Below are 49,145 nucleotides of genomic sequence, written 5' to 3'. Positions count from 1 at the left end.
TACGTTTAGCGGATTACTGATACAGAAACTGGAAACAGAGAACAGAAACATACTAGTAATGAACTTGAGATTTTACTTTTCATCATGTCATAACCTTATTCAGGTGGTTATAGCACGAGGGTTCCACCTCTTCCCATTCCGAACAGAGAAGTTAAGCCTCGTCACGCCGATGGTACTGCGTAACAGTGGGAGAGTAGGTAGCCGCCGTTTTTAGAGAAGCCCCTTGATTCAGCAACGAATCAAGGGGCTTTCTGTTTTGGGTACTTTGCAAAATTTCTGTTTTTTGATTTATCAATGGTACTTTGGTATTTATACCGCCCTTTTTAGCAGATACAAACCTCATAATAGTTTGTTCAATAGAGATGCTTTTTTTAACAAATTAAAATGATGTTCCCTAGAACAAAACACTTTAGAACTTGTTCTTATAGTAGAGACAAATTTTTATGCTTAAATGATGTGAACAATGATACTCGTGTACATTTTATTGCTACATTTGTCGCCGAATCTGTAACGAACGATTTAAACAACTAAAAATACAATGAAACTTTCGCCGAAATTCATATTAGCTTTTGTTCTGCTGATGCTATCTTTTAGCATGGGTGGAAATGCTATGAATTTTTCGGCTTATGCTTCAAACTGTGAAGCTTCTTGTCAACTGTCAGAATCGTCTTCTGATGTTAATCGTAATTCTTCTGTAGATAATCAGTCAGTTAGTTATGATAACTCGCAGTCATTAACTATTTCTGATGTAGAATTAGGATTTAAATTAGTAACTGAATCAAATTCTAATAATTATCGCCTGCGTAGAATCATTGAAATCAATGACTCCTTGAAAGACGTTATGCATAAGTTTCTCGTGTTAAGAGAGAATTCTTTAGTATTAGATCAAAGTAAATCTTTTTATTCGGATAAGGATCCACATTACTCCATTATGTGTAGCGATTACTATGTGTTCGCTCTAAGACATATCCTTATTTAGTTTATTTCCCCCTATTATCCGTTTTTTTTCGTACTCTGTATGAACTGTGTGACTTTTTCCTTTTAAAAGTTGCAGGGTCTGTAGCGCAGTGTGCCTAATCGAAATTTTTACTTCCTAAATAACTAAAATTAATTTCTTAACAAAAAACTTATTATGGAAACTACTAAAAAAACTCAAGTTGTAGGTATAAAAAATGCCGGTATCGTAATCATCTGCTGTTTAGTAATAGCTGTATGTATCTTCCAATTCCTGTTAGGTAACCCGTCCAACTTTATGAACAATGACCCGAACAATCACCCGTTGAACATGTTGGGTACTATTTACAAAGGTGGTATCATCGTGCCTATTATCCAGACATTGTTGTTAACCGTACTTGCTTTGAGCATCGAACGTTATTTCGCTCTTCGTTCTGCTTTCGGTAAAGGTTCATTGTCTAAATTTGTAGCTAACATCAAAGACGCTTTAGCTGCCGGTGACATGAAGAAAGCACAGGAAATCTGTGACAAACAACGTGGATCTGTTGCTAACGTAGTAACTTCTACTTTGCGTAAGTATGAAGAAATGGAAAAGAACACATCTCTTCCTAAAGAACAGAAGCTGTTGGCTATCCAGAAAGAACTTGAAGAAGCTACTGCTTTGGAAATGCCGATGATGCAACAAAATCTTCCGATCATCGCTACCATCACCACTCTGGGTACATTGATGGGATTGCTCGGTACTGTAATCGGTATGATCCGTTCATTTGCTGCTTTGTCTGCTGGTGGTGGTGCTGACTCTATGGCTTTGTCACAAGGTATCTCTGAAGCTTTGATTAACACTGCTTTCGGTATCTTGACTGGTGCATTGGCTGTTATCTCTTACAACTATTACACTAACAAAATTGATAAATTGACTTACGGACTCGACGAAGTCGGATTCTCTATCGTGCAAACTTTTGCAGCTACTCACTAATTCTGCGAACCCTTATAAAATCTATTATTAATCATGGGTAGAGCGCAAATTAAAAAGAAAAGTACGTTCATAGATATGACCGCTATGAGTGACGTTACTGTATTGCTTCTGACTTTCTTTATGTTGACATCAACATTTGTGAAGAAGGAACCAGTGCAAGTTACCACTCCGGCTTCTGTATCGGAAATCAAGATTCCGGAGACTAATGTACTCCAGATTCTGGTTGATCCGGAAGGAAAAATATTTATGAGCCTCGACAAGCAGCAGGATATGCAGGCTGTCTTGGAGAGCATGGGTGAAGAGTATGGCATTAAGTTTACTCCGGAACAAGAGAAGAGATTTATGTTGTCTTCTACTTTTGGAGTGCCTATCAGAAGTATGCAGAAATATCTTGATCTCCCCGAAGATCAACGGGATAAGATCCTTAAGAATGAAGGTATTCCATGCGATAGTGTTGATAATCAGTTTAAATCGTGGGTACGTAATGCACGTACTGCTAACGCTGATCTACGTATTGCCATCAAGGCAGACGCTACGACTCCATACTCAGTGATAAAGAACGTTATGAACTCACTTCAGGATTTGCGGGAAAATCGGTACAATCTGATTACTTCTCTCAAAGCAGAATCTGAAAATTAAAAAGGAGGAAATACAATGAGTGCTGAAGTACAAGAGAGCGGCGGAAAAAGAGGAAAGAGCAAGCAAAAAAAGATAACTGTCCGGGTGGACTTTACACCGATGGTGGACATGAACATGTTGCTGATTACTTTCTTTATGCTTTGTACCACACTGAGCAAACCTCAGACGATGGAAATAAGCATGCCGAGTAATGACAAAGATATTACTGAAAACCAGAAGAGTATGGTGAAGGCTTCACAGGCAATTACACTATTGCTGGGGCCTGATAATAAACTCTATTATTATGAGGGAGAACCTAATTATAAGGACTATACCTCGTTGAAAGAAACTAGCTACGGTGCAAATGGACTGCGTGCCGTACTTCTTCAGAAAAATGCTGTTGCTGTCAATAAAGTAAGAGAATTGAAACAACAGAAATTGGATCTTAAGATAACGGATGACGAATTTAAGAAGCAGGTTTCCGAGATAAAGAGCGGAAAGGATACCCCGACCGTAATTATTAAAGCTACGGATGACGCTTCTTATATGAATCTGATTGACGCGCTGGACGAAATGCAGATATGTAATATTGGTAAATATGTGATAACAGACATTGCGGAAGCTGATGAATTCTTAATCAAGAATTTCGATGCGAAAGGTGGATTGTCACAGAACTTAGCCGATAATTGATGTAACACCCAAAAAAGAAAAGTAAAATGGCAAAATTAGATTTAGCTTCTTCGGAATGGTGTCAACTGATTTTTGAAGGCAAGAACCAGGCATACGGAGCATATAGAATGCGTGCCAATTCAACAAAACGACACAATGTCGCCATGTTGATTGTGGTAATCATAGCGGCAGTCGGATTTAGCATCCCTACACTGCTTAAGTTGGCAACTCCGGAGCAGAAAGAAGTGATGACAGAGGTGACTACCTTGTCGAAATTGGCAGAACCGGAAATCAAACAGGAAGAGATGAAACGGGTTGAGCCGGTGGCGCCTCCTCCCCCTGCACTGAAGAGTTCTATCAAGTTTACTGCTCCTGTCATCAAGAAAGATGAAGAGGTGCATGAAGATGATGAGATCAAGAGCCAGGAGGATTTGAATGCTACTAAAGTATCCATCTCTATTGCCGACGTAAAAGGTAACGACGAGGCGAATGGTAAAGATATTGCTGATCTTAAGCAGGTAGTGACACAGGCTGCACCGGAACCGGAAAAGGTTTTCGATATGGTAGAACAGATGCCGACTTTCCCTGGTGGTCAACAGGAATTGATGGCTTACTTGGGTAAGAACATCAAATATCCGACTATTGCACAGGAGAATGGAACACAAGGTCGCGTTATTATACAGTTCGTTGTTGAACGTGATGGTTCTATCACTGATGTGCGTGTGGCTCGTGGCGTAGACCCTTATCTGGATAAGGAAGCTGTGCGTGTGGTAAAAAGTATGCCGAAATGGCTCCCTGGTAAACAGAATGGAAAAGCGGTACGTGTGAAATTCACCGTTCCGGTAATGTTTAGATTACAATAAAAGATGATGAAGAGACAATTTAGGCTGATAGGACTCGTAGCGTTGGTGGTGTTGAGTGCTTGTAACTCAAAATCGAAAGGGCCGACGGATACTTATTCTTCCGGTGTGGTATCTATTGCAGCGGATGAGAGTTTCGAACCTATCATACAAGAAGAGATAGAGGTGTTTGAAAACCTTTACCCTTTGGCCGGGATTGTTCCTCGCTACACAACTGAAGTGGAAGCGATTAATTTACTTCTGAAAGACAGTGTCCGGTTGGCTATTACAACCCGGACACTGACTAAGGAAGAAATGAATTCATTCCACAGCCGTAAATTTTTCCCTCGCGAGATAAAATTGGCTACGGATGGTCTGGCATTGATCGTGAATCGTGCTAATCCGGATTCTTTGTTGAGTGTACGTGATTTCCGTCGCATCCTCACCGGTGAGGTGAAAAACTGGAAAGAGGTAAATCCGGATTCCCGGTTGAAAGGAATTCAGGTGGTGTTTGATAATAAGAACTCCAGTACCGTACGTTTTGCAATAGACTCAATCTGTGGTGGAAAACCGTTGGCAGAAGGTAATGTCAGTGCCTTGAAAACCAACCAGCAAGTGATAGATTATGTAGCGAAGAATCCTGATGCCATGGGAGTTATTGGAGTAAACTGGCTGGGGAACCGCAGTGATACGACCAATCTTTCTTTTCGTGAAGAGATCAGAGTGATGGCAGTCAGTGCTGAAGATGTGGCAACTCCTGCGAACAGCTATAAGCCTTATCAGGCCTATCTGTTCTATGGTAATTATCCGCTGGCACGATCCATCTATGCATTACTGAACGATCCTCGCAGTGGGCTGCCCTGGGGATTTGCTTCTTTTATGATATCCGACAAGGGGCAGCGGATTATATTAAAATCCGGACTTGTTCCGGCTACACAGCCGGTGCGTATTGTCCACGTGAAAGACGAATAATAACTAAAATTAGAGACTATCATGAAACGAGTACAAATGTTTTTAGCTGGAGCGTTTATAGCAGTAGGGTCGCTCTGTGCGCAATCAACCGATGCCGAATGGCAGGCGGAAGTTGCCAAATTGAAAGGAACTATTCAGACGAATCCTGCACAGGCTGCTGAAGAAGCCGAGCATCTGATTAAAGGAAAGAATAAAAAGAATGTGGAACTTTTGGTAGCTATCGGAAATGCGTATCTGGATGCTGACAAACTTCCCGAAGCGCAAGAATATGCAACTCTTGCCAGAAAAGCGAATGGTAAATCAGCTCTTGCTTCTGTATTGGAAGGAAATATTGCCATGAAGCAGAAAAATGCGGGTCTCGCTTCTCAGAAATATGAAGAAGCGATTTATTTCGATCCGAAATGTACGGAAGCTTATCTGAAATATGCAGATGTTTATAAATCAGCCAATGCAAGTCTTGCTATTGAAAAGCTGAACCAATTGAAAGCCCTGGAACCGTCCAACACAGCCGTAGACAAAAAACTAGCCGAGATTTATTATTTAAAAAATGATTTTAGTAAAGCGGCAGAAGCTTATGCGAATTTTGCAATGGGGCCTACTGCTACGGAAGAAGATTTGGTGAAGTATGCGTTTGCTTTATTTTTGAACCATGATTTTGAGAAATCGCTCGAAGTGGCTAATATGGGATTGCAAAAGAATGCCCATCATGCTGCGTTCAACCGTTTGGCAATGTATAACTATACTGACTTGAAGCGTTTTGATGAAGCGATAAAGGCAGCGGACATCTTCTTCAATGAATGTGAAAAAGCCGATTATTCTTATTTGGATTATATGTATTATGGACACTTGCTGGAAAGTCTGAAAAAATATGATGATGCAGTAATACAATATGAGAAAGCGGTAAAGATGGATCCGACAAAGACGGATTTATATAAAAATATCTCTTCTGCTTACGAACAGAAGAATGATTATAAAAAAGCAATCAGTGCTTACCAGAAATATTATTCATCCCTTGATAAAGAAAAACAGACTCCGGACTTACAGTTTCAGGTTGGTAGACTTTATTACGGTGCTGGTACGCAACCTGATTCATTGACAATCACTGTTGAAGAACGCAAGCAGGCGTTGATGTCCGCCGATTCTGTTTTCCATGCAATTGCAGAAGCAGCACCGGATAGCTACTTGGGTAACTTCTGGAGAGCTCGTGCCAATTCAGCACTGGACCCTGAAACCACTCAAGGACTTGCGAAACCTTTCTATGAGGAAGTGGCTGCTTTATTGGAAAGCAAAAATGATCCTCATTACAATTCAGCTTTGGTTGAATGTTACAGTTATCTTGGATATTACTATTTGTTAGCGATCGAGAATCCGGCATTGAAGGCCGAAGCAAAGGCTAATAAAGATAAATCCATAGAATACTGGAATAAAATTCTGGCTATAGACCCCGCTAATGCTACTGCTAAAAGGGCATTGGACGGCATCAAATAGTGAATAATTTTAGTTGTTTGTCGTGACAGGAGGAGTGGAGAGTGATCTTAGCTCCTCCTTTTTTGCACTTTTTTCTCCTTTTCTATTGGAATATTCAAAAGATTGCCTACATTTGTGGTGTACCATTACACTAATACACTAAGAAACATTGTTCATTAAACAGAAATGCTATGATTACAGTAGAAAATCTTTCATTTACTTATCGTAAATCGAAGCGTGCGGTATTACATGATTTTTCGCTTTCGTTCGAGTCCGGCAGGGTATATGGACTGTTGGGAAAGAATGGCGCGGGAAAGTCTACTCTTCTCTATCTGATGTCCGGGTTATTGACTCCTAAAAACGGCAAAGTGGTGTTTCACGATACAGATGTGCGCCGACGGTTACCGGTTACTTTGCAGGATATGTTTTTAGTTCCCGAAGAGTTTGAATTACCTTCAGTCTCTCTGGTTAGCTATGTGGAGTTGAACAGTCCTTTTTATCCCCGTTTCAGCAAGGAGGAGATGATTAAATATCTCCATTATTTTGAAATGGATATAGATATTGATCTCGGATCACTTTCTATGGGACAGAAAAAGAAAGTATTCATGAGCTTTGCGCTTGCTACAAACACTTCTCTTTTGTTGATGGACGAGCCGACCAACGGACTGGATATTCCCGGTAAAAGTCAGTTCCGTAAGTTTATAGCATCGGGCATGTCGGATGATAAGACGATTGTAATTTCTACGCATCAGGTTCGTGACATTGATAAGGTGCTCGACCATGTATTGATTATGGATGACAGCCGTGTGTTGCTGGATGAATCTACAAGTAATATTTGCGACAAACTCTTCTTTGTGGAGAGTGACAATCGGGAACTGGCGAAAAATGCTCTTTTCGCAATCCCTACTATCCAGGGGAATTACCTGATACTTCCTAACGAAGAACAGGAAGAATCGGAATTAAATCTGGAACTTCTTTTTAATGCTACGTTGGCTGCTCCTGAAGAGATAGCCCGATTGTTTCACACTCAAAAATAAAAGACGATGATGAAAGATACTTTTTTCAGTTTGCCTCGTTTTATGAATCTTTGCCGTAAGGAGATGGTAGAGAGTTGGAGATCGAATGTGCTTCGTATGGTGTTGATGTATGGAGTGATGGCGGTGGTATTGGTTTGGAACGGATATTTTGAGTATAGAGGTACTTATAGTCATGAAAGAGATCCGATGTGGATATTTCTTCTGATTGCTTTTATTTGGGGACTGTGGGGCTTCGGCTGTTTGAGTGCTTCGTTTACAATGGAAAAGATGAAATCGAAAACAAGTCGTACTTCCATGTTGATGGTTCCGGCAACTCCTTTCGAGAAATTCTTCTCTCGATGGTTTGTGTTCACAGTAGTGTATTTGGTTGTTTTCCTGATTTCTTATAAGTTGGCGGATTATACACGGTTGATTATCTATTCTTTGGCCTATCCGGAAAAAGACTTCATTGCCCCTGTTGCCCTGTCGCATTTGGCTGGAGATAAAAAATATTATACTTTGTGCAACACTGGGTTGCAATTTGGAGCACTGATGTCAGGCTATTTCTTTGTTCAATCTTTATTTGTACTGGGTAGTTCTATTTGGCCAAAGAACTCTTTCCTGAAAACATTTGCAGCAGGAACAGTGATAGTTATGGTGTATTTTTTAGTCGGCATTTTGATGAGTAAGATTCTGTTGGAAAACGGTCAATATTATCCGGGAGGCATATTCGAGTCCAAAGATACTATTTGGTGGATCATAATTGTTGCCGGCATCTTTTTTGCGTTGGTGAATTGGACGCTGGCTTATTTCCGCTTTAAAGAGTCCGAAATTATTAATCGAATGTAATACCTTAACCTATGAATTTTAAAGAAAGTAAAGCTATTTATTTACAGATTGCAGATAGAATCTGTGATGAGATATTGCTGGGGCAATATCCGGAAGAGGAGCGAATCCCTTCTGTCAGAGAGTATGCTGCTATTGTGGAGGTGAATGCTAATACGGTGATGCGTTCCTTTGATTATCTTCAGATGCAGAATATTATTTATAATAAACGTGGCATTGGGTATTTTGTAACTACGGGAGCGAAAGAGCTGATTCATTCTCTCCGTAAGGATACCTTTCTAAAGGAAGAACTGGACTATTTCTTTCGTCAGTTGTATACGCTTGATATACCGATAAAAGAGATAGAGACAATGTATCATGAGTTTATAAAAAAGCAGAAATAGAATAAAGACGAATATTATGAAACGTACTACTTATATATTTATAGGCCTCCTCGTTTCGGGATTGATTGTAGTTGTGGCAACTATTATTTTCGTATCTACGTCGGGGAAGCCGTATTGGGAAAATGGAGCCTTTTTGGGTGATGAACAAGTGACAATGGACTTGAATGGCGTGCATGTTGTGAAAGTATTTGTCAGCTAGGATGGAGTGTTTAAAGAGAGGCGTGTGTTTGTGAGCGGAGAAATGCAAATAGAATCTCCTTCCGCTTTGTCAGGTAAAGAACAAATTTCGTATCCTAAGGGGAAATATTTGAATGTAATCCAAAAGGATGACACTTTGTTCATGAAGCTGGATTTTAGTGCGAATAATATTCCTGATAAATTTCAACACCAAGATTATATTTACTCAACTGGTTTTGACGTAAAATTGGCTGTGGACTCGCTGGCTAGCGCAATTACTGATACGGAAGGTTTGAAATTAAACTTGAAGGGTATTGAAACGGATTCATTGGTTGTCCGTGGGCGCTATAGTGTATCACTTGATTCTTGCCAACTTCGTTCGCTTGATATTCAGGGGAATGTGAGGGAATTTCATGCAAAAGACAGTAAAATAGAAAACTTCTATCTGAATTTAGATGGTGTGTGGAGATGGACATTTGCGAATACGGAAGTGGGAACGGAATATTTGACTGGTAGCAGTCATCATTCTAACGATTTGCAAAAAGGAGAATGCAAACGGGTTGTCTGGACTCCTCTGACAGAAGATGCATGCTTGCAGATGAATATAGAAGAAAAGGCGGAGATTACAATAACACCGGAATGAATGAAGCGAAATAGGTATGAAGATATAAAATATTGCACGAATTACTAGACAGTATCTAAATTGGAAAAGGAGCAATAATGGCTTTTAAAGTGTCTCCTAAAAGTAAGATGAAAAACTTTTAGGGACATCTTTATTCCGTTGTTGCTCCTTTTAATATTGAGGGTTATATCGTCAAATTACAATGTTTTTGTCAGAGTGAAGCAATCGATATCCGGTGCCCAGTTGTAACTATTACCCATGCGAATGGTGTTATATCCTGCTTTTAGTTCAACGGGAACTGTGATTTCGTTATGGTTATTATCCTCTCCCAAAGAATCTATTTTGGTAATAATGCCGTTGACATCCAGTTCTATTTGGCGTCCTTTACCGTATGAGTAATGGATAGTCATGTTGTAGCGTCCGCCATCTTCGCTATACACTTCCTTCCATTCGGCATAATTCTCCGGTTGTCCACCCAGGAAACCTACTTTCATTTTGCCGGAAGCTTCTTTGTCATTGGCATAAAGAATACCTTTAGGATTTTTACCTAGGTCGTTGAAAAGAGGCAAGTAAGCCCATTCTGCTTCGTACAGAGTCGGTTCCAGACGGGTTTCGCCTTCCATACGGAGGAACATGGCACTGTGTGCCGGAAGCGTTTGTTCGAATGTGCCGGAGAAGCTGCCTAAATCGTTATGTTTTACGAGATCACGTACTTTTACATTTCCTCCAAATTCCAATGAAGAGAACGGGACGGAGAAACGGCATACGGTATCGGAAGGATTGTAGAGAGCCACAGCACGTACGTTTCCACGTTTCTGCTCAATATCTTTCACAAGTACATAACCTTCATTTTCATGTTGCGCTACGTATGCCTGCAAACCTAGCGGGTCTTGGTTGAGGGCAATCAATTCTTTGTTTTTCAGCAGCTCGAGAGAAGACTCCGGTATGTTTTCCAGGTTACATCCGATAAGCAAAGGAGAGCTCATGATACACCATAAACCGAAATGAGCTTCTTCTTCTGTCGGGGTAAGACCTTGTCCGCCCACTTTGCTGTCGTTACGGAATCCGATAACCATCATGTCCATGTCATTGTAATGTCCGTTGCCGGCATAGGCAGACAGGTAAAGATTCTTGCCGACTACATATCTTAATGAGCCCCAGTGTGCGTTAATATCACCGCTGATACGCCAGGAGGTTGCTGCGTCTTTGGCCCAAGTACCCGGGAAGGCCCATCGGCAGATATTGATGGAAGCATCTTTGTTCACTTTGTCTATACTGTTCCGGATTGAAGTGTAGCGTTCCTTTTCATTAAGTCCCAGCGCATCTCCTCCGCAATAGTCAATTTTGATAAAGTCGAAACCCCAGTCTCCAAAGTATAATTGGGCGTCTTGTGGTTCATGCCCGTAGATACCTGCTCCTATACCTGCAGTGTCATTGTCCCACATGGAACCGCATGTACTATTACCCGCATCGGTATAAAGGCCGGCTTTCATTCCCAGGCTGTGAATATGATCCGCCACCGGTTTCATGCCGTTCGGGAAGCGTTTTTCATTTGCAAGCATTATTCCGTTGTCGTCACGTTTTCCGAAATAGCCATCATCAACATTGACATAATGATATCCGACATCTTTCAGGCCTTTTTCCACCATTAGGTCAGCCTGGTGTTTGATAATGTCTTCACTGATGTCTACACGAAACGCATTCCATGAACTCCATCCCATGATAGGAGGATTGACTGCCTTTTCATTTTCCGAAAGAGTGGTTTGAGTCTTTGTACAACTGATGCACATAAAAGAAGCTACTGCTACTGTAAAGAGATAAATCCTGTTTTTCATGATATAATAGGTTGGTATTTTCTTGCATAGCCGTCCCGATTTCGTCCCGGCGACTAAATAAAATTAAAGGGTAACTTACTGTAATCCAGAAAGCTACCCTTTATTTTGTCGGAATGAGGCGACTCGAACGCCCGACCCCTACGTCCCGAACGTAGTGCGCTACCAACTGCGCTACATTCCGATTGCTTAAGAAGTGGTGCCACCAGGAATCGAACCGGGGACACAAGGATTTTCAGTCCTTTGCTCTACCAACTGAGCTATGGCACCTTTCTCGTTTGCGGGTGCAAAGATAAGTATATTTTTTAATACCGCAATAACTTCGCGGGAAAATTTCGCCAAATTCTGACCGATGAAAATATTAATGTATTTGTGTTAGAATAAATATGTAGATAACTCACTATTTATGCAGCATATTTTATAAATTTACGCACTGAAACTATCAAAACATTATAAACACTCTAATCCTATGTCATCACTGGCAATTATTATTATAGTAGTTCTATCAGCTACCCTCATTTATGTGTGGGCAAAGTGCCAGTCACTTCAAAAAGAGGTACATTCGAAAGAAAATAAAGAGAATGAACTTAAGAAGTTGGCTTTGGTTTTGCAGAACATCAATGCCTACTTCTTATTGATTGACAAGGATTTTGTAGTCTGTGACACCAATTATTATTCTTTGAACCGTCTGCCTGTTCAGGTAGGTGGAGTTACAAAAAGAGTGGGGGATTTGTTGCATTGTAGAAACGCGATTGCAGCTGGTGAATGTGGTCAGCACGAACAGTGTAGACTATGTTGTATTCGTGCGTCTATCGGTAGGGCTTTTTATAAGAAAGCAAGTTTTAAGAATCTGGAAGCCTCGATGAAGTTGTTGAGTGAGGATGAAATGACAGTGACTCCTTGCGATGTATCAGTATCGGGTACTTATTTGAATATTCATGGCAAAGATTATATGGTGTTGACTGTTTATGATGTGACAGAACTGAAAAATGCGCAAAGGTTACTGGCCATTGAAAAAGAACATTCCATCTCTGCCGAGAAATTGAAATCTGCCTTCATTGCTAATATGAGTCACGAAGTTCGTACGCCGCTCAATGCTATTGTCGGGTTTTCCGGTTTGATGGTATCGGCTTCCGGCGAAGAGGAAAGAAAAATGTATGCTGATATTATCGCAGAGAATAATGAACGATTGTTGCGCCTGGTGAATGATATTTTCGATCTTTCTCAAATAGAATCCGGGACGGTAGATTTTGTATATAAGGAGTTTGATGCCAATGATTTGTTGAGAGAATTGGATGGAATATTTAAGGCGAAATTGAATAACTCGCCGGTGGAATTGATTTGTGAGGCGCATGTACAACCTATTATGATGTATTCGGAACGAGAACGCATCATTCAGGTATTGTCTAACCTCTTACATAATGCGATGAAATTTACTGCGTCGGGTGAAATCCGTTTCGGGTGCCGTTTGGAAGGAATGGAAGAAGTTTACTTTTTTGTGTCCGACACAGGCATTGGTATACCGGAAGAAGACCAGAAAAAGATATTCTCACGTTTCATAAAACTCGACCGTGAAATGCAGGGAACGGGACTTGGGCTGACTCTTTCGCAAACGATTATCCAAAATCTGGGTGGAAACCTCGAACTCGATTCGAAGGTCAACCGGGGATCTACTTTCAGCTTTGTGTTGCCGAGGGTGATTAAGCCGGAATTGATTAAGCCACAGCCATAAAGTAAATCGCCCTTACTACAGTTGTAAAGTGTATCTCAAAAGTGTTAAATCTGACTTTTGGAGATGCTTCACTTGACTGTAGTGAGGGTGATTTTATAAATTCAAGGCTTTTCGAATTGTCTTGAACTTCTTGATGAACAGGATGAATGTTTAGTCTTTACGACTTAGGTGCATCCTTATCTTTGTCTCCGGTTCCCGGAGATGCTTTGCTGGCAGAGGAACTTCCGAAGGAAGCTGAACCGGAGGATGCTGTGCCTGAAGTTGCTGCATTAGAAGCGGTTGCCCCGGGGGTAGCTGTGCTTGTCCCAGTTGTTCCTCCTGTGTGTGCAGAAGTTGCATTAGCAGGACGCGGAGCATTAACGCTACTTGCACTAACATTTGCAGTGGCAGGTTGAGCCTGAACTTCCCAATGGAACGGTTCGAAATTGGAATTAGGATCTACCCAAGACGGTTTCTTGGAAGCGTAGATAATAAACGGAGCAACGACAACGATAATTGCACCGATAATTAGTACGGAGAACCAAACGGTGTTGCTACCGGTAGAAATCTGGCTGGGCGGGATGAAGCTAAGAATGAAGGCAAGTAATGATCCGCAAAAGCCAAGACCGCCAACAAACCACATCAGGCCGTTGCCGGATTTACCGATACGGAACGGACGGTTGAGTTTCTTCATCTTATAACGCAATGCGATAGCTCCGGAGAACATCAACAGGTACATAATCAGATAAAGAATAACTGTCAGCTGTGACAGAATTTGATAGAAACTCTGTACGGAAGGCATAACAACAAACAACAAACTTAATACGGTTACAGCGATACCCTGTACGAACAAGATATTCTTCTGTACACCCAGCTTGTTTGTTTTCTGGAAGAACGGAGGCATATAACCGGCTTTACCTACGGCAAATATACCTTTGGACGGACCGGCAACCCATGTCAATACACCAGCCAATACACCGAAAGCAAGAGCGACCGCAATGATTGGTGACAACCAGGAAGCATGAATATATTTGAAATAGTTGTCGAAACCGACGAGCAGGCTTTGAGTCAGGTTGATGTCTTTAGCAGGGATAATCACACCTAATGCGAAAGTACCCAAAACGAAGATCAACACTGTGATAAGTGCACCGATAAATACGGCTTTCGGATAGTTTTTAGAAGGGTTATCTACGTCTTTTACGTGGATACCGCCCATTTCCATACCGGCATAAAACAAGAAGATACTGGCAGCAAGAACGACATTATCGAAGTTGGTAAAGTCGGGGAAGAAGCTGCTGTTGAAATCCATATTGGAATGTCCGCCCGTTGCCAGGTAAATGATTCCTAAGATAATCAACAATCCGGCTGGGATAATGGTACCGACCATACCACCGATTTTGGCTACTTTACCTACCCAGCTCATACCTTTCAGGGAGATGAAAGTGGCCAGCCAATAGATGATAAGTACGACGACGAGCGTATAATACTTATTGTTTGCCAGTGACATGTCATGTACGTCATTCATTCCGATGAAAGCGATAGATACGGCACCAAACGTCAATACTGTCGGATACCAGATCGTACTTTCGATCCATTGCACCCAGATGGCGAGGAATCCCAGTTTCTTGCCGTAGGCCTCGCCTACCCACCGGAATACACCACCCTGCTTATCCTGAAACATTGCTGCCAACTCGGCTGCAACGAGCGATGTAGGGATTAGAAAGACAATAGCTGCAAAAAGATAATAGAAGGCCGAACTCATTCCGTATACGGCCTCGGCTGGTAGTCCACGCAAGGATACTACTGCCGTAACATTCATGATAGCAAGGGTAAACACACCCAGCTTCACTGCATTTTTAATATTTGCCATAAGTTAAGGTTTTAAGTGAAAAATATTTTAAAGTCAGTGTTATAACAACATTTTGCGCGAGATGTTTCCGCAATCTCTTTCAAAGTTCGTTAATTAACATCGCCGGAACGGGATATTGCAACCCCCGATTTACCTGTTTCGGAACAATTACTTTTCTCGATTGTTTCTAAACAATCTAAATTATATGTGAACCATTTTATTATAAACTAAGTAGTTATGAAATCAGCGTTTTCAGATTTTATTTCCGGGAAAAAGGGGATTTATGGTATTCTTCACATTATTATATTAATAATGTCTCTTTTTCTGGTTATCAGTATCTCGGTGGATACTTTTAAGGGAATTCCGTTCTATACACAGTCTTCTTACATGAAGGTACAGCTATGTATCTGCCTTTGGTTTCTTTTCGATTTTGTGTTGGAGTTCTTTTTGGCAAAACATAAAGGACGCTATCTGCGGACACACTTTATCTTTTTATTGGTGGCTATCCCTTATCAGAATATCATCGCATATTATGGATGGACGTTTTCGGATGAGATTACCTACCTGCTTCGTTTCATTCCTTTATTAAGAGGAGGATATGCGCTTGCTATTGTGGTCGGCTGGCTGACTTACAACCGGGCTTCGAGCCTGTTTGTCTCTTATCTGACGATGTTGCTGGCAACAGTTTATTTCTCCAGTCTGGCATTTTTTGTGCTCGAGCATCGGGTAAATCCATTGGTGAATGATTATGGAGATGCCTTGTGGTGGGCTTTTATGGATGTTACTACCGTGGGGTCGAATATTATAGCGCAGACCGTGACCGGGCGCGTGCTTTCCGTTTTGCTGGCCGCCTTGGGTATGATGATGTTTCCTATCTTTACGGTTTATATTACAAATCTGATTCAACAATCCAACAAGCGTAGAAAGCAATATTACGAAGAGGAGGAACAACAGAAAAAGGCTTCCGCCCAAAAGGAATCGGCAGAAAAAGCTGTCGTACAGAAGGTTAATACATAATATGCTTGTGTGGCGGATAAAAACAGATAGAATGAGAGTAATTGTAATGTGTTGAAAATCAGCTTAGAAATACTTTTCTTAATAGTATTATTACTTTTCTTTATAAGCATGGAAGGAAAAGGGGAGGAAAAGTGGAATAACTTTCTATCTTTGTAGAAAAGAGACAGAGGCAAACAGTTGTTAGTTGTTGTCTATAAATGAATAAGTTCCACCTTATCCGGGTGAATAATAGTGACACTGATATGCTCATTTTAATTACTGGAGTTGCATAGGGGTAAATTTAATTTGTTGTATTTGATAATTAATACCGTTTGTATTGAAAATACTGGTGGGAGATCAAGCGGGAAATCAATGGGATAAGGAGGAATAGAAAAAGGTTACTATCGGGAGATAGTAACCTTTACCTACTTATAAAAGAGATCGAGAGAGAGTTTTAGTCAACAACGGTGATATGGTTGTTGCTAAACACATTTAATTCCAGCTTGTTCATGATGCATTGAATAGCTAACTGCGCTTTCACGGAGTTGCCCGATCCATCCAAAGGAGGAGCAAAGGCAGCAATACCGAACTGTCCGGGCAGTACACCCATCACACCACCGCCTACACCTGTTTTGGCAGGAATACCGGAAGTGTACATCCAGTCGCCGGTATGTTCATAGAAACCTACTGCGGCAATCATGGCAGTGATTTTAGGAGCCAGCGTGGCATCAAAAACTTCTTTCTTAGTCACCGGATTTACACCACCGTTGGCGATTGTGCCGGCTGCAATGGAAAGCTGCAATGCAGTCACTCCTAATGAGCACTGACGGGTGTAGAGGTCTAATGACATATCCGGATCATCATAAATCCGATTATAATTTTTCAGCAACCATGCGATAGAACGGTTGTTGAAGTTGGTATCCGATTCGGACTTGTACAATTCATCAATCAACTGTGGGGCGCTGCCGCATAAATCGGTCACGTTTCCTACGATGGCATCCCATTTCTTGGCAGAGTCGCCAATGGGCTGCACCATGCTGCAGGCGGAGATGGCTCCGGCGTTTACCAGCGGAGTAGACGGATGGTCGTTCTCCAGCAAGATGGCGATAATTGAATTGAAAGGTAAGCCTGTTGCATCGGCTCCAATCTTGTCCAGGATTTCTTTGGCACCATATTGGCGCAGTGCCAGAATAGCCGTATGTACTTTGGATACGGATTCTATACCGAAGCGGTAGTCAGTATCTCCCACATGGATGGTCTGCCCGTTGAGCAGGCAGACACTGATTCCAAAGAGATCTTTGTTGACATTTGCCAGGTAGGGGATATAGTCGGCGTTCTTGCCGCCGGTGTTAGTCTTTACCTGATCGTATGCCTCCTGTACCACTTCTTTCAATTGAGCGAGTGTTACTTTTTTATCCATAGATCTTTCTTATTTTTTTACGGTTTTACGACGACCACCATGGTTGAACATCTTAGCTTCTACTGGAAGATTCTTTTCTTGAGCCATACGGGTAGGGGTAGGATATTCCAGTTTTTCCAGTTCGGCGATAGCGTTGTTGATGTCGCCCAGTAGCATATCTGCCATATCGCGGCTGAATCCCTGGCGGACAACGACACGCATCACTACATAATCTTCCAGTTTGGAAGGCAAGGTGTAAGCAGGAACCATCCAACCGTGTTGAGACAGTTTGTCTTGCAAATCGTACAAAGTCCATTTGGCGTTCTTTGCATATTCCGGTTTCAGATACCAGATGAATAATGGGTTCACAACATCTTCAGAGTAGTTGACAAACGGAACCATCTTGGCTATTTCGCTGTGGATATATTTAGCAATTTGCAGGGAGTTGTACTGTACTTCTTTGTATCCTTGGAATCCTAAACGGATGAATTGATAATATTGTCCCAGGATTTGTGCAGCCGGACGGGAGAAGTTCAAACCTACCTGTGTAATGTTGGCACCCAGATAATTCACGCTGAATGACATTTCTTCGGGCAGATATTCTTTGCCTTTCCAGCAAACCCATCCGAGTCCCGGATATACCAAACCAAACTTATGGCCGGATACGCTGATAGAAAGTACCCATTTCAAACGGAAGTCCCATTTCTTTTCCGGATACAGGAACGGAAGGATGAAACCACCACTGGCGGCATCTACGTGGATAGGAATGTCATAACCGGTCTTGGCATTGTAAGCATCCAGTGCTTTGTCCAATGCTTCGACGTCATCATTCAGTCCAGTCCATGTAACACCTTGGATAGGCACGATACAGATGGTGTTTTCATCACACATTTTCAAAGCTTCTTCGGGGTCAAGAGTGGTTTTTTCGAGTGTCAAAGGCACTTCACGCATTTCAATCTGCCACAACTGTGCAAACTTTTCCCAAACAACCTGGAAACCTGTAGAAATAACAAAGTTTGGTTTATCAAACGGTTTGCCCTGTGCTTGTCTTTTCTTGCGCCAACGCAACCAGGCAGCTACACCACCCAACATACATGCTTCTGAAGAACCGATAGCCAAAGCACCGGTTTTCCAGGTATCTTTTTCAGGAGAGTTCCACAAGTTGGCAACGATGTTGATACATTTACCGTTCATCACTGCGATACGCGGATATTCTGTTTCATCAATGTAGTTGATGTTAATGGCCTCATTCATCAGCTTAGTGGCATATTCATCCATATAAGTGGTAACGAAAGTAGCCAGATTCAAACGTGGTTGGGTTTGAGCAAATGTTTCATCTTTCACCATTTGATAGGCGACTTCAGGAGTAGTAGGTCCATCAGGTATTTTCTCTACCGGAGAGGGTTGTAACATTCTGTCTGAACCAAATACATCGGTTTTTGCATCACCTTTTCTGAAATTTAAATCTTCCATACTAATTTGTTTTTTTAAAGGTTTAGGGCGATGGGGATTTTCCCCGTCGAATTTCCCACAACAACAGCAGATAGTTTTGAAAGTTTCCGGGTTTTACATTATTTGGCGTTTATTAAGGAGGAGGACGTCCTTATTGAAACGGCCCTATTCACCACAGAGGACGCAGAGGACACAAAGGTGAATCTTGTTCATTTCGGTGCAGAAATGAGCTAAATGATAATTTTGCGGAGTGCCCTGAAAGGGCTTAATTATATAGCGTAGGGCAACGCCCTACGTAAAAACGACAATCTGAATTTGCGCCCTGAAAGGGCATAATTGTATACAGTTCCGCCCTTTCAGGGCTTGTGGCTGGTGTGTTTTTTTCGTAGGGCGTTGCCCTACGCTATGTAATTAAGCCCTTTCAGGGCACCCCAATAAATATATAATTGTAAGGCTTTCAGCCTAACTGCTAAATTCCCATTTAATTAAGAACTGCATAGAAACGAGTTAAACGTTGCGCTAATGAATGGGTCAAGGGTGAGGGGTGGTGAGGGTAGATTTATAACTTTCGTATTTTTTTTATAGATAAAAAAAGGAGATAGTATAGAAAATAATAAAATAAAAAGTTATAAATCTACCCTCACCACCCCTCACCCTTGACCCATATCTTATAATAAAAAGATAACGGGGAATCTTAAAAACTCAATCATCTTTTTCAGATTTACCACAACGTTTTCAGAATACTCCATTATTTTATTCAAAACGGTACCGGCATGAACAAGATTCCCCTCTGTGTCCTCTGCGTCCTCTGTGGTGAATAAATGAACTTTATAAAGCGACTATTGTTTTCTTCAAACCTAAACTTTTAACGAATAAGCATTATGAAGATACAGACGGGACGAGGAACAATTCCTCTTATCACTTTAATTGCCATTTGGTCTATTTCGGCATTGACTTCATTGCCGGGACTCGCTGTTTCACCCATATTGGGTGACCTTACAAAGATATTTCCGAAAGCTACGGATCTGGACATACAGATGTTGACATCACTGCCATCATTGCTCATCATACCTTTTATATTGCTGGGTGGTAAACTGACGGAGAAAGTCGATTATGTCCGTGTATTGAAAGTCGGACTCTGGCTTTTTGCTGCAAGCGGTGTTCTGTATTTGATATCCAATCGAATGTGGCAGTTGATTGTGGTTAGTGCTCTGCTCGGCATCGGGTCCGGACTTATTATCCCTTTGTCTACCGGATTGGTTTCCAGATATTTTGTGGGAACTTATCGGGTGAAACAGTTCGGGTTGAGTTCGGCCATTACTAATTTCACGTTAGTGATAGCAACTGCCGTGACAGGCTATCTGGCAGAAGTCAGTTGGCACCTGCCTTTTCTTGTTTATCTTCTTCCGTTGGTTTCCATTCTGCTGGTGGGACATTTGAAAGAAGACCGGTCCGGAGAAGCCGCTTTAACGGCATCTTCTTCGTCTGATACTGCTACTACTACGGCGGCAAATGTAGCAACTGCGAATGCGGCGACGGTGACTGTGCCGGAGACGAGTTCAGCGGACGACAGCAAAGCTGCCCGACAGTCTGCCATAGACATTGGAGGCAGTAAATATGGTATTCACATCAAGCATCTGATAGAACTGATGCTTTTCTATGGGGTGATTACATATATCGTAATAGTAGTGATCTTCAATCTGCCTTTCTTAATGGAAAAGCATCATTTCTCCAGTGGTAATTCCGGACTGATGATTTCGCTTTTCTTCCTGGCTATCACGGCTCCGGGCTTCTGTCTGGATAAAATTGTAGGCTTGCTTAAAGAACGTACGAAGGCATATAGCCTGTTGTCGATGGCATTGGGACTATTATTAATCTGGATAGCTCCGATAGAGTGGTTGATTATTCCCGGGTGTATTCTGGTCGGTTTAGGGTATGGCATTATCCAGCCCATGCTTTATGACAAGACCACGCAGACCGCATTACCGCAAAAGACCACATTAGCTTTGGCATTTGTGATGATGATGAACTACCTGGCTATTTTGCTCTATCCCTTTATCGTCGATTTTTTCCAGTGGGTATTCCATACCCAATCGCAAGAGTTTCCGTTTATCTTTAATCTGCTGATTACTGTTGTCACTCTTTTCTGGGCATATAGGCGCCGTCATACCTTTTTGTTTAACGACCAATTGAAATAAAAAATGAAGAATAAGAAACTGGAAGCCAATCTTAGCATGGCCGTCTCGAAAGTTTTTAGCGGGTTAAATATGAATGCCCTGAAGTATCTTCTGCCTTTGTGGATGAGTCCGCTGACAGGAGCAACCCTTCGCTGCACGTTTGCAGCAGCAGCCTTTTGGGTAATCGGGTGGTTTATGCCTCCGGAAAAATCATCCGCCAAAGATAAATGGCTCCTTTTCCTGTTGGGGGCCTTGGGACTTTATGGCTTTATGTTTCTTTACCTGGCCGGATTGAGTAAAACGACTCCTGTTTCCAGTTCTATTTTTACCAGTCTCCAGCCTATTTGGGTTTTTCTCATGATGATATTCTTTTATAAGGAGAAGGCGACCACAAAAAAAATAATAGGAATTTCTATCGGTCTGATAGGAGCATTGGTTTGTATTTTAACCCAGCAAAGTGATGATTTGGCGTCCGATGCTTTCACGGGAAATATGCTTTGTCTTCTTAGCTCTGTGGTATATGCTGTCTATCTGATTCTTAGTCAGCGTATCTTGACTGCTATCGGAGCAATAACCATGTTGCGCTATACTTTTTCCGGTGCTGCTGTATCTGCTATAATAGTAACGTTCATTACGGGATTTGATGCCCCGGTATTCTCCATGCCGTTCCATTGGACACCTTTCCTTATCCTGATGTTCGTATTGATTTTCCCGACCACTATCAGTTATATGTTGTTGCCTGTCGGTTTGAAATATCTGAAGACAACGGTGGTTGCCATTTATGGTTATCTGATTCTGATTGTGGCAACTATTGCCTCCCTTGCTTTGGGACAAGACCGTTTTAGCTGGACGCAGACGTTTGCCATTATTTTTATCTGTATCGGAGTTTATTTGGTAGAAGTTGCCGAAAGCAAGGAACGATAAAAGTTTCTCCGTGTGGAACAGGTTGTTCCTCGGTGAGGAACACTTCGTTTCACACCGAGGAACACTTTGTTTCAAGGCATGGAACAAAAAAAGAGCGTCCTTCACAGAACGCTCTTGCTTATTTCATCATCATGTTTTATAGAGAGGAGTTGATCGCTTGTGCTATGGACTTGAATTCTTCATCCGACAATTTCAGTTTCGGATTCGAGAACAACATATCCGATTCCTTTTGAATAGGAATTAAATGAATATGTGCATGAGGAACTTCCAGTCCGATAACCGCTTCGCCCACCTTTTTACAGGGGAAAGCTTTTTCAATGGCACGGACCACTTTCTTTGCAAATACATGCATAGCAGCCAGGTCCTCATCGCTCAAATCGAAAATATAGTCTACTTCCTGTTTGGGCACCACCAATGTATGTCCCTTTACCAACGGATTGATATCGAGAAACGCAAAAAACTTTTCGTTTTCCGCCACCTTGTAGCAGGGGATTTCGCCTGCGATGATTCTACTGAATATTGTTGCCATAACTTTTATTGATAAATGAAGGCAAGCCCCACAAGGAGACCTGCCTTTACGTTAAATTGATATGTTTACTACTTCCAATGCAATTTTGCCTTGTGGAACAGTGATTTCGGCTACATCACCCACCTTCTTGCCAAGCAGACCTTGTGCAATCGGGGTGTTAACGGAAATCTTTCCTTCCTTCAGGTTAGCTTCACTTTCGGAAACGATGGTATAAGTCATCTTCATACCGTTCTTTACATTCTTCAGTTCCACTTTATTTAAAATCTGTACAGAATCTGTTTTCAGCTTAGATTCATCAATGATTTTTGCGTCTGCAATGGTAGCTTTCAATTTGTTGATGCGCATTTCAAGCATACCCTGCGCCTCTTTGGCGGCATCGTATTCTGCATTTTCCGACAAGTCTCCTTTATCTCTGGCTTCGGCTATTGCCGCAGAGATCTTCGGGCGTTCCACTGTTTCCAGTTCCTTCAGTTCCGCCATCAGTTTCTTGTAACCTTCTTCTGACATATAAGCCATGATGTTTTCCTCCTTTAATTGTTTTAAATGGTCATATAAACAAAAAAGAATTCCAACATGAGCCATGTTGGAACCCTCTTATCATTATTTCTTTGCAAAGATAGACTTTTAAGTGATACGTGTCAAGTGAAAAAAGATGCTATGTAACATATTTAAATGAAATATGCTAAATTATAACAACTTAGAGCAATGACTTGACAGCTGCTTCCAAATCCTTGATATCTTCGCCGCGAAGCTTTAATTCGTTGTTACGGTTAATCAAAAAGATAGATGGAACTTGACGAACATTATATACAGCTACGTTGGTAGAATATACTCCGTTTCCATCGCGTACACAAACCCAGGGAAGGTTGTCTGCCGCAGTTTTCCAGTAGTGTTCGTCCGCATCGAGAGATACTTGGTATATTTCCAGTCCTTGTTTTGCGTATTCATTATATAGTTCGCGAAGCATCAGGTTGTGAGGAGAACCGGCAGGCGACTGGAATACAGAGAAATCGAGCAATACGACTTTTCCTTTCAGGTCGGTCAGTTTGCGCACATTTCCTTTCACGTCACGCAGGGCGATGTCGATAATGCCGGTTTCCACAATTTTCTCTTGAGGAATCTCCAATGCTTTCGCCTGTGGCTGGCGCGTGTTCTTCATCCCCTTAATTACAATATTATAAAGGTTCTTGGAACGTACGGCATGAGGGAACGCATTGTTGAGGCTCGTAGCGACAGCAGCGAAACATTTCACATCATCTTTATTGTTCAACGGATCGAATATCAGATAATTATTGAGTTTCTGGAACAGGGCAAAGTAAGCGGCTGCCGTGTTGGGAGCAGCGAAAATATAGTTCACTTTGACATCTTCCTTGTAATTGTTGAGCAACGTTGCCAGACTGTCTTCAAATACATCATGCCCCATTCTGTTACTGCGTAAAGCTGCCAGCAAGTCGTCCACCTCTTTTTGCAGGCGGATCTGCTTCAGCGTCAGCTCTTTTATCTTGTTGCTGTTTTCCGAACCTTCCACCGTGTAAGTAGTGGAGAAATCCACATACGGCGCTTTGATCTGAATTGTTTCGATAGAATCTACAGAAAAATTGATGATTTTGTCGTCAATCCGCAAGCGATAAAATTCGGGTGATTCGGGACGAGGCTGCTTGAAACTGAATGTACCTTCCCCCTTCAGCTTCACTGAATCGAGTGGAACAATACCTTCCAGACCGGAAGCTTCGAGATAAAGCATTTTACCGTCGGCTCCTGATACATCCCCGTTCACCTGGAATTTAGGACCGGAACTACAAGCAGTAATAGTAAGTGCGGCGAGCGCTGCAAAAGTAACCTTTTTCATATAGTGTGTGTTATTAACGAGATGCAAATATACTTCTTTTCGAGATTAGTCAAAGCATTTTGCCGGGTTCTTCATCCTAATTTTGAAAAAAAATCAGTTCACCACTAACTTTTTACCTCATTTCCACCTGATTACCACGATAAATGTATATCTTTGCAGGAATTTTGAAAGAAAAAGTATAGATAAAACAATTTTTATGATTAACCCAATTGTTAAGACAATCGAGTTACCTGATGGAAGAACCATCACACTCGAGACGGGAAAGTTGGCAAAACAGGCAGACGGTTCTGTAATGCTTCGCATGGGCAACACCATGTTGTTAGCTACTGTTTGTGCCGCTAAAGATGCAGTTCCCGGAACAGATTTTATGCCTTTACAGGTAGAGTACAAAGAAAAATTTGCGGCATTCGGCCGTTTCCCTGGTGGTTTCACCAAGCGAGAAGGTAGAGCTTCTGATTATGAGATTCTTACTTGCCGTCTTGTAGACCGTGCTCTCCGTCCTTTATTCCCCGATAATTATCACGCAGAGGTATATGTGAACATCATCCTCTTTTCTGCTGATGGTGTGGATATGCCGGATGCATTGGCAGGACTTGCCGCTTCTGCAGCACTTGCCGTTTCAGATATTCCTTTCAACGGACCGATCTCTGAAGTGCGTGTAGCACGTATCGACGGTCAGTTCGTTATCAATCCTACTTTTGAACAACTGGAAAAAGCTGACATGGACTTGATGGTAGCCGCTACTTATGAGAACATCATGATGGTAGAAGGTGAAATGCATGAAGTATCTGAAGCTGAATTGCTGGAAGCAATGAAAGTGGCTCACGAAGCTATCAAGATTCATTGCAAAGCGCAGATGGAGTTGACTGAAGAGGTTGGAAAAACTGTAAAACGTGAATACAACCACGAAGTAAACGACGAAGACTTGCGCAAGGCTGTTCGCGAAGCATGTTACGACAAGGCTTACGCAGTTGCTGCTTCCGGAAACAATAACAAACACGAACGTTTTGCTGCTTTCGAAGTGATCCGCGAAGAATTCAAAGCTCAATTCTCTGAAGAAGAATTGGACGAAAAGGCTGCATTGATCGATCGTTACTACCACGATGTAGAAAAAGAGGCCATGCGCCGTTCTATCCTTGACGAAGGTAAGCGTCTGGATGGTCGTAAGACTACCGAAATCCGCCCGATCTGGTGTGAAGTAGGTCCTCTGCCTGGCCCTCACGGATCTGCTATCTTTACTCGTGGTGAAACACAGTCATTGACTTCTGTTACTCTGGGTACAAAACTGGATGAGAAGATTATCGACGATGTTTTGGAACACGGAAAAGAACGTTTCTTGTTACATTATAACTTCCCTCCTTTCTCTACAGGCGAAGCAAAAGCACAACGTGGTGTAGGCCGTCGTGAAATCGGTCACGGTCACTTGGCTTGGCGTGCTTTGAAAGGACAGATTCCTGCTGACTATCCGTATGTAGTACGTGTGGTTTCAGATATCCTCGAATCTAACGGTTCTTCTTCTATGGCTACCGTATGTGCCGGCACATTGGCATTGATGGACGCAGGTGTGAAGATCAAGAAACCGGTATCGGGTATCGCTATGGGATTGATTAAGAACCCGGGCGAAGAAAAATATGCTGTATTGTCTGATATCCTGGGTGACGAAGACCACTTGGGAGATATGGACTTCAAGGTGACCGGAACAAAAGACGGTATCACTGCTACACAGATGGATATCAAGGTAGACGGTCTGTCTTATGACATTCTGGAACGTGCTTTGAACCAGGCTAAAGAAGGACGTATGCATATCCTTAATAAGATTACTGAAACAATTGCTGAACCACGTGCCGACCTGAAAGAACATGCTCCACGTATCGAAACGATGACAATTCCTAAAGAATTCATCGGTGCTGTGATCGGCCCTGGTGGAAAGATCATCCAAGGTATGCAGGAAGAAACTGGTGCTGTGATTACTATCGAAGAAATTGATGGTATGGGACGCATCGAAGTTTCCGGAACAAACAAAAAATGTATTGATGATGCAATGCGCATGATTAAAGCAATCGTTGCTGTTCCTGAAGTAGGCGAAGTTTATAAAGGTAAAGTTCGTTCTATTATGCCTTATGGTGCATTTATCGAATTCTTGCCGGGCAAGGATGGTTTGCTGCACATCTCCGAAATTGACTGGAAACGTCTGGAAACAGTAGAAGAAGCCGGAATCAAAGAAGGTGATGAAATCGAGGTAAAACTGATTGATATCGATCCGAAAACTGGCAAATTCAAACTTTCAAGAAAGGTTTTGTTGCCAAGACCGGAAAAGAAGTAAGAAAGCGATAGCTTCTATATATAATGAAGGCTGTTTCAAATTTAATTTTGAAACAGCCTTCTTTTTTATTAGTATCCTCCGGAGTTGAACTGTTTTATATATAGAGTTAGTATATATTAGATTTATTCAGTTTATTAAAACCTTTAAAAAGATGAAAGACACCTTATTATATCCTCCCCAAAAAAAGAATCGGAAAGTACCCCCATACTTCCCGATTCGAAACAGTCAAAAATCGACCTTAATCAATTTATTAACTTAACACGTCGCAAAGATATGAGAAAAATTTCTTTGAAAGAGCTTTTTTATTTAAAAAGTTTATGATACAGGCAAATATACCAGTTAATAAGGTCGTTTTTCTTGCTTTAAAACCAAAGCTTCACTCCTTTTAAAGGAACGACCCCTTCCTTTAAAAGGAAGAGGCCGTTGGTTCTAAAGAAATCTGGTGGGGTGTTTATATAGAAATTTGGATTAATGATTTTTCAATTATATAAATCCGTTTACAAGTTTGTTTTATACTCCTCTTTTATTCGTATTATGTGTGCTAAGTTCTTTTCCAGTAATTCATTTAGCTCATTATCCGAAAAACATTCTCCTAAATAGATCGTGCTTTCTGTTTCAAAATCAAATGATTCGTCGTCTTCATTCACAACAATCTCAATTTTTCCTTGTGCATCTGTAGAGATCACTGCATTGTATTTAGTCATCAATTCTTTGAGCCCTTTTATGAACCTGTATTCTTTGCTTGTCAATATTCTTTTCATCTTCACTTGCTCTTTTGTTTTGTTGCCCTTTCGTGCGGTAAAGTTCGTGATAATTTAACACATTATGCGCTGTTTGAAGTATTCATTTTATTCTATTTGTCAGGTTGTAATATTCATTTTATCCATATTATCACATCTATTCGTTTTTTTCGTATATTTGCTTCGAGCGAAACTTTTCATTTGTATATTTGTTGGATTTTAAAAAGAAAGAAAATAAAAATGGAAACAGAAGAATTGACAATTGGGAGAGTCCATCACGGACGCAATATACGTCGTACCCGTATTGAAAAGAATATGAACCAGGAGGGTTTGAGTGAATTAGTACATCTCTCACAACCTGCTGTTTCTAAATATGAGAAGATGAAGGTGATTGATGATGAGATGTTGCAACGCTTTGCACGTGCATTGAATGTCCCTTTCGATTATCTCAAGACTTTGGAGGAGGATGCACAGACGGTGGTGTTTGAAAATAATACGGTGAATAATTCAGAACAAAGTGCAGGTGGGGCAAACATCAGCATGGGTATAGTTAAGTCTGATACCGAAGATAGTATTAATGATAGTCGAGTTAACAACTTCAATCCTATCGACAAAATCACTGAACTCTACGAGCGTCTTTTAAAAGAAAAGGATGAAAAGTATGCAGCATTAGAACGCCGTTTGCAGAATATTGAAAAAAGTCTGCAGAAATAAGAGACAGATAAATTGAAAGGAATCGCAATATGATGAAACAAATACCTTACGGAATAACTGATTTTAGCCGAATTCAGAAAGAGAATTATTATTATGTAGATAAGACAATGTTCATTGAAAAAATAGAGATGCAACCGCCTTATCTGTTTCTGATACGTCCTCGTAGATTTGGGAAGAGTCTGACTTTGGCTATGTTAGAGGCCTATTATGACGTAAATCATGCTGAACAGTTTGACGAGTTGTTTGGTCAGCTATACATAGGTCAGCATCCGACGAAGCTTCACAATCAGTTTCTCATCATGCGATTTAATTTTTCGGAAGTGAGTTCCAATGTCAACGAAGTAGAACTATCGTTTAAGCTACATTGTTGTAGCAAACTTAAAGATTTTGTCTTTAAGTATGAAGATTTGTTAGGAAAAGAAATTTGGGATGTTCTTGATGAGAAAATACAAGAAGAACCCGGTGCTTTTCTGTCTGCGGTTAATTCCTATGCTACCCGTAAGAAAAATATTCGTATTTATTTACTTATTGATGAATACGATAATTTCACCAATACCATTCTTTCAACTTACGGTACGGAGTTTTACAGGAAAGCAACGCATGGCGAAGGTTTTATTCGTGGCTTCTTTAACGTGATAAAATCTGCCACTACCGGAACCGGAGCTGCTCTTGAACGGTTGTTTATTACCGGAGTGAGTCCGGTGACGATGGATGATGTAACTAGTGGCTTTAACATCGGAACCAATATCACAAATGATTCATGGTTTAATGATTTGGTTGGATTCAGTGAGAATGAGTTGCGTGAGATGCTGGAATATTATAAAGAGCAGGGAGTACTTCAAGAATCTATAGATGAAATAGTTGCCATGATGAAACCCAATTATGACAATTATTGCTTTAGTGAAGATACATTGGAACAGTGTATGTTTAATTCTGACATGGCACTTTATTTTCTGAAATCTTTTGTACTTCATCATAAAAAGCCTAAAGAAATTGTAGACCCTAACATTCGCACTGACTTTAACAAGTTGGCATACTTGATAAAATTAGATCATGGATTGGGAGAGAATTTTTCTGTTATAAAGGAAATAGCCGAGCAAGGAGAGATTATTACTGACATTGTTACTCATTTTTCTGCATTGGAGATGACGGACCCCAGTAATTTCAAGTCTTTATTATTCTATTTCGGACTTCTTTCCATCAAAGGTGTAGATATGGTGGGAAGACCCATCCTGCATGTACCGAATTTAGTTGTAAGAGAACAGCTTTTTAACTTCTTGATACAAGGCTACATCAAGCATGATATCTTTAAAATAGACATGAACAAGATGAGTGCTTTATTTGAGAATATGGCTTTCAGAGGAGATTGGAAACCTTTGTTCGATTTTATCGCCAACGCTGTTCGTGAGCAAAGCCGTATTCGTGAATATATTGAAGGTGAAGCGCACATTAAAGGCTTCTTGCTTGCTTATTTAGGAATGTATCGTTATTATCAACTTTATCCGGAATACGAATTGAATAAAGGCTTTGCAGATTTCTTCTTCAAACCTAGTCTGTCGGTTCCCGTACTTCCTCCTTTCACCTATCTGCTTGAGGTGAAATATGCAAAAGCCGGTGCTTCGGAAAAAGAAATACGTGCCCTTGCTGATGAGGCGCGCGAACAGTTACTTCGTTATAGTGAAGATGAGCTGGTGGCAGAAGCCAAGGCGAAAGGTGAACTGAAGTTAATTACTATTGTTTGGCGTAGCTGGGAGCTTGTTTTATTGGAGGAGGTAACTCTTTCTTAAGAAATAAGTACCATAAATGTTATTGTAAGGTTTGCGGTTCATCCATTTTACCTAATTCTTGAAATGCTGATAAATAAGGAGATAACAGATAAAAGTATAAAGTAAAATAAGGTGAAACCGATAAATCAATAGTTTATGTTACTTATAAACTTGTATCGGCAATTCTCCTTTCAATGCTCCTATGGCATTAAAAGCTAACGACTCCATTTCATTCTCTCCCGGATAAACATAGATGGGAGCCAGGAAAGAGATTCTTTTTTTCAGCCTTGAAACCACATAGTCCGAATAAGCGATTCCTCCTGTCAGGAGGATAGCATCTACTTTCCCGCAAAGTACAGTAGCACTGGCGCCTATCGCTTTTGCAACATTATAAATCATGGCGTCCAGTATTAATTCCGCCTTTTTATCTCCTTCTTCTATCGATTGGATGATGGCAGGCACATCGGTCGTACCTAAATGAGCAGTCAATCCGGCACGTCCGGAAATACGTTTCTTCAATTCGTCTTTGGTATGCTGACCGCTAAAACAAAGGTCGATCAGTTGACCGGCAGGAAGTGTGCCGGCGCGTTCCGGTGAGAAAGGGCCTTCGCCGTCCAACGCATTGTTGGCGTCGATGGCTCTTCCATGGTGATGGACTGCGACAGAAATACCTCCTCCTAAATGGCAGATGATTAAATCCAACTCTTCGTATTGCGTCCCTTGTTCTTTGGCGAAACGCCGCGCGATTGCTTTTTGGTTCAAGGCGTGCCAGATGGTAATTTTCGGCATTAACGGAGAACCTGTAATGCGGGCTATGTCTTCCAGTTCATCCACCACTCCCGGATCAGCGATGAAAGCCGGGCAATCGGGTAGGGTGGCGGCCAGTTCGCTGGCAATCAGTCCTCCTAAGTTGCAGGCATGGGTACGCATGGCATGCACTGTATCACGTTTCATGGCATCGTTCACCTCATACACTCCGCCCGGTATCGGTTTCACCAAACCTCCGCGTCCGATGATTGCGTCAAAAGAAAAAGGAATCTTGTTATTCTCCAATTCTTGTAATACCAGATTTTTGCGGAATTCAAACTGATCTATTACCTCGGGAAAAGCAGACAGCTCTTCTACGGAATGTTTTATATTGCTGATAAATAACGGAGTCTCGTTTTCGTAAACCGCAATCTTTGTAGAAGTTGAGCCGGGGTTGATAACCAGTATTTTCATGAATGGTGAGTTTTAAATGGTGAATTTAGAATGATGAGTTGGTGACCTGACTGGCCTGTTTTCTGCACTCGCAATCTCCTGACACTTGTAAGCATGCCATCGCAATGCTATAATATTTGGACAAGCCGGAATCGCTACGCGACGGAAGTACTACAGGACAAATAGGTCCTTGCAGTAATCCTGCCATCTCTGCTTTTGCAAACAGGGAGACAGATTTGTAGAATGCATTGCCCGATTCGATGTTCGGGAATATCAGTACGTCTGCCTGTCCGTTGATAGGAGATACAATCCCTTTAATATCACCACTTGCCTGTTCGCACGCGGTACGTACATCCAGCGGGCCGTCAATAATCACATTTCCGAATTCTCCCGCTTCGGCAAGCTCTACGATATTCACATAATCTAATGAATGAGGGAACTTGGCACTCACTTTTTCCGTACAGTGAATCAAGGCGACACGCGGCTGCTCGATGCCAAAGTGGCGGCAGGTACAGATAGCATACCAAATCATCTCTATGCGTTGTTGTAGCGTGGGACGCGGAATGACCGCAGCATCCGAAAAGAAAAGCAGTTTATGATAAGTAGGAATTTCCATCACTGCCAAATGCGTGAGGATTTTTCCTTTCGGCAACAACCCTTTTTCTTTGTCAAGTATGGCGTGCAGTAAGTTGTCTGTATTGATAATCCCTTTCATCAAAATATCGGCTCCCCCTTCGCGAACGATACGGACAGCCTCGCGTGCCGCTTCGTCCGGATTTTCGATATGGATAGTTTTTATATATTCGGGATATTGTTTGAGCGTGGGATATTTCTTCAGAATTGTAGAATCTCCAATCATAAGAAATTCTGCAATTCCCTCTTCCAGCGCACGAGAGATGGCATACTCTGTGTTAGGATCGTTGGCACAGACCACGGCAATTCGTTTTCTATGGTTTAGTTTTTTGAGATGGGCCGTTAGCTGGGCAAAATTTAGAATAGGTTCCATAACGTTAGATTTTTAGCAAATATCAGAAAAATGATTGAAAAAATAACGATTATAACCCGAAAAAAATGCATCCGTTATGTAACATTTTGCTATATTTCATTTGTTTTGACTGTTGGATGTGCATGGAACCGTTTTTTCCTGTATTTTTGCAGATGAAAACAAATGCATCCGGGCAGTCTGGTATTTTATCAACGAAAGTCAATTAAATAAGAATATATATGGATATTCAATTTCCTCCCTTTTTGCAGAAAGGTGATAAAGTGGTTATTGTATCACCTTCGAGTAAGATAGACCAACAATTTCTGAAAGGCGCCAAGAAACGGATAGAATCATGGGGCTTGAAAGTGGCTATGGGAAAATATGCCGGAAGTTCATCCGGGAGATATGCCGGAACAATCAGGCAACGGCTGAAAGATTTGCAGGACGCGATGGACGACCCTGAGGTGAAAGCTATTCTGTGTAGTCGCGGAGGGTACGGGGTGGTACATTTGATTGATAAAATTGATTTTACGGCTTTTCATGAACATCCGAAATGGTTACTGGGTTTTAGCGATATAACAGCGTTGCACAATCTGTTTCAGAAAAATGGATATGCTTCTCTACATTCGTTGATGGCCCGTCATCTTACGGTAGAACCGGAAGATGATCTTTGTACGAACTATCTGAAGGATATCTTATTTGGGAATATCCCTTCTTATACGTGCGAGAAGCACAAACTGAATAAGCAGGGGACTGCACAAGGCGTTTTGCATGGTGGTAATATGGCGGTAGCATACGGTTTGCGGGGAACTCCATACGATATTCCGGCAGAAGGGACGATACTGTTTATTGAAGATGTCAGCGAACGTCCGCATGCCATCGAGCGTATGATGTATAATTTGAAATTGGGAGGCGTGCTTGAAAAACTGTCCGGACTGATTATCGGCCAATTTACGGAATATGAAGAAGACTGTTCGTTGGGTAAGGAATTGTATGCAGCTTTGGCGGATTTAGTAAAAGAGTATGATTATCCGGTCTGCTTTAATTTTCCGGTAGGACACGTGACTCATAATCTGCCGCTTATAAATGGCGCAAAAGTGGAACTTGTGGTCGGAAAGAAAAATGTGGAACTGAAGTTTATATGTTAATAAACCATTCCATCTGAACGATGCTGTGATGAAAATAACTAATTTTGAAGCCCTAATAGATGAAAGGACGATGAAAAAGAAAACTATGATAGTATTAATGAGTGCCTTTTTGTTATTATCAGCATTCTCTTGCGGAGGAGGTAATAAGGCAAATAGTACGAGTGAACAAAGCGAAGAGACAGCAGTGAATGTACCTCAATTTGATGCGGATAGTGCTTATTTGTATGTAAAGAATCAGGTGGATTTCGGGCCTCGTGTTCCTAATACAAAAGAACATGTTGCCTGTGGCAATTACCTTGCCGGTCAGTTGGAGGCTTTCGGTGCTCAAGTGACTAATCAATATGCCGATTTGATTGCTTATGACGGAACTCTGTTGAAAGCGAGAAACATTATCGGTTCTTATAAGCCGGAAAGCAAAAAACGAATCGCTCTGTTTGCGCACTGGGATACACGTCCATGGGCTGATAACGATCCTGACGAGAAGAATCATAATACTCCGATTTTGGGTGCCAATGATGGTGCCAGTGGTGTAGGGGCTTTATTGGAAATAGCTCGCTTGGTCAATCAGCAACAACCGGAGTTAGGTATCGATATTATTTTGCTGGATGCAGAGGATTATGGTGCGCCGCAGTTCTATACGGGGCAGCATAAAGAGGAATTCTGGTGTCTCGGATCACAGTATTGGGCACGCAATCCTCATGTACAGGGATACAATGCACGTTTTGGCATCCTGCTCGATATGGTGGGCGGTGAAGGTAGCGTGTTTATGAAAGAGGGATATTCTGAAGAATTTGCTCCCGATATAAATAAGAAAGTCTGGAAAGCGGCGAAGAAGATTGGCAACGGGAAGACGTTCATGGATGGTAACGGAGGATTTGTTACCGACGACCATCTGTTCATTAATCGCTTGGCACGTATTAAAACAATCGATATTATTCCATATAATCAGGAGGGTGACTTTACTCCAACATGGCATACCGTCAATGACAATATGGAGCATATAGATAAGAATACGTTGAAAGCAGTAGGCCAGACGGTATTGGAAGTGATCTATAATGAGAAATAACAGGATTAAATAATTATTTATAATGTCAATTAATGAATTACAGGACGAAGTGATTGCAGAATTCAGTGACTTCGACGATTGGATGGACCGTTATCAACTACTTATTGACTTGGGAAATGAGCAGGAACCACTTGAAGAAAAATATAAGACGGAACAAAATCTGATTGAGGGATGCCAAAGTAGGGTGTGGCTTCAAGCGGATGATGTAGATGGTAAAATCGTTTTTAAAGCGGAAAGTGATGCTTTGATAGTCAAAGGAATTATTGCCTTATTGATTAAAGTCCTTTCAGGACATACTCCTGATGAAATCTTGAATACAGATCTTTATTTTATAGACAAGATTGGGCTGAAAGAGCATCTGTCGCCAACGCGTAGCAATGGTTTGCTGTCGATGGTGAAACAAATACGAATGTATGCATTGGCATTCAAAGCAAAAGAGGGGAAGTGAAAAACTTCCCTTTTTTTATGGTTGCTTTCTGGAAGTCAGATTGTTCATGGTCAGTATGGTGCAGATAAGTAGCAGGATTGAACCGGCCAGAGTGACGAGATACGGGCTACCGTTAATCAGGTCATCCATATTCTCGGCTTCGGGATATTTGATGCTAAGATATACGGATAGCGAGTTGTTGAGCACGTGCATGAGTATACAAGGTATCAGGCTGCCTGTTTTGTAATAAGTCCATGCCAGCAGGATACCGATCAGAAATGCGGGAAGGATCTGGGCTGGATTTATATGAAAGACGCCGAACAGAAGCGCGGAAATCAGAATGGCTTTAGTCGGATTGTATTGTTGAAGTAAAGCGCGGGTGATTGCTCCGCGAAACAAGATTTCTTCAAGTACAGGACCGATGATAGCTATTGCAAGAATACCGCCCCAACCGGATTGGAGAATGTCGAAAGATTGCTCCATGATGTTGGGTATCCAGTCTAGCAGTCCCATAAGTGCAGATACCAGAAAGCCAGCGGTGAGAATAGCCAGCCCGCTACAAATTAGGAATGGCACTGATACAGGCGACCATGTCGCTTTCTTTTTACTGATATAGCCGGCTTTCCATAGATAAATACCCATCATAATCTGACCGGCTAATTGGGCCGGAATCATAATCATTTGCGTCAGGGCAACTTTATCCAAATCTCCTGTGGTGACTAACAAATAGATCGTACAGGGAATCATAATCAGGATAGGGGCGACAATCTGCGCAATGAGAAGGTCTATTAATATCAGTTTGATAGCCGTTTTCATTGGTCTTTAGTTAGTTGTAAAGAAACTATAGATAAACATAGCTAACATCGAAATAGCTATTACCACCAAAGAGATGCTCATAAATGACTTTTGCATAAGAATCTATTTTTAAATTATTATTGTTCGGTTATTGTATTATTTATTTTGTTTCTCTACTGTTACTGTTTGCCTTGCTGGCAAGAAGAATAGCTTCCGTCTCTTCTGCATCTTTATGGAGTTGCACTATTAACTCGTCGATACTGGAGAATTTCAGTTCGGGACGCGTCCGTTTTACAAAAGTAAGCCGGATGAATTTATCGTATATGTCCGAATGGAAGTGAAGGATATTCACCTCAATGGTCCGGTTAGGGCCATTATCAATCGTCGGGCGGACACCTATGTTCAGCATCCCCATATATGTTTTTTTATCGAATGTCACCCATACGGCATATACACCGTCCGCGGGGATCAGTTTATCAGGATCATCCACGCTTAAATTGGCCGTTGGAAAACCTATTTTGCGGCCTACCTGATAGCCGCCTACTACTATTCCGTCCAGGAAATATTCATATTTCAGGCAGTCGGCAGCCAGGTCTACTTCTCCTTGATGAAGAAGTTTGCGGATCAGGGAAGAACTTACCGGAACATTGGGTACGTTCTCTATTTCTATATTGCTGGTATATGCTTTGGCGCGGATCACTTCTATGCCAATTTCTTTCCCGTAGCGTACATAATCTTCGAAACCTTCGCTGCGGTTGTGCCCGAAACGATGGTCATAGCCGATAACCAAGTATTTTACCTGGTAACGTTCTTTTAACAGCTGCGTCATGAACTCCCGGGCAGTAAGCCGGGAAATTTCTGGAGTGAAATCAAGCATCAGACAGTAATCTACCCCGATGTTTGCCAGCAGCCTTATTTTTTCTTCCGGGGTAGTCAGAAGTTCCGGACGATAATTCGTGTTCATCACTTTGCGGGGATGAACGGGGAAAGTAACCAATGCAGAGCGTAGACCTTTGGCGGCGGCTATCTCTTTCACTTGCTGAATCAGATAGCGATGTCCTGCATGTACTCCATCAAAAAAACCGATGGTAGCTACACTGGGTTTCGGGTTAATAGCCGATGTGTCACGTATAATCTGCATATCTCTAAAATTATTTGCTGTTGAAAAGATGGCTCCAGTCTTCGCCTTCTTTTGCTGTGTAAGTGGAAATTCCTAAATTCTGCGCTGCCTTACAGTTCATCTCGGAATCATCGATGAAGAGTGTTTCTTGCGGCTCGATACCGGCATCCTCTATGATTGCCTTGAAGATTTCCGGTTCGGGCTTGGCCATTTTCATTTCAAAAGAGAGATATGTTTTCTCAAAATAGTCTTCCACCTTAAATGTGCGGTAGGGAAACAGGTGAATACATGTCCAGTCCCAATGGATTTGGTTGGTATTGCTCAATAAATAGACGACATATTTCTCACGTAATTTTAATAATAAATCAAGTTTGTGTGTCGGTATGTCTACTAAAAAACTATTCCAGGCTGCATCTATTTGTATGTCGCTCACTGCTTTGCCTATCATCTGCCGAACTCCGTCACGGAATTCGGCGGGTGTAATCAATCCTTTTTCCTGTTGCATCAGGAGTCCGTTCGGATTATGGATGTCCAGTAGGTCCTCCACGTTCCGGAGCCCTAATTTCTGAAAGTTCTCAATGCAACGTTGGCGGTCGAGATTGATAAGTACACCACCCAAATCAATAAGAAGGTTTTTTATTCCTTTACTTTTCATTTCTGTCTTTTTTGTGAATAATACGTTGAACAAGGCGAATAAGTTCTCCAACCCATAACACCGTGGACGAAACGCCTATAATAAGAAGCCAGGTTTGCCAGTTGAGCGGCTCCGTACGGAATACAGCTCCACCGAACTGTACGATCAGGAATTGTCCGGCAAGAATAGCCAGTACAATGAGCTCCATACCATACGATTTGGAAAGTCCCTTGAATGCCGAATCGGTAGTGCCGAATACACGGGCATTGAACAGATTCCAGAATTGCAGCATGACAAAGAAGGTGAAGAAAATGGTCAGGTTGTGTATATCCATACCTTCCGTGCTGTGGTCGAAATAATAAATCATTCCGAGCAGTACGATGAGGAAGATGGAGCCTACACCTAATATATTAGACTGCATTGCCTTACTGATAATAAAATCAGTGCTTCGACGGGGTTTCTCAAGCATCACGGTTTCGCTGGGCGGAATGGAAGCAAGGGCCAAAGCGGCAAAAGTGTCCATAATCAGGTTCACCCATAACATTTGTGTGACAGTCAGCGGAAGTTCCGTACCGATCACAGAACCTAACAAGACAATGAGCAGTGCTACGAAGTTGATCGTCAGCTGGAAAACAATGAAACGCTGGATATTCTTATACAGGGAGCGTCCCCACATAACGGCAGTTCCGATACTGTTGAAGGAGTCGTCGAGCAGGGTAATATCGCTGGCCTCTTTGGCTACAGAAGTACCTGTACCCATTGATAAACCTACTTGGGCATGATTCAAAGCCGGAGCGTCGTTGGTTCCGTCTCCGGTTACGGCTACGACTGCTCCTTTTTGCTGAAGCAGCTGTACCAGACGTTGCTTGTCAGTCGGGCGAGCGCGGGACATGATTTTTAAATCCATCACTCTATCCAATGCTTCTTCATCGCTCAATTCAGCAAATGCAACACCAGTGATTCGATTTCGTTCGGTATCTGTTTCGGGGTTCCAAAGACCTATCTGACGTGCGATTTCCGTTGCAGTTCCCGGAGTATCACCGGTCACGATCTTGATGCCGATACCTGCGGACTGGCATTTAGCAACCGCAGCAGGTACGTCCGGACGAATCGGGTCGGAGATGGCAACTACTCCCAAGAAATTCAGGTCGTTGGCTGAAACCAGTTCCGTACAATCGTTTGGCTCATTTTCTCCGACAATCTTGAATGCAAATCCAAGTGTACGCATAGCCATATTCTGATAGCCCAACAGTTGTGCTTCTACTGTGGAACGATATTCTACGGCGTCCACTCGTCGTCCGTCCAGGACTACTTCTTTACACTTGCCCAAAACAATTTCCGGGGCTCCTTTTATATAGAGTATTTTTTTCCCGATCAGTGGCGACTCAACAAGGGTTGCCATGAATTTCCGTTCGGTAGAGAAAGTGAGTTGGTCGAGGATATGTGCTTTCTCGCGAAGTTCCAGATAATTTTTTCCCTGCTTGTTAAGCCAAAGCAATAAAGCTACTTCGGTGGGATTTCCTACTCCTTTCGGCTTCTCACCGGTCGTTGACTCTTCGAGGAAAGCGGTTGAGTTAGCGCTTATTCCTTCTGCAATGAGTGTGCTGATATCATCATCGGACAAAACACTGCCATTTTTGATGCCGTAAAAATTAGGCTCGTGCACTTGCATGAGGTTTTGAGTCAGTGTACCGGTTTTATCCGTACAAATCACGGTGATGGCTCCCATTGTTTCGCAAGCGTGCATTTTCCGCACCAGGTTGTTGGTAGAAAGCATGCGGCGCATATTCAATGCCAGACTAAGCGTAACACTCATTGGCAATCCTTCAGGCACAGCTACTACAATCAGTGTAACTGCCATCATAAAATATTTCAGTGTCCGTTCGAAAACAGGAAGCCACTCATGCCATCCGTTCAGTGAACCGAAATCAAAGAATAACAATACGTCTTTGACAAAGAAAATAAGGAAAGCGAGACCGGCAACGGTAAAACCAATTTTTCCGATGAGGTTTGCGAGTTTGGTCAACTGTATGTTCAGCGGAGTAGGTTCGAGGTTGTCCTCCGTGCTCTGTCGGGCTACTTTCCCGATTTCAGTAGCATCTCCCACATGCAGAACGCGCATGGTGCCGTGACCGTCTACCACTGTCGTTCCACGCATCACCAGATTGGAAGCATAAGTTGCCTCTTCATCAAAGTCAGCTTCTACAGTTGTTTTATTAATAACGGGTTCGCCTGTCAGATTAGATTCGTTTACTTGCAAAGAGATGGCTTCCAGCAGTTCTCCATCGGCGGGAATTTCTTCACCCGTTTCCAGAATTACAATATCACCTACCACTATGTCTTTGCGGGGAATTTCTTGCACACGTCCATTTCGGATCACTTTTACCAATGTTTCTTCATTGACTGCATTCAGCAGATCAAACTTTTTGCTGGCATCATACTCGAAAAAGAAACCGATTCCGGTGGCCAGTAAGATAGCTGCTATAATTCCGATTGTTTCAGCGTATTCGTTCTCGATGATGGAAATGATTAACGAGAAAACGGCTGCTACTAACAGTACGCGTACAACCGGGTCTTCAAATTTTTCCAGATAAAGTTTCCAGAGGGAAGGACGCTTGGGAGGTGTTAACAGGTTAATACCATTTTTCTCCCTGCTTTGTAGGACTTCGTCATCCGTAAGTCCTAAATGATAATAGTCATTTTTATTTGTACTCATGCAGATACATGCGTTTAGTTTGAACCGCAAAAATACAACATAAAATTGTGATAAATTGTTTAATTAAAACTTTTTATGAAGTCGAATTTGTTATCGTGGTTTACCACATGTGCGATAAGGAATTGTAAACCAGAATGTAGAACCTTCACCTTCTACGGAATCCGCACCGATCTGACCGCCTAGTTTGGCGACAATGGTTTGAGAAATAGAGAGTCCCAGTCCGGCTCCTTTCTTATCTTTGTTCAGTTTCACAAAGCGCTCGAAGACATCCGGTAATTTCTCTGCCGGAATTCCGGCTCCGGTATCTTTTACATAAAAGTAAAGTTCGGTATCTCTTGCCTCATATCCGATGCGGATACTACCTTCATGGGTGAATTTAATGGCATTACCGGCAAAGTTGGAAAGCACCTGTGCCACCCGGTTACGATCCGTTTGAATCATGCACGAAGAACGAGACGGTTCTGCTATAATTTGTATATTTTCTCCGGCTTCATTGACTCTCATCTGGAAAAGTTGTTGTAAATCTGAAAGCAATAGATTGACGTCCACCGTTGTCTGTACAAATTCCAAGGTTCCGGCTTCGATTTTAGACATATCCAGAATGTCGTTAACCAACTGCATCAGAAGATCAGCATTCATTTTTATGATTTCCTGGTATTGAGCCTTTTCCTCTTCGGTATTTGCGCTGCCTAACACTTCTGCAAATCCGGTAATAGCGTTGAGAGGAGTACGGATCTCATGGCTCATATTAGCTAAAAAGGCAGATTTTGAAATATCCGCTTTTTCAGCTTTTTCTTTGGCTAGTCTCAATTCATTTTCGGCCTGTTTCCGTCGGGTGACGTCATGTACGGTGATAACCATATTCTCTTCTTCATTGAGAAGGAAGTAGGAGCCGGATATTACTGCGTCACATTCCACAGTTGTATTATCCGATGTGACTACGGATAAAGTTGCTTCGAGGTCCGTGAAGTTCCGTCTCTGTTCGAAGGCCTGACGTATGGCGGTACGTATCGGACAGGAACCGCAGAAACTATGTGTGCCGCAGCCTCCTTCGGCAGCCAATGCGTTACGGCATTGCAGCAGGTCGCCCACTCTTTTTTCTTCTGTTCCTTTTCTGGTTCCGGTTTTTTGGTAATAGTTGGTCTTCAGTACTTTAAAATCGTTATCTATTAGCAGAATAAAAGCATGTACATTCTTTAAAACGGCACCGGCGATATGGCTGGTACGTTCCAACTTTCTGGATTCACGGAACAATCGTTGTTGCATCCGTAGGCATTTCCTGCGTTCCCATAAAAAACTGATTAGTAGGACTGCGCATAAAACTATTAAAGTTGACAATAGTGCTATAAGCATAGTATAATATTGTTGTTTTAGCTTGATAATATGACTACAAAGATAGCTTTTTTCTTTAGTTTGGAAAATAGTGTTGAACAAATATCCAGCTATTTGTGTTATATTATTCAGAAAACCATTTAAAAATACGAACGTTATGAAAAAGTACATTTGCACGGTCTGTGAATATATTTACGACCCCGAACAAGGAGATCCGGAAAGCGGAATTGAACCAGGAACAGCCTTTGAAGACATTCCAGATGATTGGACTTGTCCATTATGCGGAGTCGGCAAAGAAGATTTTGAACCGTACGAAGGATAAAACCAAGAGAGAGAGAATTATTTAAGAGGAGAATGGCCGGGTGTATAGATATATGCCCGGTCTTTTTTGTTTTTCTGGAGGATGATTTAAATTAAAAAGGAGAATCAGTAATGCTATGATAGACTGATTCTCCTTTTTTAGGATTCAATTTTGCTCTATCAAGAAGCTTTTTTCTCTTTTACATCACTACTAGCTTCTACTACATTCACCACATAGTCACCTAGCTTTTCACATTCGGCAATAATATCCATGTAATAAACCCCCATCTGATAATCATATTCTTTGTTGTTTACGTCCAGAATGTTCTGATTCTTCAGTTGGTTACGGTAGTTATTAATTTCATTCTCGATGTTGAAGGACTTGTTGATATCGATGCTCTGATGTTCCGGCTTTTCTACTACCACAATCATTTGAGCAAGTGCATCGTTCGTCAGTTTCATCATGAAATGAATATGCTCATATTGTTTCTCGGTAAAATCTTGGTTGGTCTGACGTTTCCGGTTGATGGTACGTGCCAGGTTATAACAGCTGTCGCCGATACTTTCAATTTCCGTTACTTCACGCAGCATAGCACGTATCTGTAATTTACTTTCAGAACTTAACCGACCTTCAGATACTTGATTCAGGTAGTTGGCTATTTCAAGTTCCATGTTGTCGCTGATATTCTCATACTTCTCGATCCGGCTGAACAGCTTGTTGAAAACGTCATCCTTTTCTGTGTGTAGCAAATCCTGCACCATGCCGAACATCCGGTGTGTACGTTCTGCAAAAAGATGGATTTCTTTGCGTGCCTGAAGGATAGAAAGTTCAGCGGTAGAAAGCATACCACCGGTGATAAACCGCAAACGGGGCTCTTCGTCCTCTTCTTTGGGGTGGATAAGAGCACATACGGTACGTTCAATCAGTTTAACCGCCCATATCAGAATACATACGTTACAGATATTGAAAATTGAGTGGAAAGCCGATAACTTGTAGGAGATGGCAACTTCCGGATTGTTACTTTGGAAAAAGGTATCTACTACCCAGTTTACCAGTTCCATGAAAGGATGGAAGACAATCAAGACCCAGATAACACCGAACACGTTAAAAACAAAATGGGCCAATGCTGCCCGCTTAGCCTGTGTATTGGCTGTAAGTGCGGCAAGATTGGCCGTGATAGTGGTTCCGATGTTTTCTCCCAAAACAAGTGCTGCTCCCAGTTCCAGACTGATCCAGCCGTTGGCGCACATAATCAATGTAATTGCCATGGTGGCGGCGGAGGCCTGTACAATCATCGTCAATATAGTACCGATGAGTAAGAACAGAATGATGGAGAAGAATCCCATGTCCGTGTAGTTCTGTACGAAGGCAAGCATTTCCGGGTTGGCGTTCAGGTCGGGCGCGTTTGCTTTCAGATAAGAAAGCCCCATGAAAAGGAAAGAAAAACCGAAAATGAATTCACCGATGGACTTGCGGTTGCTTTTGCCGGAGAAGATGAGCGGAAGGGCGATGGCTAAGAGCGGGAGAGCGAAGGCAGCCATATCAACCTTAAATCCGAAAATTGAAATGATCCAGGCAGTCACGGTAGTACCGATATTAGCACCCATAATGACGCTGATGGATTCGGCAAGTGTGAGCAATCCGGCGTTTACGAAACTTACGACCATCACTGTCGTTGCTGAAGAAGACTGGATAAGAGCTGTTATCAACACTCCTGTTAAAACTCCCGTTACCCGATTGGTAGTCATTGCCGTTAGAATACTTCGCAATCTGTCACCCGCGACCTTTTGTAAGCCCTCGCTCATAATCTTCATTCCGTAAAGGAAGAGTCCTAATGAGCCTATGAGCTTTAAAAAATCATAAAAAGAATATTCCATCTATAATATTTTTAATGGTTATTTGTTCTCTATCTGATTATAAGTATATTAGTCCCAAATTATTCACCTTTTAACGAACTCGATGAAACAGATGTTACAAATATGTTGCAAAAATAACAATATTTCCAAAGAATTCCCTATCGGAAGCTCACTTTTGGATATTTATTACGGTTTTAATCTTAATTTTCCTTATCAAGTAGTAAGTGCCAAGGTCAATAATCGCTCCGAAGGACTTAACTTCAGAGTTTATAATAATAAGGATGTAGAGTTTTTGGATGTGAGAGATCAGTCCGGTATGCGTACGTATGTCCGTTCGCTCTGCTTTGTGTTATTTAAGGCCGTCACGGAACTGTTTCCCGACGGAAAATTGTTTGTAGAACATCCTGTTTCAAAAGGCTATTTCTGCAATTTGCGGATTGGCCGTCCCATTGAACTGGAAGATGTGACACGCATCAAGCAACGGATGCAGGAGATTATCGCGGAGAATATTTCCTATCATCGCATCGAATGTCATACGGCTGAAGCTGTGCGTGTTTTCAGTGAACGGGGAATGAATGATAAAGTGAGATTGCTGGAAACTTCCGGCTCGCTCTATACCTATTATTATACATTGGGTGATACCATTGATTATTATTATGGGAATCTGCTACCCAGTACCGGATATCTTAAATTATTCGATATCGTGAAATATTACGATGGATTGCTTCTCCGGATTCCGAGCCGGGAAAACCCGAATGTGCTTGAAGATGTGGTGAAGCAGGAAAAAATGCTGGATGTCTTTAAAGAATATCTGAACTGGAGTTATATCATGGGGCTTAACAATGCCGGAGATTTTAACCTGGCCTGTGAAGAGGGGCATGCAACCGATCTGATAAATGTTGCAGAAGCACTGCAGGAGAAGAAAATAGCCCAGATAGCCGATACCATATTCCATCGTGGTGAAAACGGTAACCGGGTAAAACTGGTATTGATTGCCGGACCATCCTCTTCGGGAAAGACAACTTTCAGCAAACGGCTTTCTATCCAGCTAATGACCAATGGACTGAAACCATTCCCGATCTCTTTGGATAATTACTTTGTAGATCGTGAAGAGACTCCTCTGGATGAAAACGGAAATTATGATTATGAATCACTGTATGCACTTGATTTGGAACTGTTCAACCAACAGTTGCAGGCACTCTTGCGCGGTGAAGAGGTCGAACTGCCTCGTTTTAATTTCTCTCTTGGCAAGAAGGAGTATAAAGGCGATAAACTGAAAATAGAAGATAATACGATTCTGATTCTGGAAGGTATTCATGCCCTGAACCCAGAACTGACACCGCATATACCGGCTGAACGGAAATTCAAGATTTATGTTTCAGCATTAACCACCATCTCTTTGGATGACCATAACTGGATTCCGACAACTGACAACCGTCTGTTGCGTCGTATTATCCGTGACTTCAATTATCGGGGATATTCGGCACGTGAAACGATATCACGCTGGCCGAGTGTACGTGCCGGTGAAGATAAATGGATTTTTCCCTATCAGGAGAATGCTGACGTAATGTTTAATTCAGCGTTGCTTTTTGAGTTTGCAGTACTCCGTTTGCATGCCGAACCTATTCTGATGGGTGTCCCGCGCAACTGTCCTGAATATTGCGAAGCATACCGATTACTTAAGTTTATCAAATATTTTGTTCCTGTACAGGATAAGGAGATTCCGCCTACGTCTTTACTGCGTGAATTTTTGGGAGGTAGTAGCTTTAAATATTAAGTAGAAAAATTAGGATATATTCGTTATTTGTACTTTCTTTGCAGAAAATATAAATTACCTTTTGTTGTAGTAAGGCAAGAGAACACAAAATAAACAATATTTGAATAGGATTCTTTAGGGGAGAATACTGTATAATGACTGTTATACTAAACTATAATATTGAACCTTTGGTTACTTTTGCTGTTATAAAAGGACTACATGCAACAAAAAAAATGTGAATATGATTTTTTATAATAGTCTTTTAGCAAAGTGGTTCTTGGGAAAAGGAAAGAAACACTATTTTATGTTAGGCTGGTTTTTCTTTACCCGGTATAAATATCTGGAAGTTTGGGAAGATATGGAGTTACGGATACATGCAAAGCAATATTGGGAATGCTTTTCTCTGACTCTGATACCAGCGTTGATTTTGTCATTACTGTTTTCATGGTGGTGTATGATACTACCATTCATAACTTATGACCTCCTTTATTGGTTTGAAAAGATCATCTACCACCATTCAATATTTAATTGGGAGGCGATAAAGCATAGCGGCGATACGCTTTATCTCCGAAAGAGAAAAGCGTATGCCTGGAAGAAAGGTTACGGGAAAAAAGAGTTGCCCGTATCCAGATGGAATGATTGATTCTTTATTTCAAATGCTTCTTTATCCAAAGCAGATGTCCATACTCCGTATCGTTAGAGGTCCAATGCTCATTAATAGGAGTAATCAGGGCTTCTTTCGGACAGTTTAGTACATTGTATACTATATAGCTGGTAGTCGGAGGACATACATCGTCATTGAATCCCCATGTTATATAGGTGTCTGCTTTTATCAATTTAGCAAAGTTCACTACATCATAATAGGCCATTGTCTTTATTTTTTCGGGGGTATCCATATCCACCGAATTTCTAAAGAAATGAGGATAGCCACCGGCACGTCCGGCTTTATAGCCTGCCATATCGCTTAATGCAGGATGATTGGCGACACAAGCTGTCACCCGTTCATCCAGTCCGGCGGTGATTAATGCCAGGGCGCCTCCCTGACTACCTCCTTGTGCGATTACATTTTTGCCATCCCATTCCGGTAGGGAAGTCAGAAAGTCGATACCGCGTACACAGGCTAGATATACCCGTTTCATATAATAATTATCACGACTGTCGAGCCCATTGGTCAGATAGCCGTTTTCTCTGCCATTGAAAGCGTTGCTGATTTCTTTAAATTCTTCATCAGTCATTTCCGGATTCAGGCCGTGTATCTCGAATTCAAAACGGATGCATCCTTGTTCCGCATAATATTTATGGCGTAGAGGTTCTTTGATGGTTTTGATACCTGCTCCCGGAGGGCACAAGACAACCGGAAACTTTCCTTCTTTTTTCGGATAGAATAAATATCCGTAGACGCATTGCCCACGTTTGTTCAGTTGCAATTTTACGAGATAACAGTCTATTTTATCAGTGGAATATTTTTCGACATGTTCTTTGGTATACGTTAGGGGAAATTCCTTTTGTTCTGCTTTTGCCTTTTCCCAAAATTCCTTGAAATCGGAAGGCATGGTGGTATACGGACGAAGTTTTTCCGGTGAAAATCCTACTTTGATATGATGTGAATAGGTCTTTCCATCTACGGTTGCTTTCAGGCGACAGTCGCGGAATCCCGGCTCTTTCATTGTGCCCACAGGAATCACTCCCCTGCCATTCTTTAAAGTTACACTTCCTTTGGTATCGGCAACAGGCATCATATCACCACCTATTTCATAAGTGACGGTTACGTTATCTCTGGGGATACCGTATTTATAGAATTGTACCTCCACAGTTGCTTTTTCTCCCGTTTTATAAAGCCAGTCGGCATGATTGGGTACGGTGACCCAAAGCACATCGCTTTTATAAGGATAGTTTTCAGCTACGGCGGATAGCAAGGTAAGTGACAATAGCCATACAGATAAAAGTAGTCTCTTCATGGTGTTATTCATTGTTTTATCTTAAAGCTTCCACCTCTTCCGGTGTCAAAGGAATCTTCTTACCTAATCGGCGGGCGCCGGTTTCTGTAATTAGATAATCTTCCTCATTGCGGATACCACCGAAGTCCTTATAAGTTTCCACTACATCATAATTGATGAAATCGGTAAATTTCTTTTCTCCTTTCCACATGTCAATCAGTTCCGGAATAAAATAAATACCTGGTTCTACCGTGTGTACAAATCCCGGTTCCAACGGAATGGCGAGACGTTGCGATTTGCGACCGAACTGTGTGCTCTTCGGCTGACCGTTATATCCTACCCATATCTCTCCTAGATTTTCCATGTCGTGTACATCCAATCCCATCATGTGACCTAATCCGTGAGGATAGAATAACGCATGAGCACCTTCGCGGACCGCATCTTCCGTATTTCCTTTCATCAATCCGAGTGCCTTCATACCGTCTACCATGACACGGGCAGACAGTTCGTATACCTCCATATAAGGAATACCCGGACGGAGGGCTTTTACAGATTCCAGATGCATCGCATTCTGAATCTCGTATACTTCGCGCTGGCGGGCTGTAAACTTTTTGTCGGCAGGAATGGTAGACGACATATCGCCTGCATAGCCTGATTCTACTTCTGCGCCTGCATCAATTAGGAATAAATCACCCGGTTTTACTTTATTTCCATGATAGTGGTTGTGTAAAGTCTGTCCGTTGATAGTGGCAATGGTGGCAAAAGAAAGCTGGCAGTTGTTAGATTCGGCCACCCGGTTCATTTCCGCTACCACTTCGTATTCATACATGCCCGGACGGAGCACTTTCATGGCGGTGATGTGCATATCGGCAGTTACATCGCAAGCCTTCTCTATTTCTACAATTTCTTCGGCAGATTTGTAATTACGTTGGGCGATAACGGCACGGATGAATGGAACAGAAGCTTCCTGACGTGTAGGGGGAATACCCAACCAATCCATCAGTTTCAATTTATGCTCGGGACGGTAAGGTGGCAGATAATGAACCGCTTTCCCTTTCTGGACGTACTTGTGGAGATAGCTTGTAATTTCTGCGGACGGCATCAGATTTTTTACGCCCACACGTTCACATTTTTCGTGTAATGTAGGTTGCGATCCCATCCATACGATTGCATCGATAGACAGTTCATCTCCGAAAATGATTTCTTTGTCTTCATCAATATCAATAATAGCCGAAAGGCCGGCGCATGAAAGTCCGAAATAATAAAGGAAAGTAGAATCCTGACGATAACGGAAGGTGTTATCCTCGTAGTTCAGTCCGCACTCGTCATTTCCGAGAAATAACAATACCCCGGAGCCTAAATTCTTTTTTAGCAGGGCTCTTCGCTGCATATACGTTTCTTTGGCAAACATATTGTCCTAATTTTTAGTTTTGTAGCAAATTTACATAAAAATGTTGGAATAAACGAATAAAGTTGGAAGAATATGTGTCTTACTCATGAACATCCTAAACACATAATAAAGAAGTTTATTTCAGTAGTTTCCTCTTTCCGTCACCTTCTAATATCTTCATTTGTTGAATGGCAATTTGATTGAGCTTAACCAGCCGTTCACCTTGTGGGATGCTTTGATTAATAAAGACAGCATTGAGATTTTCCATATTAGAAAGACAAATGAGTTCGTTGATAGAGGCATAGTCGCGGATATTTCCTTTTAGTTCGGGGTTCTGTTCATGCCACATCTTAGCTGTCATGCCGAACATCGCTACATTTAGCATATCAGCTTCGTCGGCGTAGATAATACTTAGTCGCCCCTTAGAATGTGCTTTTACGCCTAATAATCAACATATTAATATATAAATTGCTTTGATATATCTGCAAGTTTTTGTATCTTTATGGTTGAAAACTTGCAGATTATTATGATAAACAAGACCACCCCTCAGCCCTCCTTGTTCAGCTCTTTGACAGACCAGCTGAATCCCAGGCATCCCTTATACCTGCTTGCCAATAAGATAGACTGGCGCCGTTTTGAAAAAGCTTTCTCCCCGCTATACTGTGCCGTCAACGGTCGTCCC

44 protein-coding genes, 2 tRNA genes, 1 rRNA gene and 2 pseudogenes are annotated in these 49,145 nt (G+C 41.8%); 28 read left to right on the top strand and 21 right to left on the bottom strand.

What is annotated here, in order from left to right:
- Window positions 1–99: 99 nt before the first annotated feature.
- From rrf to BSAG_RS0222775, 13 genes are all read left to right on the top strand, one after another.
- Window positions 100–210, top strand: a 5S ribosomal RNA gene (gene rrf / locus BSAG_RS16645).
- A gap of 328 nt (window positions 211–538) precedes the next feature.
- Window positions 539–979, top strand: a complete 441-nt coding sequence (locus BSAG_RS25485; protein ID WP_008771256.1) for a hypothetical protein — start codon at window positions 539–541, stop codon at window positions 977–979.
- A gap of 153 nt (window positions 980–1,132) precedes the next feature.
- Window positions 1,133–1,930 carry a MotA/TolQ/ExbB proton channel family protein gene (locus BSAG_RS16655; protein ID WP_004306909.1) on the top strand — a complete coding sequence of 266 codons (798 nt, stop codon included), beginning with the start codon at window positions 1,133–1,135 and terminating at the stop codon, window positions 1,928–1,930.
- A 33-nt stretch (window positions 1,931–1,963) separates the two neighbouring features.
- On the top strand, window positions 1,964–2,569 hold the full coding sequence (locus BSAG_RS16660) for an ExbD/TolR family protein (protein WP_004316570.1): 606 nt from the start codon (window positions 1,964–1,966) through the stop codon (window positions 2,567–2,569).
- A 15-nt stretch (window positions 2,570–2,584) separates the two neighbouring features.
- On the top strand, window positions 2,585–3,238 hold the full coding sequence (locus tag BSAG_RS16665) for an ExbD/TolR family protein (RefSeq protein ID WP_004316569.1): 654 nt from the start codon (window positions 2,585–2,587) through the stop codon (window positions 3,236–3,238).
- Window positions 3,239–3,264: 26 nt separating this feature from the next.
- On the top strand, window positions 3,265–4,080 hold the full coding sequence (locus BSAG_RS16670; protein WP_004316568.1) for an energy transducer TonB: 816 nt from the start codon (window positions 3,265–3,267) through the stop codon (window positions 4,078–4,080).
- Window positions 4,081–4,083: 3 nt separating this feature from the next.
- Window positions 4,084–5,028: a PstS family phosphate ABC transporter substrate-binding protein gene (locus BSAG_RS16675; protein WP_008771257.1), complete on the top strand. Its 945-nt coding sequence runs from the start codon at window positions 4,084–4,086 to the stop codon at window positions 5,026–5,028.
- Between the two features lie 21 nt (window positions 5,029–5,049).
- Entirely contained in the window at window positions 5,050–6,516 is a 1,467-nt protein-coding gene (locus BSAG_RS16680; RefSeq protein WP_008771258.1) for a tetratricopeptide repeat protein, read from the top strand.
- 170 nt (window positions 6,517–6,686) lie between these two features.
- Window positions 6,687–7,532 carry an ATP-binding cassette domain-containing protein gene (locus BSAG_RS16685; RefSeq protein ID WP_004316565.1) on the top strand — a complete coding sequence of 282 codons (846 nt, stop codon included), beginning with the start codon at window positions 6,687–6,689 and terminating at the stop codon, window positions 7,530–7,532.
- Window positions 7,533–7,538: 6 nt separating this feature from the next.
- Window positions 7,539–8,360, top strand: coding sequence for a hypothetical protein (locus BSAG_RS16690; RefSeq protein WP_004316564.1), 822 nt, complete (start codon window positions 7,539–7,541; stop codon window positions 8,358–8,360).
- 11 nt (window positions 8,361–8,371) lie between these two features.
- On the top strand, window positions 8,372–8,740 hold the full coding sequence (locus BSAG_RS16695) for a GntR family transcriptional regulator (protein WP_004316563.1): 369 nt from the start codon (window positions 8,372–8,374) through the stop codon (window positions 8,738–8,740).
- Between the two features lie 16 nt (window positions 8,741–8,756).
- On the top strand, window positions 8,757–8,939 hold the full coding sequence (locus BSAG_RS0222780) for a hypothetical protein (RefSeq protein WP_004316562.1): 183 nt from the start codon (window positions 8,757–8,759) through the stop codon (window positions 8,937–8,939).
- Window positions 8,940–8,969: 30 nt separating this feature from the next.
- Window positions 8,970–9,560 carry a hypothetical protein gene (locus BSAG_RS0222775; RefSeq protein WP_008017610.1) on the top strand — a complete coding sequence of 197 codons (591 nt, stop codon included), beginning with the start codon at window positions 8,970–8,972 and terminating at the stop codon, window positions 9,558–9,560.
- A 176-nt stretch (window positions 9,561–9,736) separates the two neighbouring features.
- On the opposite strand, the gene BSAG_RS16700 is transcribed toward BSAG_RS0222775, so the two are convergent.
- The 3 genes from BSAG_RS16700 to BSAG_RS16710 all read right to left on the bottom strand — a co-directional run bounded on the left by BSAG_RS16700 (window position 9,737) and on the right by BSAG_RS16710 (window position 11,641).
- On the bottom strand, window positions 9,737–11,374 hold the full coding sequence (locus BSAG_RS16700; protein ID WP_004316561.1) for an alpha-galactosidase D: 1,638 nt from the start codon (window positions 11,372–11,374) through the stop codon (window positions 9,737–9,739).
- Window positions 11,375–11,482: 108 nt separating this feature from the next.
- Window positions 11,483–11,555: transfer RNA gene (locus BSAG_RS16705), tRNA-Pro, on the bottom strand.
- A 13-nt stretch (window positions 11,556–11,568) separates the two neighbouring features.
- Window positions 11,569–11,641: transfer RNA gene (locus BSAG_RS16710), tRNA-Phe, on the bottom strand.
- A gap of 199 nt (window positions 11,642–11,840) precedes the next feature.
- On the opposite strand from BSAG_RS16710, the gene BSAG_RS16715 reads away from it, so the two are divergent.
- A complete protein-coding gene (locus BSAG_RS16715) occupies window positions 11,841–13,103 on the top strand; it encodes a sensor histidine kinase (protein ID WP_004316560.1) in 1,263 nt (420 codons plus the stop codon).
- Between the two features lie 157 nt (window positions 13,104–13,260).
- Here the strand turns inward: BSAG_RS16715 and gadC are convergent, their stop codons facing one another.
- Entirely contained in the window at window positions 13,261–14,952 is a 1,692-nt protein-coding gene (gene gadC / locus BSAG_RS16720) for a putative glutamine/gamma-aminobutyrate antiporter GadC (RefSeq protein ID WP_004316559.1), read from the bottom strand.
- 216 nt (window positions 14,953–15,168) lie between these two features.
- Between gadC and BSAG_RS16725 the strand changes: the two genes are divergently transcribed.
- Entirely contained in the window at window positions 15,169–15,948 is a 780-nt protein-coding gene (locus tag BSAG_RS16725; RefSeq protein WP_004316558.1) for a potassium channel family protein, read from the top strand.
- Between the two features lie 433 nt (window positions 15,949–16,381).
- Here the strand turns inward: BSAG_RS16725 and glsA are convergent, their stop codons facing one another.
- Together glsA and BSAG_RS16735 are read right to left on the bottom strand one after the other, a co-directional pair.
- Window positions 16,382–17,347, bottom strand: a complete 966-nt coding sequence (gene glsA / locus BSAG_RS16730; protein ID WP_004316557.1) for a glutaminase A — start codon at window positions 17,345–17,347, stop codon at window positions 16,382–16,384.
- A 9-nt stretch (window positions 17,348–17,356) separates the two neighbouring features.
- Complete coding sequence (locus BSAG_RS16735; protein ID WP_004316556.1) at window positions 17,357–18,799, bottom strand: glutamate decarboxylase; 1,443 nt, start codon at window positions 18,797–18,799, stop codon at window positions 17,357–17,359.
- A 30-nt stretch (window positions 18,800–18,829) separates the two neighbouring features.
- Here BSAG_RS16735 and BSAG_RS26035 point away from each other — a divergent pair, with 30 nt between their 5' ends.
- The 3 genes from BSAG_RS26035 to BSAG_RS16750 all read left to right on the top strand — a co-directional run bounded on the left by BSAG_RS26035 (window position 18,830) and on the right by BSAG_RS16750 (window position 21,879).
- A complete protein-coding gene (locus tag BSAG_RS26035; protein ID WP_008997402.1) occupies window positions 18,830–19,012 on the top strand; it encodes a hypothetical protein in 183 nt (60 codons plus the stop codon).
- Between the two features lie 647 nt (window positions 19,013–19,659).
- Window positions 19,660–20,976: an MFS transporter gene (locus BSAG_RS16745; protein ID WP_004316634.1), complete on the top strand. Its 1,317-nt coding sequence runs from the start codon at window positions 19,660–19,662 to the stop codon at window positions 20,974–20,976.
- Window positions 20,977–20,979: 3 nt separating this feature from the next.
- Window positions 20,980–21,879: a DMT family transporter gene (locus tag BSAG_RS16750; RefSeq protein WP_004316636.1), complete on the top strand. Its 900-nt coding sequence runs from the start codon at window positions 20,980–20,982 to the stop codon at window positions 21,877–21,879.
- Between the two features lie 136 nt (window positions 21,880–22,015).
- Here BSAG_RS16750 and BSAG_RS16755 read toward each other — a convergent pair whose 3' ends face one another.
- From BSAG_RS16755 to BSAG_RS16765, 3 genes are all read right to left on the bottom strand, one after another.
- Complete coding sequence (locus BSAG_RS16755) at window positions 22,016–22,408, bottom strand: HIT family protein (protein ID WP_004316638.1); 393 nt, start codon at window positions 22,406–22,408, stop codon at window positions 22,016–22,018.
- 51 nt (window positions 22,409–22,459) lie between these two features.
- Window positions 22,460–22,924 carry a transcription elongation factor GreA gene (greA, locus tag BSAG_RS16760; RefSeq protein ID WP_032811363.1) on the bottom strand — a complete coding sequence of 155 codons (465 nt, stop codon included), beginning with the start codon at window positions 22,922–22,924 and terminating at the stop codon, window positions 22,460–22,462.
- Window positions 22,925–23,105: 181 nt separating this feature from the next.
- Complete coding sequence (locus BSAG_RS16765; protein WP_004316642.1) at window positions 23,106–24,257, bottom strand: TlpA disulfide reductase family protein; 1,152 nt, start codon at window positions 24,255–24,257, stop codon at window positions 23,106–23,108.
- A gap of 196 nt (window positions 24,258–24,453) precedes the next feature.
- Between BSAG_RS16765 and pnp the strand changes: the two genes are divergently transcribed.
- Window positions 24,454–26,580: a polyribonucleotide nucleotidyltransferase gene (gene pnp / locus BSAG_RS16770; RefSeq protein WP_004316643.1), complete on the top strand. Its 2,127-nt coding sequence runs from the start codon at window positions 24,454–24,456 to the stop codon at window positions 26,578–26,580.
- A gap of 497 nt (window positions 26,581–27,077) precedes the next feature.
- On the opposite strand, the gene BSAG_RS0222770 is transcribed toward pnp, so the two are convergent.
- Window positions 27,078–27,341 carry a hypothetical protein gene (locus BSAG_RS0222770; protein ID WP_008018578.1) on the bottom strand — a complete coding sequence of 88 codons (264 nt, stop codon included), beginning with the start codon at window positions 27,339–27,341 and terminating at the stop codon, window positions 27,078–27,080.
- A gap of 219 nt (window positions 27,342–27,560) precedes the next feature.
- Between BSAG_RS0222770 and BSAG_RS16775 the strand changes: the two genes are divergently transcribed.
- Both BSAG_RS16775 and BSAG_RS16780 read left to right on the top strand, forming a co-directional pair.
- Window positions 27,561–28,034 (top strand): helix-turn-helix domain-containing protein, encoded by a 474-nt coding sequence (locus BSAG_RS16775; RefSeq protein WP_004316645.1) that lies wholly within the window; start codon window positions 27,561–27,563, stop codon window positions 28,032–28,034.
- A 29-nt stretch (window positions 28,035–28,063) separates the two neighbouring features.
- Complete coding sequence (locus tag BSAG_RS16780; protein ID WP_008018576.1) at window positions 28,064–29,821, top strand: ATP-binding protein; 1,758 nt, start codon at window positions 28,064–28,066, stop codon at window positions 29,819–29,821.
- A 138-nt stretch (window positions 29,822–29,959) separates the two neighbouring features.
- On the opposite strand, the gene buk is transcribed toward BSAG_RS16780, so the two are convergent.
- Together buk and BSAG_RS16790 are read right to left on the bottom strand one after the other, a co-directional pair.
- Entirely contained in the window at window positions 29,960–31,021 is a 1,062-nt protein-coding gene (gene buk, locus BSAG_RS16785; protein WP_008018575.1) for a butyrate kinase, read from the bottom strand.
- Window positions 31,022–31,046: 25 nt separating this feature from the next.
- A complete protein-coding gene (locus BSAG_RS16790; protein ID WP_008771260.1) occupies window positions 31,047–32,006 on the bottom strand; it encodes a phosphate acyltransferase in 960 nt (319 codons plus the stop codon).
- 218 nt (window positions 32,007–32,224) lie between these two features.
- Here BSAG_RS16790 and BSAG_RS16795 point away from each other — a divergent pair, with 218 nt between their 5' ends.
- The 3 genes from BSAG_RS16795 (at window position 32,225) to BSAG_RS16805 (ending at window position 34,647) form a co-directional block, all read left to right on the top strand.
- The gene (locus BSAG_RS16795) at window positions 32,225–33,133 is read left to right on the top strand and encodes an LD-carboxypeptidase (protein ID WP_004316651.1); all 909 of its coding nucleotides are present in this window, start codon (window positions 32,225–32,227) and stop codon (window positions 33,131–33,133) included.
- A gap of 70 nt (window positions 33,134–33,203) precedes the next feature.
- The gene (locus BSAG_RS16800) at window positions 33,204–34,199 is read left to right on the top strand and encodes a M20 family metallopeptidase (protein WP_004316652.1); all 996 of its coding nucleotides are present in this window, start codon (window positions 33,204–33,206) and stop codon (window positions 34,197–34,199) included.
- 22 nt (window positions 34,200–34,221) lie between these two features.
- Window positions 34,222–34,647 (top strand): SufE family protein, encoded by a 426-nt coding sequence (locus BSAG_RS16805; RefSeq protein WP_004316653.1) that lies wholly within the window; start codon window positions 34,222–34,224, stop codon window positions 34,645–34,647.
- 15 nt (window positions 34,648–34,662) lie between these two features.
- On the opposite strand, the gene BSAG_RS16810 is transcribed toward BSAG_RS16805, so the two are convergent.
- From BSAG_RS16810 to BSAG_RS16830, 5 genes are all read right to left on the bottom strand, one after another.
- Window positions 34,663–35,442 (bottom strand): CPBP family intramembrane glutamic endopeptidase, encoded by a 780-nt coding sequence (locus BSAG_RS16810; RefSeq protein ID WP_004316654.1) that lies wholly within the window; start codon window positions 35,440–35,442, stop codon window positions 34,663–34,665.
- Between the two features lie 139 nt (window positions 35,443–35,581).
- Window positions 35,582–36,562, bottom strand: coding sequence for a bifunctional riboflavin kinase/FAD synthetase (locus tag BSAG_RS16815; protein ID WP_004316655.1), 981 nt, complete (start codon window positions 36,560–36,562; stop codon window positions 35,582–35,584).
- Window positions 36,563–36,572: 10 nt separating this feature from the next.
- The gene (locus tag BSAG_RS16820) at window positions 36,573–37,196 is read right to left on the bottom strand and encodes an HAD family hydrolase (protein WP_004316656.1); all 624 of its coding nucleotides are present in this window, start codon (window positions 37,194–37,196) and stop codon (window positions 36,573–36,575) included.
- Window positions 37,186–39,891: a calcium-translocating P-type ATPase, PMCA-type gene (locus BSAG_RS16825; RefSeq protein ID WP_004316657.1), complete on the bottom strand. Its 2,706-nt coding sequence runs from the start codon at window positions 39,889–39,891 to the stop codon at window positions 37,186–37,188. The genes BSAG_RS16820 and BSAG_RS16825 overlap by 11 nt, the downstream gene beginning before the upstream one ends.
- A gap of 90 nt (window positions 39,892–39,981) precedes the next feature.
- Window positions 39,982–41,157, bottom strand: a complete 1,176-nt coding sequence (locus BSAG_RS16830) for a sensor histidine kinase (protein ID WP_004316658.1) — start codon at window positions 41,155–41,157, stop codon at window positions 39,982–39,984.
- A gap of 223 nt (window positions 41,158–41,380) precedes the next feature.
- On the opposite strand from BSAG_RS16830, the gene rd reads away from it, so the two are divergent.
- Window positions 41,381–41,545, top strand: coding sequence for a rubredoxin (gene rd / locus BSAG_RS16835; RefSeq protein ID WP_004306971.1), 165 nt, complete (start codon window positions 41,381–41,383; stop codon window positions 41,543–41,545).
- Window positions 41,546–41,703: 158 nt separating this feature from the next.
- On the opposite strand, the gene BSAG_RS16840 is transcribed toward rd, so the two are convergent.
- Complete coding sequence (locus BSAG_RS16840; protein ID WP_004316659.1) at window positions 41,704–43,401, bottom strand: Na/Pi cotransporter family protein; 1,698 nt, start codon at window positions 43,399–43,401, stop codon at window positions 41,704–41,706.
- A gap of 82 nt (window positions 43,402–43,483) precedes the next feature.
- On the opposite strand from BSAG_RS16840, the gene BSAG_RS16845 reads away from it, so the two are divergent.
- Entirely contained in the window at window positions 43,484–45,157 is a 1,674-nt protein-coding gene (locus tag BSAG_RS16845; protein WP_008016291.1) for a nucleoside kinase, read from the top strand.
- 220 nt (window positions 45,158–45,377) lie between these two features.
- On the top strand, window positions 45,378–45,779 hold the full coding sequence (locus BSAG_RS16850) for a hypothetical protein (protein ID WP_008026182.1): 402 nt from the start codon (window positions 45,378–45,380) through the stop codon (window positions 45,777–45,779).
- Between the two features lie 4 nt (window positions 45,780–45,783).
- Here the strand turns inward: BSAG_RS16850 and BSAG_RS16855 are convergent, their stop codons facing one another.
- The 3 genes and pseudogenes from BSAG_RS16855 to BSAG_RS0222765 form a co-directional block, all read right to left on the bottom strand.
- Entirely contained in the window at window positions 45,784–47,094 is a 1,311-nt protein-coding gene (locus BSAG_RS16855) for an acetylxylan esterase (RefSeq protein WP_004316662.1), read from the bottom strand.
- Between the two features lie 16 nt (window positions 47,095–47,110).
- Entirely contained in the window at window positions 47,111–48,484 is a 1,374-nt protein-coding gene (locus BSAG_RS16860; protein WP_004316663.1) for an aminopeptidase P family protein, read from the bottom strand.
- Between the two features lie 115 nt (window positions 48,485–48,599).
- Window positions 48,600–48,872 (bottom strand): annotated as a pseudogene (locus BSAG_RS0222765) (KilA-N domain-containing protein); the annotation flags it as partial.
- A gap of 117 nt (window positions 48,873–48,989) precedes the next feature.
- Here BSAG_RS0222765 and BSAG_RS24880 point away from each other — a divergent pair.
- Window positions 48,990–49,145 (top strand): annotated as a pseudogene (locus tag BSAG_RS24880) (IS5/IS1182 family transposase); the annotation flags it as partial.

The organism is Bacteroides sp. D1 (assembly GCF_000157095.2).
Taxonomy (GTDB): Bacteria; Bacteroidota; Bacteroidia; order Bacteroidales; family Bacteroidaceae; genus Bacteroides; species Bacteroides xylanisolvens.
Note: the sequence above shows the minus strand (reverse complement) of the source record. Positions and strands in the feature narration are given on the sequence as shown.

What these genes read in the sequence shown, in the direction of transcription:
- BSAG_RS16795 (WP_004316651.1), top strand. Translation starts at nt 32,225, where the DNA reads ATGGATATTCAATTTCCTCCCTTTTTGCAGAAAGGTGATAAAGTGGTT.
- BSAG_RS16695 (WP_004316563.1), top strand. Translation starts at nt 8,372, where the DNA reads ATGAATTTTAAAGAAAGTAAAGCTATTTATTTACAGATTGCAGATAGA.
- greA (WP_032811363.1), bottom strand. Translation starts at nt 22,924, where the DNA reads ATGGCTTATATGTCAGAAGAAGGTTACAAGAAACTGATGGCGGAACTG.
- BSAG_RS16685 (WP_004316565.1), top strand. Translation starts at nt 6,687, where the DNA reads ATGATTACAGTAGAAAATCTTTCATTTACTTATCGTAAATCGAAGCGT.
- BSAG_RS16855 (WP_004316662.1), bottom strand. Translation starts at nt 47,094, where the DNA reads ATGAAGAGACTACTTTTATCTGTATGGCTATTGTCACTTACCTTGCTA.
- BSAG_RS16715 (WP_004316560.1), top strand. Translation starts at nt 11,841, where the DNA reads ATGTCATCACTGGCAATTATTATTATAGTAGTTCTATCAGCTACCCTC.
- BSAG_RS16700 (WP_004316561.1), bottom strand. Translation starts at nt 11,374, where the DNA reads ATGAAAAACAGGATTTATCTCTTTACAGTAGCAGTAGCTTCTTTTATG.
- BSAG_RS16750 (WP_004316636.1), top strand. Translation starts at nt 20,980, where the DNA reads ATGAAGAATAAGAAACTGGAAGCCAATCTTAGCATGGCCGTCTCGAAA.
- BSAG_RS16655 (WP_004306909.1), top strand. Translation starts at nt 1,133, where the DNA reads ATGGAAACTACTAAAAAAACTCAAGTTGTAGGTATAAAAAATGCCGGT.
- buk (WP_008018575.1), bottom strand. Translation starts at nt 31,021, where the DNA reads ATGAAAATACTGGTTATCAACCCCGGCTCAACTTCTACAAAGATTGCG.
- gadC (WP_004316559.1), bottom strand. Translation starts at nt 14,952, where the DNA reads ATGGCAAATATTAAAAATGCAGTGAAGCTGGGTGTGTTTACCCTTGCT.
- BSAG_RS16665 (WP_004316569.1), top strand. Translation starts at nt 2,585, where the DNA reads ATGAGTGCTGAAGTACAAGAGAGCGGCGGAAAAAGAGGAAAGAGCAAG.
- BSAG_RS25485 (WP_008771256.1), top strand. Translation starts at nt 539, where the DNA reads ATGAAACTTTCGCCGAAATTCATATTAGCTTTTGTTCTGCTGATGCTA.
- BSAG_RS16660 (WP_004316570.1), top strand. Translation starts at nt 1,964, where the DNA reads ATGGGTAGAGCGCAAATTAAAAAGAAAAGTACGTTCATAGATATGACC.
- BSAG_RS16690 (WP_004316564.1), top strand. Translation starts at nt 7,539, where the DNA reads ATGATGAAAGATACTTTTTTCAGTTTGCCTCGTTTTATGAATCTTTGC.
- BSAG_RS16775 (WP_004316645.1), top strand. Translation starts at nt 27,561, where the DNA reads ATGGAAACAGAAGAATTGACAATTGGGAGAGTCCATCACGGACGCAAT.
- BSAG_RS16725 (WP_004316558.1), top strand. Translation starts at nt 15,169, where the DNA reads ATGAAATCAGCGTTTTCAGATTTTATTTCCGGGAAAAAGGGGATTTAT.
- BSAG_RS16850 (WP_008026182.1), top strand. Translation starts at nt 45,378, where the DNA reads ATGATTTTTTATAATAGTCTTTTAGCAAAGTGGTTCTTGGGAAAAGGA.
- BSAG_RS16825 (WP_004316657.1), bottom strand. Translation starts at nt 39,891, where the DNA reads ATGAGTACAAATAAAAATGACTATTATCATTTAGGACTTACGGATGAC.
- BSAG_RS16765 (WP_004316642.1), bottom strand. Translation starts at nt 24,257, where the DNA reads ATGAAAAAGGTTACTTTTGCAGCGCTCGCCGCACTTACTATTACTGCT.
- BSAG_RS16790 (WP_008771260.1), bottom strand. Translation starts at nt 32,006, where the DNA reads ATGGAACCTATTCTAAATTTTGCCCAGCTAACGGCCCATCTCAAAAAA.
- BSAG_RS16845 (WP_008016291.1), top strand. Translation starts at nt 43,484, where the DNA reads ATGAAACAGATGTTACAAATATGTTGCAAAAATAACAATATTTCCAAA.
- BSAG_RS16800 (WP_004316652.1), top strand. Translation starts at nt 33,204, where the DNA reads ATGAAAAAGAAAACTATGATAGTATTAATGAGTGCCTTTTTGTTATTA.
- BSAG_RS16860 (WP_004316663.1), bottom strand. Translation starts at nt 48,484, where the DNA reads ATGTTTGCCAAAGAAACGTATATGCAGCGAAGAGCCCTGCTAAAAAAG.
- BSAG_RS16815 (WP_004316655.1), bottom strand. Translation starts at nt 36,562, where the DNA reads ATGCAGATTATACGTGACACATCGGCTATTAACCCGAAACCCAGTGTA.
- BSAG_RS0222770 (WP_008018578.1), bottom strand. Translation starts at nt 27,341, where the DNA reads ATGAAAAGAATATTGACAAGCAAAGAATACAGGTTCATAAAAGGGCTC.
- BSAG_RS16780 (WP_008018576.1), top strand. Translation starts at nt 28,064, where the DNA reads ATGATGAAACAAATACCTTACGGAATAACTGATTTTAGCCGAATTCAG.
- BSAG_RS16675 (WP_008771257.1), top strand. Translation starts at nt 4,084, where the DNA reads ATGATGAAGAGACAATTTAGGCTGATAGGACTCGTAGCGTTGGTGGTG.
- BSAG_RS16805 (WP_004316653.1), top strand. Translation starts at nt 34,222, where the DNA reads ATGTCAATTAATGAATTACAGGACGAAGTGATTGCAGAATTCAGTGAC.
- BSAG_RS0222780 (WP_004316562.1), top strand. Translation starts at nt 8,757, where the DNA reads ATGAAACGTACTACTTATATATTTATAGGCCTCCTCGTTTCGGGATTG.
- BSAG_RS16745 (WP_004316634.1), top strand. Translation starts at nt 19,660, where the DNA reads ATGAAGATACAGACGGGACGAGGAACAATTCCTCTTATCACTTTAATT.
- rd (WP_004306971.1), top strand. Translation starts at nt 41,381, where the DNA reads ATGAAAAAGTACATTTGCACGGTCTGTGAATATATTTACGACCCCGAA.
- BSAG_RS16670 (WP_004316568.1), top strand. Translation starts at nt 3,265, where the DNA reads ATGGCAAAATTAGATTTAGCTTCTTCGGAATGGTGTCAACTGATTTTT.
- BSAG_RS16810 (WP_004316654.1), bottom strand. Translation starts at nt 35,442, where the DNA reads ATGAAAACGGCTATCAAACTGATATTAATAGACCTTCTCATTGCGCAG.
- pnp (WP_004316643.1), top strand. Translation starts at nt 24,454, where the DNA reads ATGATTAACCCAATTGTTAAGACAATCGAGTTACCTGATGGAAGAACC.
- BSAG_RS16680 (WP_008771258.1), top strand. Translation starts at nt 5,050, where the DNA reads ATGAAACGAGTACAAATGTTTTTAGCTGGAGCGTTTATAGCAGTAGGG.
- BSAG_RS16820 (WP_004316656.1), bottom strand. Translation starts at nt 37,196, where the DNA reads ATGAAAAGTAAAGGAATAAAAAACCTTCTTATTGATTTGGGTGGTGTA.
- glsA (WP_004316557.1), bottom strand. Translation starts at nt 17,347, where the DNA reads ATGGATAAAAAAGTAACACTCGCTCAATTGAAAGAAGTGGTACAGGAG.
- BSAG_RS16755 (WP_004316638.1), bottom strand. Translation starts at nt 22,408, where the DNA reads ATGGCAACAATATTCAGTAGAATCATCGCAGGCGAAATCCCCTGCTAC.
- BSAG_RS16840 (WP_004316659.1), bottom strand. Translation starts at nt 43,401, where the DNA reads ATGGAATATTCTTTTTATGATTTTTTAAAGCTCATAGGCTCATTAGGA.
- BSAG_RS26035 (WP_008997402.1), top strand. Translation starts at nt 18,830, where the DNA reads ATGGGGATTTTCCCCGTCGAATTTCCCACAACAACAGCAGATAGTTTT.
- BSAG_RS16735 (WP_004316556.1), bottom strand. Translation starts at nt 18,799, where the DNA reads ATGGAAGATTTAAATTTCAGAAAAGGTGATGCAAAAACCGATGTATTT.
- BSAG_RS16830 (WP_004316658.1), bottom strand. Translation starts at nt 41,157, where the DNA reads ATGCAACAACGATTGTTCCGTGAATCCAGAAAGTTGGAACGTACCAGC.